The sequence below is a fragment of the Bacillus sp. F2HM genome, from assembly GCF_019266135.1.
GTDB classification, from domain to species: Bacteria; Bacillota; Bacilli; order Bacillales; family Bacillaceae; genus Bacillus; species Bacillus safensis.
In genome coordinates this window covers 1-50,966 of the sequence record NZ_LRMO01000016.1, presented here as the reverse complement: position 1 = coordinate 50,966, position 50,966 = coordinate 1, and the positions used below count along the sequence as shown (strand labels likewise).

The window sequence follows — 50,966 nt, the reverse complement described above, 5'->3', positions numbered from 1 at the left end:
AGACTTTGTCTACAAGCTGAAGCAGATGCTTAGCATCTGCTTTTTTGTTTCTAAATCTTTAAATTACGCCACCCATTTTCAAAAGAATGAAACTTTTAGCTAAAGGAGGTTACCCATTTTTTGCAGACACTGATTTTGTTATAATATTTAAATGGAATGAAACGAATGGAGGAACGTTTTTCATGTATGATGTTACCGAGTGGAAGCATGTCTTTAAACTCGATCCAAATAAAGAAATTTCCGATGAACAGCTAGAAGCGATTTGCGAATCTGGGACGGATGCCATATTGATTGGCGGAAGTGATCATGTGACAGAGGACAATGTGCTTCAATTGATGTCAAAGGTCCGCCGGTTTCTAGTGCCATGTGTGCTCGAAATCTCCACACATGAGATGATTGTGCCTGGCTTTGATCTGTATTTCATCCCGACCGTTTTAAACAGCTCTCACCCTGACTGGATTGTTGGGCTGCATAAGGACGCAATGAAGGAATTCGGTGATTTGATGTCAATGGAAGAGATTGTGCCTGAAGGTTATGTCATCTTAAATGAAGATTGTAAAGCGGCCAAGCTCACAGAGGCAAATACAGCGCTGGATATCGATGACGTCAGGGCATATGCAAGAGTGGCAGAGCATTTGATGAAGCTGCCCATTTTTTATCTGGAATACAGCGGAACGCTTGGAGACATAGAGCTTGTCAAAGAAACAAAAGCAGTGCTTGATGAAACAGTTCTTTTTTATGGCGGCGGCATTCAGAACGCTAAGCAGGCAAAAGACTTCTCCCAGCATGCAGACGTCGTGGTTGTAGGAAACGTCATTTATGACAATTTCAAAGAAGCATTAAAGACAGTCGAAGCAGTCAAAAAGTCATCATAGTCAAATAAGACGAAACGGGTTAAAATAGAACATAAGTTCGAATTGGCGGTGAATGGAATGAATGAAATATCGAATCATCTATTAGAAGGGCTGAATGACGCACAGAAAGAAGCAGTCAAAGCAACAGACGGTCCTTTATTGTTGATGGCAGGAGCAGGAAGCGGGAAGACACGGGTGCTCACACATCGAATTGCCTACTTAATGGCAGAAAAGCATGTGGCGCCGTGGAACATTTTAGCGATTACATTTACGAATAAAGCAGCACGTGAAATGCGTGAACGTGTCCAGGCTATTTTAGGGCCTGGCGCAGATGACATTTGGATCTCTACGTTCCACAGCATGTGTGTCCGTATTTTAAGACGCGATATTGACCGCATTGGTGTGAATCGCAACTTCTCTATTTTAGACACATCTGACCAGCTTTCAGTCATCAAAAACATTTTAAAAGAACGGAATATCGATCCTAAAAAGTTTGACCCGCGCAGTATTTTAGGATCAATCAGCAGTGCAAAAAACGAACTCATTGACGCAGAGGAATACGCCAAAACAGCCGGTGATTTCTATGATCAAGTGGTCAGTGATGTCTATACAGATTATCAAAAGCGTTTACTCAAAAACCAATCACTCGACTTTGATGATTTAATTATGATGACAATTCGTCTGTTTGAGCGCATTCCTGAAGTATTAGAGCACTATCAGCGGAAATTCCAATATATTCATGTGGATGAGTATCAGGATACGAACAGAGCACAGTACATGCTTGTGAAACTGCTCGCGCAGCGTTTTCAAAATATATGTGTTGTCGGTGACTCGGATCAGTCTATTTATCGCTGGCGAGGAGCGGATATTACAAACATTCTCTCCTTTGAAAAAGATTATCCATCCAGTGAAGTGATTCTGCTTGAGCAAAATTACAGATCGACGAAACGCATTTTGCATGCCGCAAATACGGTTATTCAAAACAATGCAAACCGGAAGCCGAAAAATCTTTGGACAGAAAATGATGAAGGAGCGAAGATTGCCTATTATCGTGCAGATAATGAATTTGGTGAAGGTCAATTTGTCGCAGGAAAGATTCGTCAGCTTCATCAGAGCGGAAAGCGCAAATTATCCGATTTTGCCATCCTTTACCGGACAAATGCCCAGTCTCGTGTCATAGAGGAAACGTTAATGAAAGCCAACATTCAATACAACATTGTCGGCGGCACGAAGTTCTATGACAGAAAAGAGATCAAAGACATTTTGGCATACTTACGCCTAGTGGCAAACCCAGATGACGATATTAGTTTTGCACGAATTGTCAACGTACCAAAGCGCGGAATCGGGGCGACATCTGTTGATAAAATTGCAGCATATGCGGAGATGAATGATCTGTCTATGTTTGAAGCACTTGGTCAGGTGGATTTCATTGGACTGAGTGCACGGGCAGCCAATGCGCTTGATGAGTTCAAACAGCTCATTGATCAAATGACGAACATGCAGGACTATTTATCTGTCACTGAATTAACAGAAGAAATTCTAGAGAAAACAGGCTATCGTGAAGCGCTGAAGCTCGAAAAAACCATTGAAGCACAAAGCCGCTTAGAAAATATTGACGAGTTTCTATCCGTCACTAAGAACTTTGAAGAACAGAATGAGGACAAGTCACTTGTGACCTTCCTGACAGATCTCGCCCTCGTCGCAGACATTGATAAGCTGGATGAGAATGAAGAAGAAGATCAGGATGCCGTCATCTTAATGACACTTCACGCTGCAAAAGGTCTGGAATTCCCTGTTGTTTTCTTAATGGGAATGGAGGAGGGTGTCTTCCCGCACAGCCGTTCATTAATGGAAGATGCAGAGATGGAAGAAGAGCGCCGCCTCGCTTATGTAGGCATCACACGGGCTGAAGAAGAGCTTTATTTATCAAGTGCAAAAATGAGAACACTTTTCGGCCGGACGAACATGAACCTTGAATCAAGATTCATTCGAGAAATACCAGCCGATTTATTGGACAACCTAAATGAGAAAAAAGAAACAAAAACAACGTTTGGCCAAACAAGAGAAAGACCGCAAAGACGGGGACCTGTCTCACGTCCGCAAACACAAACCATTCAAAACACAGGCGGCGGCAGTATTGGCTGGGCTGTGGGCGATAAAGCGGCACATAAAAAATGGGGCGTTGGTACGGTTGTCAGTGTGAAAGGCAGCGGAGACAGCACAGAGCTTGACATTGCGTTCCCAAGCCCTACAGGCATTAAGCGTCTTCTCGCAGCATTTGCACCAATCGAGAAGCAATAAACTGATAGGACAAAACGGATGAATTGAAAGGAAGAAGCAGATGGATAAAGAAGCAGCGAAACGCCGGATCGAGGAACTGCACCAGATTTTGAATCAATACAACTACGAATATCATACACTTGATCGTCCAAGTGTTCCTGACGCTGAATATGATGCGCGGATGCGTGAGCTGATCTCTCTGGAGGAAGAACACCCTGATTTAAAATCAGCGGATTCTCCTTCACAAAGAGTAGGCGGCGCTGTTTTAGACGCCTTCCAAAAAGTGCGTCACGGCACACCGATGCTCAGCCTTGGGAATGCGTTTAATGAACAGGACCTTCTTGATTTTGACCGCCGGGTTCGTCAAGCAGTCGGTGACGATGTCGCTTACAATGTCGAGCTGAAAATTGATGGACTCGCTGTTTCTCTCCGTTATGAAAATGGCGTGTTTGTCCGAGGAGCGACACGCGGAGATGGAACAACGGGGGAGGATATTACTGAAAACCTCAAAACGATTCGTTCCATCCCACTTAAAATCAAACGCCCTCTGTCGATTGAAGTGAGAGGCGAGGCATTTATGCCAAAACCTTCTTTTGAAGCATTAAATGAAAAAAGAATACAAAACGAAGAAGAGCCGTTTGCAAACCCGCGTAATGCGGCTGCAGGTTCACTTCGTCAGCTTGATACGAAAATTGCAGCGAAACGAAACCTTGATATATTCGTCTACAGTATAGCGGAGCTTGATGAAATTGGTGTTGAAACGCAAAGCGCAGGACTTGATCTTCTCGACGAACTTGGCTTTAAAACAAACAAAGAAAGACGGATGTGCCAAACGATCGAAGAAGTCATCGACCTTATTGAAACATTAAAAGTAAAGCGTGCCGATTTTTCATATGAAATCGATGGAATTGTCATTAAAGTCGATTCACTGGCTCAGCAGGAAGAACTCGGCTTTACAGCAAAAAGCCCGCGCTGGGCAGTTGCGTACAAGTTTCCGGCTGAAGAGGTCGTAACGAAGCTGCTTGATATTGAACTAAGTGTCGGACGTACAGGCGTGATTACACCAACAGCAATTCTTGAGCCTGTCAAGGTAGCAGGGACGACAGTACAGCGTGCGTCTCTTCATAATGAAGATTTGATCAAAGAAAAGGATATTCGCTATTTTGATCAGGTGATTGTGAAAAAAGCCGGCGATATTATTCCTGAAGTCGCAGGTGTCCTTGTCGATCAGCGTACAGGTGAAGAAAAGCCGTTTCACATGCCAACTGAATGTCCAGAGTGTCATAGTGAGCTGGTGCGAATCGAAGGCGAAGTGGCCTTGCGATGTATCAATCCAGAATGTCCTGCCCAAATACGTGAGGGACTCATTCACTTCGTTTCCCGTAATGCAATGAATATTGATGGGCTTGGCGAGAGGGTCATTACACAGCTCTTCAAGGAACAGCTAGTCTCTCGTGTGTCAGACCTTTACCGTTTAACGAAAGAAGAGCTCATTCAGCTTGAACGAATGGGCGAAAAATCTGTCGACAATTTACTGCGTTCGATTGAGCAGTCGAAAGAAAACTCTCTTGAGCGTTTACTATTTGGACTCGGCATTCGATTTATTGGTTCAAAGGCGGCAAAGACCTTGGCGATGCATTTCGAAAACATCGATCAATTAAAGCAAGCAACGAAAGAACAATTACTTGAAGTCGACGAAATTGGTGAAAAAATGGCTGATGCCGTCGTTACGTACTTTGAGAAAGAAGAAATACTCGATCTGCTAAACGAACTAAAAGAGCTTGGAGTCAATATGACCTATACAGGACCAAAGCCGGTAAAAGCAGAAGAAAGTGATTCCTACTTTGCAGGAAAAACCATTGTGCTGACAGGAAAGTTAGAAGAAATGGCTCGAAACGATGCAAAAGCAGCGATCGAAGCGGTAGGCGGCAAGCTGGCAGGTAGTGTGAGTAAAAAAACAGATCTAGTCATTGCCGGAGAAGCAGCGGGGAGTAAGCTGACAAAGGCAGAAGAACTCAATATTGAAATTTGGGACGAAGCTAAAATGCTCGAGGAGCTAAAGAAATAAGAGGAGTGTTTTCTATTGAAAAAGTTGTTATTGCTGCTGACAATGCTCACACTGGTATTGTCAGCGTGTGCACCTTTTGGGGGAAAGGAAGAGGAAGAGGTCACACAAAAAACGGATGAAACGAAGGAAACAAAGGAAACAGCCATCATCCCGATGTACAATATCTCAGACTCCTATTACAAAATGGTACTGCCGTTTAAACAAGGAGCTGCGAGAGGTTTAACAGCGGAGCGTCTCAACACACGCTTGGACATTGATGAATTTGAAACAGGACTCATGCGTCTTGCAACAGAGTCATTTAATACTAACGACTATCTTTTCCAAGAAGGACAGCATTTAGATGAGGACACCGTTCTCAGCTGGCTGGCACGCAAAAAAACAGGCAGTGATCTGAAAAAGGCAGAAAAAGAAGATAAAGACTTTAAGAATCTAGGCTTAAATCCTGCTCTTCCAAACTCAGGTTCAACAAAGTCTAAAAATGAAAATAGTCCCATCTACTTAGCTTCCATGCTAGAGCATAATTACTTAATTCGAAAAGACAAAAACAGCTTACAGCTTGGCGGAGTTGTCATTGGTCTTGCACTGAACTCTGTTTATTATTACCGTGAAAAGATCGGTGACCCGCAGCAAGAGGTGACCATCGATTCATCGAAAAATTCAAAGAAACTTTTGGCAGAGGGTGAAAAAATCGCTGAACAAGTGGTCAAGCGCATTCGTCAAATGGACGGACTGCAAAAAGTGCCTGTCATGATTGCCCTTTATAAGCAAGCACCAAAATCATCTATCGTTCCAGGTAACTTTATCGCCAAAACGGATGTGAAAGCAGGCTCCGCTGATATCGGAAATTGGGATACGATCAATGAGGAGAATGTATTCTTCCCTTCAGATAATGCGAAAAGCAGCTACAAAGATGATTCAGAGCGATTTGACCGCTTCAAGACAAAGGTCGAAGACTACTTCCCGAATTATACTGGTGTTGTAGGAAAAGGCTTTTACAAAAACGGCAACCTGCAAAAAATGAAAATCGAAATTCCAATGCAGTTCTATGGAAAAACGGAAGTCGTAGCCTTCACACAATATTTAACCGGTGAAGTCATGGATTACTACAAGAGTACCAATATCGAAATCAACATTACATCTTCTGATCAACAAGAAGCCTTGATTACGAAAAATGCTGAAGACAAAGAACCGACTGTTCATATATATGACTAAATAAGAGGGATTTCCAAACTCTTGTCAAAATATTAGGAGAAACCAAGAAGAAAGGCAGGTATGTTGATGCTCGTATAATGCTGATTACCGTCAAGAACATTTAAAAAGACGATAAAGGAGAATCAGCATGCATAAAGAAGTAAAAGCACGATACGATGAACAGAAAGTCTTAAAGAAAGCGGCTCATTTGTATGACTTTCAGCTTGACCAAGTCACATTTCTAGCCGATGCAGAAAATTATGTGTATGAATATAAGGCAATGAATGGGGAGAATTATATATTAAAAATCACCCATACCATTCGTCGTTCACCCACATATATTTTAGGAGAAATGGACTGGATTCGATTCCTGGCTCATCATGGTATTTCCGTAGCAAAGCCGATTTCATCAGCAAGAGGAAAAGACGTTGAAACCATTCCTGATCAAGCCGGAGGCGCATTTTTACTTCGTGTGTATGAAAAAGCACCAGGGAGAAAAGTGAATGAAGGAGATTGGAATGGGAAGCTGTTTGAAGCGTTAGGGTCCTATACAGGACGAATGCATCAAATAACAAAACGATATCAAGTAAAAGATCCTCTTTATAAGCGTCAAGAGTGGTATGAAGAGGAGCAATTAAAGCTGGATCAATATATTCCGTCTGATCAAACGGTTGTTTTGCGAAGAAAAGATGAACTGATGCAAAAGCTTCACCAGCTCCGAATTTCGAAGGATGTGTATGGGCTGGTGCATGCTGATTTGCATCATGGAAACTTCCATTATCATCAAGGAGAGATTATCGCATTCGATTTTGATGATATTGGATATCACTGGTTTATCAATGATATTAGTATTTTGCTATACAATGTTCTTTGGTATCCAGTGATTCCATATGATGATAAAGCTGAATTTACGGCAGAATTTATGAGTCATTTTCTAAAAGGCTATCGACAGGAAAATGAGCTTGATGACGCGTGGCTGGCAACAATTCCTGATTTTCTCATGCTGCGTCATATGCTTATTTATGGGCTTTTACATCAAGCATTTGATCTCCAAACAATGACTTCTGACCAAAAAGCCATGCTGTCATGTTTTCGAAAGGAAATTGAGCAAAAAACACCAATTACTCCTTTTGACTTTCAACAGCTGGCCCGATAAAAGAAACCCCTTGCTGTGTCAAACAGCAAGGGGTTTTTTATGACTACACCGTATCACACTTCACGCCAACGACGCCTTCTAGATCTTTAATATCAAAGTACACATCGGTTGTATAGCGGTCTTTATGCACACGTACGCGTACTTCCATGATCGGATAATCCTTTTCCTTTAAATCATCAATTCGAACAGAATGAATACGGATATTGAGGGCTTTCATTTCTTTTAAAATATCGGTCATGCGGTTTCGATCAGAAAGAGACATTCTGATGCGGATTTCTTTTTCCTGCAGGCGAATCGGTCCGATCCGCTGGAAGAGCCATGGTAGAAATTCAACACTAATGAGAATAAAGAAAAGACTGAGGAAGGCTTCTTTATAAAACCCTGCACCTGTTGCAACCCCAAGTCCTGCTGCTCCCCAGATCATCGCAGAAGTCGTGAGACCTGAGATGACATCATTGCTTTTTCGAAGAATTACACCTGCTCCAATAAAACCAACACCTGATATAATTTGCGCCGGTAACCTGAGTGGGTCCATTTGAAGCTTAGAGACTCGAGGGAAATTGTAGGCTGCATCAATGCTGATGATGGTTAAGACGCAGGAGCTGACAGCAATGACAATACACGTTTTTAAGCCGAGGGGCTTTTTCTTCAGCTCTCGTTCAAGCCCGATAATCAGACCGATTAAGGTGGCCACGGCTAATTTTAAGACTGTATCCCATTCAATTGTCCAAAACATGCGTATCGCTCCTTTCACTTCATGTACGTTTCACAACATGTATATGATCTTCTCACAGCCCATATAGCTGCACAACTCTTATTTTATTCAGTTTCTGAAGAAAGAAAAGCTTTTTATTTTATTTAAAAAGAGAGTCATCCGCATTGGGCAGATGACTCTTCAATTCTTTATTTTGATTCTTCTTCAAGATGATTTTCCATTTTGGTAAACAGTTTCTTAGAAGCTTTAGATGGTTTATTGGTCAAGAGGCTGACAATGATGGCAGTCAAACCACTCAAAATAAATCCTGGAACCATTTCGTACAAGCCAGTTGTATTATTCAAGCCGGTTGAAATCCATGTTAACACTACAACTGCCCCTACAACCATTCCTGCAAGTGCACCGTGATGGTTCATTCGCTTCCAATATAGGCATAGAAGGATGACTGGACCAAATGAAGATCCAAAGCCTGCCCAAGCATAACCAACAAGGTCAAGAATGGTATCACTTGGATTAAGTGAAAGACAAAGCGCGATAATGGCAACCACCAATACAGACATACGCCCAATCATCACTAGTTCTTTGTCTGACGCTTTTCTTCTAAAGAAGGTTCGGTATAAATCCTCTGTCATGGCACTTGCAGTCACAAGCAGCTGTGAAGAGATCGAACTCATAATCGCAGCTAAAATAGCAGAGAGTAAAAATCCAGTAATATACGGGTGGAATAACACTTTAGAAAACACAATAAAGATGGTTTCTGGATCTGCTAAAGTGGTACTAGTCTCATGTACATAAGCGACACCGACTAATCCAACAGACAGTGAACCAATAACAGACACAATCATCCAGCTCATCCCGATACGACGTGCTGGTTTTAAATCTTTTACAGTCGTAATGGCCATGAATCGAACAATGATGTGCGGCTGTCCAAAGTAACCAAGCCCCCATGCTAAGAAGGAAATAATGCCAATGACGCTCGTTCCTCTGAATATATCAAGCAATTTTGGATCAATTTGTTGGATATCTTGATACGTGGCAATTGGGCCACCTAATTGAGTAAAGGCAACGATCGGCACGAGCACTAATGCTAAAAACATAATGGCTCCTTGAACAAAATCAGTTAAGCTCACTGCCAAAAAGCCGCCGAATAAAGTGTATAAGATCACGATACTAGAGGTTAAAATTAAACCAAATATATAATTGGCACCAAACGCAGATTCGAATAAACGACCGCCAGATACCATACCTGATGAGGTGTACAGTGTAAAGAAAATCATAATAATGACAGCTGAGACAGCTTTTAATAAAGTAGAAGAATCTTTAAATCGTTTGTCAAAAAAGTCTGGAATGGTGATCGCATCATCAGCAACCTCAGTATACGATCGTAAGCGAGGAGCTAAAAATAGATAATTCAAGTAAGCCCCACTAATCAAACCAACAGCAAGCCATCCTGACGAAAGCCCTGTTGTATACATCGCGCCTGGAAGCCCCATGAGCATCCAGCCGCTCATATCTGAAGCACCAGCAGATAGAGCTGTCACGTAAGGACCCAGCCCGCGTCCGCCCAACATATAATCATTTAAGTCATTTGTTTTTCTAAATGCATACCAGCCAATGGCCAGCATTCCAATAAAATAAATAGCTAGAGAAATTCCAATCTCAATACTCATGTTTCCATATCACCTTTTTCGTATTAATTTGACATCACCTCATTCAAAATATACAAGAACATTCAAATCGTCTGTCTGCTCACTGCTATGGTTACTTAACCTAACAGAGTATTCCCTGCTGATCAACCTTCTTAAACCTCTTTCTTACATAAAAAAATGCGTAAATGATTGATAAGAATCTATATGTAAGCGTTATCAAAAACATTTAAAAGAAAAAATTTTCTGATAAATAATCAACTTCTGATACAAATCATTTTCATACTTTCTGGTTTTAAGGGTGATGGGGAGAATGGCTACCTTCTGAAGCCTGCGTAAAGTTGCTTTAGAACAGTAAAATTTGATATGATAAAGTGTATATGACTTATGATCATGACCACGAGTACGCATCATTTTTGGAGGTGAACCTGCATGTCAAGAATTTCAATAGAAGAAGTCAAGCACGTTGCCCATTTAGCAAGGCTTGCGATTACAGAAGAAGAAGCTGAGATGTTTACAGAACAGCTTGATAGCATCATTTCATTTGCAGAGCAGTTAAACGAGGTAGATACGGAAAACGTTGAACCTACTACACACGTATTAAAAATGAAAAACGTCATGAGAGAAGATGTTCCGAATAAAGGTCTTTCCATTGAGGCAGTCGTCAAAAACGCGCCTGATCATAAAGACGGCTATATTCGTGTGCCATCAATTTTGGACTAAAGGAGGCCCGAGACATGTCACTGTTTGATCACAAAATTTCTGAATTAAAAGAGCTTTTACATAAAAAGGAACTGGCTGTTTCTGATTTAGTGGACGAGTCTTATAAACGAATCAATGAAGTAGACGGAAAAGTACAAGCATTCCTTGCACTGGACGAAGAGAAAGCACGTGCGTATGCAAAGGAATTGGACGAGGCAGTTGGTGAAAAGGACGAGCTTGGCCTATTGTTCGGTATGCCAATTGGTGTGAAAGATAACATTGTTACAAAGGATTTGCGTACAACAGCTTCAAGTAAAATCCTGCAAAACTTTGATCCTATTTATGATGCAACCGTTGTGAACCGCCTAAGAGACGCAGAAGCAGTCACAATCGGTAAATTAAATATGGACGAATTTGCTATGGGATCTTCTACGGAGAACTCAGGCTTCAAAGCGACGAAAAACCCATGGAATTTAAATACCGTTCCAGGCGGATCAAGCGGTGGATCAGCAGCTTCTGTTGCAGCAGGTGAAGTACCATTCTCACTTGGATCAGATACAGGCGGTTCTATTCGTCAGCCGGCATCTTTCTGCGGGGTTGTCGGTCTTAAGCCGACATATGGCCGTGTATCCAGATACGGATTAATCGCATTTGCTTCATCATTAGACCAAATTGGTCCGATTACACGTAATGTAGAAGACAACGCATATGTTCTTCAAGCCATTGCAGGTGTCGATCAAATGGACGCAACAAGTGCAAATGTCGATGTCCCAGATTTTCTTTCTTCATTAACTGGCGACATCAAAGGCTTGAAAATTGCTGTGCCGAAAGAATACCTTGGCGAAGGCGTTGGCGAGGAAGCAAAAGAATCTGTTCTTCAAGCGTTAAAAGTATTAGAAGGACTTGGTGCTTCGTGGGAAGAAGTGTCTCTTCCGCATTCTAAATATGCGCTTGCGACTTACTACTTACTGTCTTCTTCAGAAGCATCTGCGAACCTTGCTCGTTTTGACGGCATTCGCTATGGCTACCGTACAGATAATGCAGACAACCTGATTGATTTATACAAAAATACTCGTTCTGAAGGCTTCGGAGACGAAGTGAAGCGCCGCATCATGCTTGGTACATTCGCGCTAAGCTCAGGATATTATGATGCGTACTATAAAAAAGCACAAAAAGTCCGTACATTGATCAAAAAAGACTTTGAAGATGTTTTCGAAAAGTATGATGTCATTGTAGGACCAACAACACCAACTCCTGCATTTAAGATTGGTGAAAAGACAAGCGACCCGCTGACCATGTATGCAAACGATATTTTAACGATCCCTGTTAACCTTGCAGGCGTTCCAGGAATCAGTGTACCTTGTGGATTTGCAAATGGGCTTCCGTTAGGACTGCAAATCATCGGCAAGCACTTTGACGAAGGAACAGTGTACCGCGTGGCTCACGCTTTTGAGCAAGCAACAGATCATCATAAAGCAAAACCTGAACTGTAAGGGGTGAATTAGAATGAACTTTGAAACGGTAATTGGACTTGAAGTCCACGTAGAGCTAAAAACACAATCGAAAATTTTCTCAAGCTCGCCGACACCTTTTGGTGCAGCTGCCAACACGCAAACAAGTGTCATCGACCTTGGCTATCCTGGCGTACTGCCTGTACTGAACAAAGAAGCGGTGAACTTTGCGATGAAAGCGGCCATGGCGCTGAACTGTGAAATCGCAACAGATACAAAATTTGACCGTAAAAACTATTTCTATCCTGATAACCCAAAGGCGTATCAAATTTCTCAATTTGATAAACCGATCGGTGAAAACGGCTGGATTGAAATTGAAGTAGAAGGCAAAACAAAACGAATCGGTATTACGCGTCTCCATTTGGAAGAGGATGCAGGGAAACTGACGCACACAGGTGACGGTTACTCACTCGTCGATTTCAACCGTCAAGGCACGCCGCTTGTTGAAATCGTATCTGAGCCAGACATTCGTACTCCAGAAGAAGCGTATGCCTACTTAGAAAAATTAAAATCCATTATTCAATATACAGGCGTTTCTGACTGTAAGATGGAAGAAGGCTCACTTCGCTGTGATGCCAATATTTCTCTTCGCCCAATCGGCCGTGAAGAGTTTGGTACAAAGACAGAGCTCAAAAACTTAAACTCATTCGCTTTCGTACAAAAAGGCCTTGAATTCGAAGAAAAGCGTCAAGAGCAAGTATTGCTTTCTGGCGGCTTGATCGAACAGGAAACCCGTCGTTATGACGAAGCGTCTAAAAAGACGATCCTGATGCGTGTCAAAGAGGGCTCTGATGATTACCGCTACTTCCCAGAACCGGATTTGGTGGAGCTGTACATTGATGACGAGTGGAAAGAACGCGTAAGAGCATCGATCCCAGAGCTTCCAGACGAGCGCCGCAAACGCTATATTGATGAGCTTGGACTCCCTGCATACGATGCAATGGTACTCACGCTGACGAAAGAAATGTCTGATTTCTTTGAAGCGACCATTTCAGAAGGTGCAGAAGCGAAGCAAGCTTCAAACTGGCTCATGGGTGAAGTATCTGCTTACTTAAACTCTGCTCAAAAAGAGCTGGACGATACAAAGCTAACGCCGCAAGGGCTGGCTGGTATGATCAAGCTTATTGAAAAAGGAACGATTTCCTCTAAGATTGCGAAAAAGGTATTCAAAGAGCTCATTGAAAATGGGGGAGATGCAGAAACAATCGTCAATGAAAAAGGACTTGTCCAAATTTCTGACGAAGGTGCGCTGCTTAAACTTGTTACAGAAGCACTTGATAACAACCCGCAATCCATTGAAGACTTTAAAAATGGTAAAGACCGCGCGATTGGTTTCTTAGTCGGACAAATCATGAAAGCATCGAAGGGCCAAGCTAACCCGCCGATGGTGAACAAGATTCTCCTTGAAGAAATCAAAAAACGTTAAATAGCAAAAAACCGCCTGATGAAATAGGCGGTTTTTTTGCTTGAAATGACAGGGTCTTATCATAGATTCAGACCACCGCCGTATATCAATTTAGAGAATCTTTTCTTATAATGAAGCATAAGCGAAAGTGCACATTCGAAGGGGAAAAGGTGAGCTAAATCGAAAAACAGCACGTCATGTTACTGAAGAAATAGCTTCAATTGCTCCACTGCTCTTAGAACAGCAGGTTCCTCACACTTTTCTAAATTCGTCAGCATCCCTTGGATGACTGGCTTACGAGGTTCAGCTTTTGCCAGCTCTTCTTCAATCACTTCAATGGATACAACGGTATCATCTGAAAGCAGATGATCAAGCTTTAACGAACGAAGCTCCTCCTGAAGGGAAGCAGCACTCGGCGCTTCATCATCCCAAATGGCTTGCTTCAAAATCGGCTTCGTCTGAGAACGAAGCAAGCCTTGGACCAGATCATCAAACCGTTCGAGTATAAAGGATGAGAGCTCATTAAATGATAATTGCATTTGATCCTGTAAAAGCAGAACCTGCACATACGATTGAATAATTCCTTGAATCATGACTGACAGGTCAGTTATATAGGGTTCGATCTCCTGTCCATAAGTCGTCAAGATGGAAATTTGAATTTCATCGTTCATTTGCTTTTTCACAGTTTTTGAATACTTTTTAATCTGCTGGTTTTCCGGAATAATGTTCTCGCTGAGGATCAGAATGATAAAATCCTTGTTCTCAGCAAAATGCTGAAACTGTTCAGCGATTTGTTTCTGAAAGATCTCTCTCGGCGCGAGATGCTGATTCTCTTTTCGAATCATTTCGATAGTTTGCATCGAAGTGTCGATATAATATTCAAACGCTCGGTTGAAAAGCTGTTCTTTTGATTTGAAATGTAAATAAAATGCGCCTTTTGATATTCCGCATTCATCTGCAATTTCCTGAATGGTCGTAGAAGAAAAACCCTTTTTCGCAAACAATTGGATGCTTGCTTTAATGATTTTTTCTTTTTTTTCGTTCATGAAATAAGGCCCCTTCAGCTTTAGAATGTTACGTCAAACGCAAGTGAAATGGTTGACGGCATTGTATATCACCGTTTATTATGATATAGAATGACCAGTCAGTCAATACATAAAGGAAAATGGAGGATATAATGAATTCGATCATCAATTTTGTGTTAAAGAATAAGTTCGCTGTATGGCTCATGACGATTATCGTAACAGTTGCTGGTCTATATGCCGGATTGAATATGAAACAAGAATCAATCCCGAATATCAACACGCCAGTCATTACGGTTTCTACAACGTACCCTGGCGCAACGCCGGACGAAGTATCAGATAAGGTGACAGATCCAATTGAAAAGTCGATTCAAAACCTCAATGGGGTCAGCGTAGTCACTTCTAATTCTTTTGAAAATGCATCATCCATTCAAATCGAGTACGATTACAACAAAGACATGGATGAAGCAAAAAAGGAAATTGAAGATGCGATTAGCAATATCGATTTCCCTGAAAATGCAGAAAAACCTAAAATCGCACGCTTTAGTATTAATGCGATTCCAATCCTAGCCCTTAGTGTCTCTGGTGATAAAGAATCATTACAAGACCTTACACAAAAAGTAGAAAATGATCTCGTTCCTTCACTTCAAGGATTAGACGGTGTCTCTTCTGTCGAAACTTCAGGACAGCAAATCAAAGAAGTAGAATTTTCGTTTAAACAAAAGAAATTAAAAGAATACGGTCTCGATGAAGATACCGTCCAAAACATGATTAAAGGCTCTGATGTGAATGTACCATTAGGTCTATACACATTTGGCAACAAACAAAAATCAGTTGTCGTGGACGGCAATATTTTAAGCGTCAAAGATTTGAAAAACATGCGCATTCCAGTCACACCAAGTGCAGGCGGCGGTGCGGGAAGCGCTGGAGCTGGAGCACCTTCTAGCGGTTCAGAAAACCCAGGTGCGCAAGGTGCGGAGCAGCAGGCTGGAAGTGCAAGTCAGCAGCAAGCAGCAGCTCAGCAGCCAGCAGGTGGAGGTGCAGCAAGCAGTCAATCTGTAGAGCTGCCGACGATCAAGCTATCTGAGATAGCAGATATTAAAGTCGTAAAAGATGCAGAATCGATCTCTAGAACGAATGGAAAAGACAGTATCGGTCTGCAAATTGTCAAAGGCTCTGATGCCAACACAGTGAGTGTAGCAGAAGAAGTGACAAAAGAGCTTGAGAAATTCAAAAAAGACAACAAAGGCATCAAAGTAAGCACCACATATGATCAAGCAGAGCCGATTAAAGAGTCTGTCAGCACAATGCTGAACAAGGCGATCATCGGAGCAATCTTTGCGATCATTATCATTATGTTGTTCCTGCGAGATATCAAATCAACATTAATTTCGGTCATTTCCATTCCGTTATCTCTGTTGATTGCTGTTTTAATATTAAATCAGCTGGATATCACGTTAAATATTATGACACTTGGTGCCATGACCGTCGCCATCGGGCGTGTTGTCGATGACTCGATAGTGGTCATAGAAAATATCTATCGACGAATGGCGTTAAAGGATGAACCGTTAAAAGGTAAGGCACTCGTCAGAGAAGCCACAAAAGAAATGTTTATCCCAATCATGTCTTCGACGATTGTGACAATTGCAGTATTCTTACCGTTAGCATTAGTAGGTGGAATGATTGGTGAACTATTCATCCCATTTGCCCTAACAATTGTGTTTGCGTTGCTTGCTTCACTGCTTGTCGCTATTACAATTGTTCCAATGATGGCACACAGTCTATTTAAAAAGAATCTCTACGGCACAGCGAAAAAAGTAAAAGAGCATAAACCAAGCAAACTTGCTGGCGGTTATAGACGTGTACTTAATTGGACACTCAACCATAAATGGATCACATCAGGAATTGCCATTCTTATGCTTGTCGGAAGCTTATTCTTAGCACCACTTGTCGGTGTCAGCTTCTTACCACAGGAAGCAGAGAAAACGGCCATGGTAACATATACACCTGAACCTGGACAAACGAGAGAGCAAGCAATTGATGAAACGAAAAAAGCTGAAGAATATTTGATGAAACGTGACCATGTCAATACAGTTCAGTATTCACTAGGCTCTTCAAATGCCATGACCGCAAGTGTTGGCGGTAACTCTAACGGTGCATTATTCTTCGTACAATATGATGATGACACGCCAAACTTTGATAAAGAAAAAGACCGGGTGGTCAAAGCCCTTCAAGACAAAGCGTCTAAAGGGGAATGGAAATCACAAAACTTCTCATCTGCTGGTGCAAATAATACCGTGACATACTATGTGTACGGGGACAAAGCAAGTGATATTGAAGGCACAGTAAAAGATGTTGAGAACATCTTAAAAGATGAGAAAAACCTGAAAAATGTCAGCACAAGCTTATCTGAGAAATACGATGAATATACGTTTAATGCAGATCAAGAAAAACTAGCGAAACTAGGTCTAACTGCTTCACAAATCGCTCAAGCAATTGCACCTCAAAATAGTGAAACAACACTGACGAAAGTCACAGAGGACGGCAAAGAACTTGATGTGAAGCTTCAAACGGAAAAAGATGAATATAAGAGCAAAAAAGATTTAGAAAATAAAAAGATCACCACACCAACAGGGCAAGAAGTCCGAATTGGTGATGTCGTCAAAGTAAAAGATGGTACGACTGCAAATACGGTGACAAAACGTGATGGAAAAATCTACGCAGAAGTGTCTGGTGACATGACAACAGACGACGTCTCAAGTGTAACGCAGGATGTTCAGAAGAAAGTCGACAAGCTTGATCTAAAATCTGGCGTAACGATTGACACAGGCGGCGTAAGTGCGGATATTGAGGAATCCTTTACACAGCTGGGCCTTGCAATGCTTGCAGCGATTGCCATTGTGTATCTCGTTCTCGTCATCACATTTGGCGGAGGTCTTGCACCATTTGCGATTCTTTTCTCCCTGCCATTTACGATTATTGGCGCACTGCTTGGATTGTTTATAGCAAAAGAAACCATCAGCTTAAATGCCATGATTGGATTGCTCATGCTGATCGGTATCGTTGTAACTAATGCCATTGTCTTGATTGACCGAGTGATTCATAAAGAACAAGAAGGTCTCTCAACAAGAGAAGCGTTACTTGAAGCAGGTACAACAAGATTACGTCCAATCTTAATGACGGCACTTGCGACAATTGGTGCACTGCTACCACTCGCATTAGGATTTGAAGGCGGAAGCCAGATCGTATCAAAAGGACTTGGTGTTACCGTAATTGGCGGCTTAACAAGTTCTACACTTCTCACATTGGTTATCGTTCCAATCGTGTATGAAATGTTAAGCAAGTTTAGACGTAAGAAAAAGTACGCAGAAGAAGAGTAAGAGGAAGCCCCGCCAATGAGCGGGGCTTTTTTTATGTTGAAATCTGACAAACAGCTTTTCTCATAAGCTCTTCAAATGCGTGGAAAAAGGCATCACGATCGACATGGTCAATCACTTGAATTGATTTTCCATCTGGATGCTCTTCAGTGCGACCTTGTCTAGGCGTTTCGGTATAAACGATTGCGTTCACTTCTTTTGAACGGGTAAATGATGTAGAAGCAAGAGTAATCGTTGTTAGCACGTCCCATAAGTAGTAAGTCGAGTTCGTTTCATGATGAATGAGCGGGGGACAAAAGGCGTAGCACTGTCCGATAAAATCTATTCCAATATAAGAACGAAGAGAAGCCCAGCGCTGACGTACATCAAGTGTAAGCGGGACTTGATTTGTACTTTCAAGCGCGACCATTTCAATAGGAAACGGTTCCTGAAAGACAGTGCTGACAGCATAAGGGTCCCAAAAGGCATTCCATTCTGCTGTCCCATCATGCTCGGGCTCTTCAACATTGCCTTTTTCAAGGAACGTTCCACCCATCCACACCAATTTTTCAATTCTATTAGAGATCGAAGGATCTTCTTCTAAAGCGCGTGCAAGATCTGTGAGCGGACCAGTAAAGAGCAGGGTGACAGGTTCTTTTGCCTTCTTAACCGTTTCAATCAGGTGAAGGTGTGCTGGCAGCTTGGACACTTTTGTATCAACAGTGCCTTTTTCATTTAAAATTGGCAGAGCATCTACATAAAAAGCATGCATACGCCACTCCTTCGGAAATGGATTGACGCCTCTAGAAGTTGAAGCAGCAACTTCAATTTCATAAGGACTGAAGCGATCAATGATTTTTTGAGATGCACTGAGAGCAGGCTCTAAATAACAATCAGCAGGAATCACAGACATTCCAATGACTTTCACATGTTCCATTTGAAGGAGAAGAAATAAAGAGACGAGATCATCAACACCGCCGTCATGATTAAAATAGACAGGCTTTTTCATCGCATATCATCCTTTACAGTGTTTACTTTTATCTTATCAGAATGCTTTCTTGCTGAGAGAGATTGGCTAGGAGATTTCACATAATTAGGTGGTTGTTTTGTTGCCATTTTCAAATCTCATAGTATAATTAAAGGTTGTTAGTGGTGAAAATAGATTGCATAATGAATATAGGATGATGATGAATGAAACGTGCTCGAATTATATACAATCCGACATCTGGGCGTGAACTCTTCAAGAAGAATTTACCGCAGGTTTTGCAAAAATTTGAACAAGCTGGCTATGAAACTTCTTGTCATGCGACGACATGTGCAGGAGATGCCACGCAAGCAGCAGAAAAAGCCGCACAGAGAGATTTTGATTTAATTGTAGCAGCAGGTGGAGACGGCACGATCAATGAAGTCGTCAACGGACTAGCACCGCTTGAAAAAAGACCAAAACTAGGAATTATTCCAGTTGGAACGACAAATGATTTCGCAAGAGCACTTGGAATTCCACGAGAAGGTGTTTTGAAAGCGACAGATGCCATTATTGAGGGTGTAGCAAAGCCGCTTGATATCGGTAAAGTCAATGGCCATTATTTTATTAATATTGCTGGCGGCGGCCGGTTAACAGAGCTCACCTATGAGGTGCCTAGTAAGCTGAAGACCATGCTTGGACAGCTTGCTTATTATTTAAAAGGCATGGAGATGCTTCCTTCTATCCGCCCAACAGAAGTCGAAATTGAATATGACGGCAAATTGTTTCATGGAGAAATCATGCTGTTTCTTGTTTCACTCACAAACTCAGTAGGCGGCTTTGAAAAACTAGCGCCAGATTCCATTTTAGATGATGGGATGTTTGACCTGATCATTCTAAAGAAGGTCAATCTAGCAGAAGCCATTCGAGTGGTCAGCCTTGCACTCAGAGGCGAGCATATTCATGATAACAATGTCATCTACGCCAAAGCGAATCGCGTGAAAGTAGATGTAAAAGATAAAATGCAATTAAATTTAGATGGTGAATACGGCGGCATGCTGCCGGGTGAATTTGAAAACCTTTATCGCCATATTGAATTTATTGTGCCAAAAGCAACAGCTGAAAAAATAGGGTGAAGACTGAACTTGGTTCCTTATGGCGGCCAAGTTTTTCTTTGCAAATGAGGTGATAAAATTGGTGAAAATGAAACCGCCTGTTGAAAAGAATGAATACTACAATGTAACCTTCGAAGACTTGACGCATGAAGGTGCAGGTGTAGCAAAAATTGAAGGATTCCCTGTCTTTGTACCGAATGCCCTTCCTGACGAACAAGGGAAAATCAAAGTCACACGAGTCAAAAAAGGATTTGCTTTTGGACGACTCATGGAGCTGACAAAGGAAAGTCAGCACAGGCAAGATGCGCCATGTCCCATTTACAAGCAGTGCGGCGGCTGTCAAATTCAGCATATGAGCTATGAAGGCCAGCTGCTATTTAAACAGAAACAAGTAAAGGACGTTTTAGAGCGGATCGGCAAGCTTGATATGAGCCGTGTAAAAGTTCATCCTGTACTCGGCATGGAAGACCCTTGGAATTACCGAAATAAAGCACAAGTTCCAGTTGGCGAACGAGAAGGCGGACTTGTTGCAGGGTTTTATCAGCAGCGTACCCATGAAATCATTGATATGGAAAAATGTTTGATTCAGCAGTCAGAAAACGACGAAGTGGTACAGGCAGTAAAAGACATATGCAATGCGTTTGGCATCAAAGCATATAACGAAGAGCGGCACAAAGGCTGGCTGCGTCATGTGATGGTTCGCTACGGTATTGCAACAGGTGAAATGATGGTTGTGTTTGTGACTAGAACGGCTGACTTTCCGCAAAAGCAGCAGGTGATTGAGCAGATTATAGCACGCTTCCCACACGTTCGGTCAATTGTACAAAACGTGAATTCAAAGAAAACAAATGTCATTTTCGGAGACGAAACAACCGTTTTATGGGGCGAAGAATACATTTATGACACGATTGGCGACATCAAATTTGCCATTTCAGCCCGATCATTTTATCAAGTGAATCCAACCCAAACAAAGGTGCTTTATGACAAAGCGCTTGAATATGCAGAGCTGCAAGGAGAAGAAACCGTTATCGATGCCTACTGCGGAATCGGTACGATTTCCTTATTTCTCGCACAAAAAGCAGGCAGAGTATATGGCGTAGAAATTGTGCCAGAAGCAATTGAAGACGCAAAACGCAACGCTGCCTTAAACGGAATCAATAATGTTGAATTTGCAGTCGGCGAAGCAGAATCCGTCATCCCAAACTGGTACAAAGAAGGCATCAAAGCAGACACCCTCGTCGTCGATCCGCCAAGAAAAGGCTGTGACGAAGCACTGCTTGACACCATTTTAAAGATGAAACCAAACCGAGTTGTTTACGTGTCCTGTAATCCCGGGACGCTTGCCCGTGATTTGCGTATTCTTGAAGATGGTGGGTATGTGACAGAGGAAGTGCAGCCTGTGGATATGTTTCCACATACCTCACATGTGGAATGTGTGGCGCAACTTATTTTAAAAGAAGGCAACTAACCCGTATGGGTGTTGTCTTCTTTTTTTATAGTAGGGGGATTAACAAAGTTTTAGTTGAAGAGCCCTCAAACTCTTTGTCGGTAACTGCTGGTACTTAATCAGACAATTCACAGAAAATTTATTTTAACTTTTTGATATAATAGAAATATGAATAAAATGTAAAATTGGTAATTAAAAGGATGATGAGAAGGTTTGTTATTGGAATATAAGAAAAATCATGTCGTCGATTAGGGGGGAGTAATAGTGAGCATTTTAGCATATATAGCAGGAACTTTGATAGCACCAAATTTTGCGGGTTATCTTTTGTCAAAAGGTTTAACAAATCGAGGTGAAAAGAGATTAATTAAAGACATAGAAGATACAGTTAATGAATTTAATCGTAAGTTTGATAATACTGAGGTTGATAGTAACTATTTTATAGAGTTTCTTCAACAGAGCAAGACTGTTGAGACAATAATACAAAGAGTATTTTATGCATATAACACTACAAAGGAAGATTACCAAGATATATTTAAGAAACTAGCACAAGAAGCGGTCGAATTTGTCAATATTAAAAAAGATGAATTTAAGCATACACCTATTAAGAAACCGAGTGATTTTGAAGAGTACTTCTCTGAGTTATTTGAAATACTAGTAAATTTTCGAGAATCGCTATTAGATATTAAAGACAAGGCAATTGTATCAATGGTAGATGAGTCAATTGGTAAATCAGAAGGGGAAATTATCAGAACAATTGAGGAGCTAAGGGCCGATTATTTGTTAGGAAGGAATAAAGACCTTTCGTCTAATGAACAAATCAAGCCTAGGCTAGAGGAGTTGAATCGCGAATATAAATCAACTTTTATTCCGTTGGACAATAGTCTTATAAAGAGAAAAGAATTTTCTTTATGTAGAGAAGCATTAGATTCAGAGAAATCTTTAATAATACATGGAAAGGCTGGAAGAGGGAAAAGTGGATGTACAGAAGATGTTATCAATTATTGTGAAGAAAATGAGATACCATATTTGGCAATTAAATTAGATAAACGAGTTCCCAGTATGACTGCCGAGAAGTGGGGAGAAGATTTAGGATTACCTGCATCAATCACTCATTGTATTCACAGTGTTTCTAAAAATGAAAATGCAGTAATTATTTTGGATCAGTTGGATGCCCTACGCTGGACTCTGGCTCATTCTAGAGATGCTTTATTAGTATGCTCTCAGATTATTAATCAAGTAGAGACATTGAATAATGATAGAAAAAACAAGATATCTGTTGTTTTTGTGTGTCGAACTCATGATTTGGAAAACGATAATAATATTAGAGCATTATTTAAAAAAAATGATTCAAAAGAGGACGTTATTCAATGGGATAGGGTTCAGGTTAATGAGTTGGACGAGGAATTAGTTGAGGGTATTGTTGGAAAGCGTTATGAGCAACTAACAAGTAAACTGAAAGAGATACTAAGAATTCCAAGCAATTTATATATTTGGAAACAGCTAGACCCTGGCAAAGTATATGCAGAATGTTCTACCGCAAGCCATTTGATATCAGAATGGTGGGGACAGCTCTCAGAAAAATGTTTTGAGTTTGGATTGAGAGAAGACAATCTAAATCAGATTAAAGATAAGATGGTAACTTTTTTAGAAAAGTCTAGTAGAATATTTATTCCTTTAAGTATATTAAACGAAAATAAATCAACCTTAGAATTCTTATCTTCAAATGCTTTCTTAATAATTCAAGATAGAAAAGTTTCATTCGCTCATCAGTCTATATTAGACTGTTTTTTAGCAGATAAGATGCTTCATAGATATTATGATGGTGAAGATATCGTAGATATTATTGGGGCTAAAGATAAACAAACACCTGGTAAAAGATATCAAGTGCAAATGTTTATGCAAAATTTATTTGAAATAGATAGCCATGATTTTATTACTGTTGGACAAAAAATGTTTGAAGCAAAACAAATCAGGTATTTTGTCAAATTTGTTTTCTTCGAGGTGTTAAACCAGATAGATAATATAGATGAAAATATACAAAATTTTATTGTGAATAACTGCGAAAATGAAATATACAGTAATCATATTATTAATAACGTTATATTTTCTAAGACCAATTATATTAAGTTGCTTAGGCAAAATGGTGTTTTAGAGAAATGGTTTAACACCCCATCTAAGAAAGATTTGGTTATCAATTTGTTCGTAAGTATAAGCCCGAATTTTGAGGCTGATGATATTATGTTCATTGAAAAATATGCATTTAATTCTCAGGAAGACGATAATAAATTTTCTAAATGTTTTTTTCACGATATAAATGATGATACGGATGAGTTATTTGAATTAAGACTGAAATTTTATCAACGTTATCCGTCAATGGCTGATGACTATCTCGATTTTAAGGCGATGCTCAAAAATGATGAAATAAGAACAATACGGCTAGTGTCTTTTTTGTTGGAAAATAAAATTAAAAGCAAGGGGGAACAAATTTATACTTACGAAGATGAAATACTGTATGATGACTCTAAAATTTTAAAAAATAATGGAGAAGAGGTTCTTAATTTATTATTACCATTCGTTCCAATAGAAGAAGACACAAGCTTTATTTATAGTGAGTGGTCTGGATATTATATTCATAAAAGAGGGCTAGAAAGGGCTGCTATCCAAATTATAAAAAAAGCGAATGCAGCAATAATTTCTCAACAACCAAAAAAATTCTTTGATCGCTATAAAGAATTCATGGGAAAAGGTAATGATTTATTTAATGAAATTATATTGGATGGATTATTCAGAGTGTCAGAAAGTTATAGCGATGTTGTAATTAATTATTTATGCAGTGATTTCAACAGTAACATATTCGATAATACAAGTGGCAATGGTGATAAATTATTTTTTGCCAAACAAATATTAAAAAAGCATGCGAGATACTGCAGTGAAGCTATTTTTAGTGTATTGGAAAACCGAATTCTAAGTTATCTATCTCCACAAGCTAAAGATGTATATCGAAGAAGAATTGATTATAATAAAGAAAAAAATGGTTATACAGTTTATTGGAGTTTTTGGGGTGATTTCCAAAAAGAAATTCTAGAAATTCTTCCCTATAATCGTTTAAGTATTCAAGCAAAGGATTTGCTACGTATTTTAAGACGTAAATTCCCTAAAGGGTCAACTTTATATAAATATTCGGATGGGCACAGCGGATGGATAAGCTCACCCGTGGCGGGGAAAAAATTAAATAACAAAAAGTGGATAGAGATTTTAACTAATAAAAAACTTATTCAAAAAGATTCTTCCAGATGGATAGAGGTTCCAGAAGGTTTTATTAGTTCTTCTATTGAAGAATTTGCAAGTAGTTTTAGTAAAGCTGTTTCCGAGGAACCTGAAAGAATGATAAATCTAGTTCTTTTAAATAAAGAGAAAGTTCTGGAATCATACGTAGATTCCTTATTTAGTGGCGTTGCATCTAGTAAGGCATTGAGTAATGTGCCGGTAGAGTTATTGGAAAAAATGATTTTGACCTATCCATATGATTATACCTCATATCGGGCGAATGACATTTGCTCAATCATTAGAGACAGGAAAAACGTAAAATGGTCTCAAGGGATTTTAGACATTCTAAAGGATATTGCGATCAACCACAAAAATCCAGAATTAAGAGAATCGAATATAACTAATAATGAGGATAAAGAAATGCGTAGCTTTAGTAAGCTACAAAGTAATGCATTAAACTGTGTAAGAGGTAACTCAGCTCAAGCTATAGCTGAGTTATTATGGAATGAAAGAACTTTGTTTAAACAGTTTAAAGATACAATTGAAAAGCTGGCATTGGATGAAAATCCGGCAGTTAAATTTGCTAGTTTACTCGCATTATGGCCTTCATATAACATTGAAAGGGATTGGGCATCAGAATTAATTTTACTTCAATATGAACAAGATTATAGGCTAGCGGGCTTCTTTGGTACGAAAAAAATGCTCTTTTTACTATATCCGAAGTATCGCGAACGAGTATTAGAAGTTATTAAAAAATGCTACAAATCTGAAGATGAAAAATTAGTTGAAATGGGTGGACATTGTCTTTCAGAGATGTTTATTCTAAAAAAAGAATTTACACAAGTAATGAATAATGTGGATAAAATGAGTGAAGTACAAGCAAAAGCAATTCTCCATATGACAACTAATTATTTCAATAAAGATGAATTTAATTCATCCGCAAAAAATATAATGCTTAAATTTAAGGCAAGTAAATTAGATTTGGAGATTCCGATTTCAAGATTATTTTATGATGATCTTATTGATTTAAAGAGAGATAAGGATTTTATGATTGAAATAATGAATTCTAGTTTAAACCGTAGAATAGTACATGCATTTGTTCGTTATCTTGAAGAAAAATCAAAATCAATAGTTGATTACAAAGATATTATATTTTCAATGAGTCACCACTTACTTGGAAACGAAGTTGGTAAGTTTGAAGAGATTTGGGGGATAGAAGATGAAATTTCTAAATTAATCATTGGATTATATGACGAAACCTCTAACTCAACTATTCCTGAGATAAAAGCTATTGCAAATGAATGTCTTAATATATGGGATTTGATGTTCGAAAATCAATTTGGTCAAATTAGGTCCTTGAGTCAAAAACTAATGGAAAGGTAAGACGTTGTTGCATAACTATTATGAGCATCATTTTACACCTTTAGACCTTTTAAGTAACTATCAGATATCTCGTGTAATCTATATTCGCATCTTTATGTTAACTGGATAAATTTAAAATTCTATATATAAATAACCCCCTTGTCTAGATAGGGGGTTATTCTTCTATATATTGATTTTTTTGATCCAGCGCAGTGGATATGATATCAAGACCAATGTATAAAAAGCTAACAAAGAAAGATAAAATTAATACACCATTCCCCCATATAGAAACTTCAATTATCTTTAAATTTAGTACATATTTAATCGTGAAGTAAATAAGAGCCCACGAAGCAAAAAATTCTAAAATATAAGTTATCCATTTTGGGACCTTCAACAAAAAAATGATTCCTTTCCCTATAAATAAAACTATAAATGACCAAAAAATTACGATGATGCTAACTAACAAAGAAAAAGTCACCAAAGAGAAAAATGAATCATAAGTTATGTATTCGCCGAAAAGGAAATTTACTCCCAATGATACTAGGTAAAGCATGAAAGTCGGAATAGCAATAACGAAACCAAGGGAAAAACATATTAGTAAAATAAGAAGAACGGCAGCAATAGCACCTGGGGGTTCATCTACAACATTTTTTTTCCTTAAAAAAGTATAAAATATGATAGAAACTAAAAGAAGTATTAAAAAAGTCAATGAAATCACATAAGAAAAAGACAATATATACCCTCCATAAAAAAGCGCTATTAGAAAACTAATAGCACTTATTGTTTATTTAAATAAGAGTAATGATGAATTTTGCCAAAGTTTTAGCAACATCTTTAGGTGCACCCATTTTAATAAAAGCTGTTACAAACTGTTTTTCTGTCCACTTTTCCCCTTTATCCATTACCTTTGCGATTTTAGCAGATTTCTTTCTGATCCAAGCAGCAGCCTTTGGATTAAAGGGTTTCAATGCTTTTGATAGTAACCATCCACCAGAACGTAAAGCACCTCGGAATGCTTTATATGACCATGAAACAGCACCTTGAGTAGAAACTTCCCCGTTTGTGGCTGTTTGAGTTGTTAAAGCATTTGACTGAATAGGGCTAGTGCTGTTATTTGTTGCGGCTTGTTGTAAAGATGTTTTATATACCTTCGTATGTACTGGTGCTATTGATTTAGTTGGCTCCGCTGCAAACGCAGTAGTCGCACCAAGACCGGAAGTTAATAAAGTTGCGCTTAATAGTACAGGAACAAACTTCTTTCTAAAAGTCATAGTAATTTCGCCTCCGAAAATTTAATGAAGAGGCTGTTTATAGTGCTAAAAAAATCTTGTTGTTCAAGCCTCAATTATAAAATACATCTTGAGAAAAAACAGTGGCATATGTCTTAAATTCTTATAGGACTTTTATATAAGATAATCACTCCTTTCTTGAGTTACGTAAAAATTGTAACAACAACCAAATTAAGGATAAATAGTATTTTAATAATGTATTTTCACAACGTTATACATTTGTGTCTCTATATAATTGTATTTTATTTTATGGAAAAATTGCGGTTTCTTTTCGGTGTGGAAATATTTCGAAAATGATAATATATGTCATTATAGGGAATAGCAAGAAAGGGGATGGTAGGAGTGGAGAAAATTCTTTCTTCTCAAGTTGGTATATTGATAAATGATTGGTATAGATTTATAAGGACATTTAGCGTGCCGGATGCAGAGATTTTAAAAGAACAGGTTGAAAGAGAAATAGAGAACATGGAAGAGGATCAAGATTTACTGCTATATTATCAATTAATGGAGTTTAGGCATCGACTCATGCTTGAAAGTCTTGTGCCTATTGAAATGAATCAACAACGCCCCACTTTACCCGATTTACTCAGAGAAATAGAGAACAAACAGCCCCACGTCAAAGGAACGCTTGACTACTATTCAAACTTCTTTAGAGGTATGCACGAATTCCACCAAAAAAATTATGTTGCTGCTATAAATTTTTACAAGGCTGCTGAAGAACATTTAAAGAATGTTCCCGATGATATAGAAAGAGCCGAATTTCATTACAAACTAGCTGATGCATATTATCGCATTGATCAACATTTCGTATCGTTAAACCATTTGGAAAAAGCAAAAGAAATGTATTCAACAAGCGAGTTTTACAAAGCAAAAGTAGTCGGTTGTAATATCAAATTTGGAGCGAATATGTACGACTTATACCGCTTAGATGAGGCGGAATCTTATTATAGGGAAGCCTTGAGCTTGGCTCAAGAGCTTAATGAGGAAACAGCCCAACGGATTATTGGTGTAATACATCATAATTTAGGTTTAGTGAAAAAAAGAGCCGGAGAAATTGAAACCGCAGAAAATGAATTTCTAAATTCAATTCAAATAAAAGAACATGTCGAAACGATCTCGGGAATTAGAACACTTTATATGTTGTCCTGGGTATTCTACGAACAAGATAAAAAAGATAGAGGAAACCAATATTTCACCATTGGCTTAAATAGAGCTAATTTTGCAGACGATCAAGAATATATAGCTAAATTAAAAATCATTTATGCGCTTTTTGAAGAATATAATGAATCGGAGGTAAATGAAAGCCTCAGTTATTTAGAAAGCAAAAGTTTGTGGCAAGATGTAGCGGAGTTATCAGAAAAACTCGCAGATTATCATTATCAAAAAGGGAATTTTGAATTGAATAGAGAATATCTAAAAAAGACCATTAAAGCACAACAACAAATACTAAAAATGGCGGAGGCGTTATGATGAAAAAGTTATTTATCAGTTTAACAATTTTTTCTGTGTTATTCGCTGCCGGTTGGTCACTTGATAAAATCATTACTTCTAACACTTATCATGTAACAGAAAAGGCAATTACAATTTAAAAAGCCCCTGCATAGGGCTTTTTTATTTGAATATCATTTCATTAGTTTGCCGGATGCTGTTCCTGCTGGCCGTCGCGTGACACGTTTCCCAGAAGTAGCTTTTGAACGGCGTTTACGTCTCCTCAAATTTTTGATATTTTATAAAGTGCTGATAGTATTTTGTTCATTTTATACTCCTTTTGCGTTGAATCCTTACAAAAGTATATAATGATAAAAATTGCTGAAAGACTTTATAGAAGGACATGCCCTTTAAGGCGCTATGTCATGAGAGGAATTGGATGAAAGATGAGTAAAAATTTCTGGCGTGATTTACCGCGGCCATTTTTTATATTAGCACCAATGGAAGAAGTGACAGATGTTGTGTTTCGTCATGTCGTGAGTGAGGCGGCGAGACCGGATGTGTTTTTTACAGAGTTTACGAACAGTGAGAGCTATTGCCATCCTGATGGCATTCAAAGTGTGAAGGGGCGTTTAACGTTTACAGAGGATGAGCAGCCGATTGTTGCTCATATTTGGGGAGACAAGCCTGAGAACTTTAGACAAATGAGCATTGGAATGGCGGAAATGGGATTTCAGGGGCTTGATATTAATATGGGCTGTCCTGTTCCAAATGTCACGCAAAACGGGAAGGGAAGCGGCTTGATTCTTCGTCCAGACGTTGCCGCAGAGCTGATTCAAGCAGCAAAAGCTGGGGGATTACCTGTCAGCGTCAAAACAAGACTAGGTTTTACTGAAGTCGATGAATGGCGCGGGTGGCTTAGACACATTTTGGAGCAAGATATTGTGAATTTATCGATTCACCTTCGCACAAGAAAGGAAATGAGCCAGGTGGATGCTCATTGGGAGCTCATTCCTGAGATTAAAAAACTTCGTGATGAAGTAGCACCTGATACGCTTTTAACAATCAATGGTGATATTCCAGATCGTCAAACAGGCTTAAAACTTGCTGAACAGTATGGAGTGGACGGCGTGATGATTGGGCGCGGGATTTTCCATAACCCATTTGCTTTTGAAAAAGAGCCGAAGGAGCATACAAGTGATGAACTGCTCGGTCTTTTAAGATTACATCTTGATCTCCATGATCAATACTCATCACTAGGTTTGCGTCCATTCAAGGCACTGCACCGTTTCTTTAAGATTTATGTAAAAGGATTCAGAGGAGCGAGTTTCTTGAGAAATCAATTAATGAACACATCATCAACAGATGAAGTGCGTGCCATGCTGGATGAGTTTGAAGCGAGAAATCAAGAACAATCATGACCAACAAGAGGAGGGGGAACCCTTCTCTTTTTTTATTGAATAGGACTATTAAACTAGTTCACTTAAATGGTAAAATGAGATAGAAATAACAATTGGAGGTATTTTATTTGAAACCATTTTGGGATAAAGATAGAGAAAGCGAAGAAACATTTAAGAAAATCAATGAGAAAGGCATTGCAAAAGCGGAAAAGAAGCTAGGCGTCATCCTGCCTGATACATATAAGCAACTGATCCTCGAACAAAATGGCGGGTATACATTGCATAACGCTTTTCCAACGGACCAGCCGAATGGATGGGCAGAGGATCATGTATCATTTGATCATTTAAGAGGAATTGCCAAAGACGAAGGCATTATGGATAGTGATTATTTAATAGAAGAATGGGAATTGCCTGAGGGACTTGTGCTCATTTGTGGGGATGGTCATACGTGGATTGCATTGGATTATAGAGAAACAAAGGAGCATCCGCCGATTCACTACTTTGATTTAGAAGATGAGACGGATTTTAAATTAGCGGATTCGTTTGATGAACTGATTGCTGGGCATTATACTGCTGAATAACATGAAAAGGAAAAGGCAGCCGCGAGTAGATATATTTCATTAAAACCGTTGTTATATAGTATTTTTTGAGAGAGACAAAAGAGTCTCTCTTTTTTTTTGCGAAGCAACATTGAATCTCTCTCTAAAACTGTATCTGTTATGTTTAAGTCTTATTATTCAATTGGTTCACTTTCCACTCACTAAATTTTCTGACGATAATATCTGCCACAATGTAAAATGGCAGAAAGCTGGAGTTGTCCACTTTGTTATATAAGTGAAACGGGGTGCTGCTTACATAGATATTAAACATGGCATTTTGTGCAAGGAGGTTATTCCTTAATGTGGTCATGCTGATAAATTTGATATGTCTCGTTTTCACCAATTGAATGATTTCATCTAAATTCTTCGATTCACCCGATAAAGAAATGATAAATAAAAGGTCATCCTCACCAAATTCAATGATTCCATCTGTTAAGTCCCGCTTGCTTCGTAATACTTGAGATTTCTTATGCAGTGACCATAGCTGCCGCTGTACATCATTTGCCAAATCAAGCTGTGCAGTTCCTGTCCCATAAATATAAATATACGGTGCACGATCAATCAGTTGATTTAATTGATGAAAGTCCAGCTGCTCCATATACTTCCTTGTCTGCCGGATGTCTTGATCAAGCAGCTGCATTAAATCCTGTGTTGTCTCTTCAGTGGAAGCATTTAATTTCACATAAGACTTTAAGTCACTGTAGCCGTCGAACCCTATTTTCTTAGCAAGCCGATGGATGGATGAGATGGAAGTATGAGCATAACGGGCAAGGTCCTGAATTTTCATTGTCTTCATTTCTTCAAGGTGATCATGGATTGTTTTAATAATGTGCAGGTCATTCTTATTTAAATCTTCGAAGTATTCATTTACCAGCTTGTCCAGTATCATGCGATGTGCCCTCCAACATGAAAATATTTTCTTCCTGTGAAAATATAATCTAATGTTACAACTTGATTTCTAAATACGTCAAACCTATTGGTTTTTGTAAGCGCTCCCTTTACAGTGGTGTTATGGATCAAGCAAAGGGGTTATGCTTATGAATGCAATCAAGCGGTTTGGCAGTGCTATGGTAGTTCCTGTACTTTTATTCGCGTTTTTTGGTATTGTTGTCGGCCTCGCGACTTTATGTAAGAATCCAGCGATTATGGGGGAAATGGCTGCAGAAGGTACGATGTGGTACAAGGTTTGGTCACTGATTGAAAGCGGGGGATGGACGATTTTCAATCATATGGAATTAGCCTTTGTGATTGGATTGCCCATCTCACTTGCAAAAAAAGCGCAAGCACGTGCGACGCTCGCAGCTTTGATGATTTATCTTGTATTTAACAATTATATTCATGCTATTTTGACACTTTGGCCGTCTACTTTTGGTGTTGATTTATCGCAAGGTGTCGAAAATGTAGCGGGAGTAAAAGAAATAGCGGGTATACCTACGCTGGATACAAGTATCATTGGTGCGGTGATGATATCTGGAATCGTCATTTGGATCCATAATCGTTTTTATGATCAAAAGTTGCCTGAAATGCTTGGGATTTTCCAGGGGCTTGTATTTGTTGTCATCATCGGATTCTTTGTGATGATTCCTATTGCTTTTATCGTTGCTTTTGTATGGCCCTATGTTCAGCAGGGGATTCAATCTCTCCAAGGGTTCATGGCACAGTCTGGTTATATTGGTGTCTGGCTGTTTCATTTCTTGGAAAGGGTGTTAATTCCAACAGGACTTCACCATTTTATTTATACACCTTTTGAGTTTGGTCCAGCGGCTGTAAATGGGGGGTTAAAACCATATTGGATTGCTCACTTAAATGAATTTGCGACCTCCACTTCCGATTTGAAGGATCTTTATCCATACGGATTTTTATTGCATGGGAATATTAAGATGTTTGGCTGTTTAGGGATAGCTCTAGCCATGTATTTTTCAACACCGAAAGAAAACAGAAAAAAGGTTTTGGCATTGGTATTACCCGCCACATTAACAGCCATATTTGCCGGAATTACAGAACCGCTTGAATTTACATTCCTATTCCTCGCGCCTTATTTATTTGTGATACATGCACTTCTTGGGGCGACCATGGTGACAATCATGAATATGTTTGGTGTTGTGGGGATGATGGGTTCCGGGCTTATTGAGATAGCTGCATTGAACTGGGTTCCGCTCTCTTCAAATCATGGAGGGATTTATCTGATCCAAGCGGTGATTGGACTTCTTTTTACAGCATTGTATTTTGTCATATTTAGATGGCTGATTGTGAAATTTGATATTCCATTACCAGGACGAAAACATGAGGAGGAGACGAGGCTATATACAAAACAGGATTATGAGAATGCTCATAAAAAAGGTCATGACAAAAAGGAAGCGCCCGTTTATGCGTCTGAGTATGAAGAGAAAGCCGTTTATTTCTTAGAAGGCCTTGGCGGTAAAGAAAACATTAAAGATGTGACAAACTGTGCCACGCGTCTGCGTATTACAGTGATTGACCCTAGCTTGGTGAAAGATAGGGAATACTTTACAAAAAATAAACTGGCACACGGCATGGCGAAGAGTGGTCAAAGCATTCAAATCATTGTTGGCTTAAGTGTACCGCAAGTAAGAGAGTCCTTTGAGACAAACCTTTCATTAGATTGAAAAAGGAGCTGGATATGATGAAAAAATTTAATATTACCATCGCTGGAGGCGGAAGTACATTTACACCAGGGATCATTTTGATGCTATTAGACTATTTAGAGGAGTTCCCAATTCATACAATTAAACTCTATGATAATGATGAAGCTAGACAAAAGACGATTGCAGATGCATGTGAGATTATGTTAAAAGAACGAGCACCAGAAGTGCGATTACTGGCAAGCACGGACCCAGAAGAAGCCTTTACTCAAGTCGATTTTGTGATGGCACATATTCGTGTCGGGAAATATGCAATGCGTGAATTAGATGAGAAAATTCCATTGAAGCATGGAGTCGTCGGACAGGAAACTTGCGGTCCAGGCGGAATAGCTTACGGAATGCGGTCCATCCCAGGTGTATTAGAACTTGTCGATTATATGGAAAAATACTCACCTGAAGCTTGGATGTTAAACTATTCGAACCCTGCAGCGATAGTAGCAGAGGCAACACGTAAGCTAAGACCGAATTCCAAGATTTTAAACATATGCGATATGCCAATTGGCATCGAAGAATTAATTGCAAAGAATTTAGGCTTATCTTCGCGGAAAGAACTAGAAGTCGATTACTATGGTTTAAATCATTTTGGCTGGTGGACAGATATTCGAGATAAATCAGGAAATAGCTTAATGCCTGAGGTGATTAAGCATGTAAGCCAGCATGGTTATGCAACAGATGGAACATCTGAGCTAGAACAGCAGAAGAGCTGGAACAGCACATTAAAAAAGGCCAAAGATATTCAAGCACTTGATCCAAAAACAGTACCGAATACGTATTTGAAATACTATCTATTTCCAGATGAAGAAGTGGCACATTCAAATATCGAGTTCACGCGTGCCAATGAAGTGATGGAGGGGCGGGAAGCTTTTGTTTTTAGTGAATGTCAGGCCATCATTGATAAAGGAACGGCAAAGGAAACAAAGCTGACCATTGATGAGCACGCTTCCTATATCGTTGATTTGGCAAGAGCTATTGCTTTTAATAAAAAGGAACGGATGCTGATGATTGTAGAGAACAATGGCGCCATTAGGAACTTTGATCCAACAGCTATGGTTGAAATTCCTTGTATCGTTGGCAGCAATGGTCCAGAAAAATTAGTAGTTGGAGAAATTCCTAGATTTCAAAAAAGTCTCATGGAGCAGCAAGTTGGCGTAGAAAAATTAGTAGTAGAAGCATTTGAAGAAGGGTCCTATCAAAAACTATGGCAGGCTATCACATTATCGAAAACGGTGCCGAGTGCTAAAGTAGCAAAAGATATTTTAGACGACTTAATTGTGGCAAATCAAGCATTTTGGCCAGAGTTAACATAACACGAGAATAAGCAATATGGGCGTGACAGCGCTCATATTGCTTATTAGTTTTTTCAACCGATGTATTGTAATGGAGACAAAAAGCCCCCTTACCAAAAGGGGGCCGCCATTTCCTTACTCTGCACTCTCCTCAACCTCACGGCTATCCTCTGTTTCACCAATATAAATAGGGCCGTTTGCGTGGTCGATTCGGATTGGCCATTCGTATGGAATTTGAAGACGTCTAGCAATGGCTCTCCAGAATTTTGTGGAATCCAATTCGAATTCTTGGAAGTCTTTTAATAAGTCTTTGTAAGACGAGCCATCAAATTGAATGTACATATCTTGAAGGCGCATGAACGCGACATGTCTCACTTCAAGTGCTGCTGCGGCTTCCATTTCTTCTTCTGTTGCTTCACCGATGATTGTACCTGCGGGCGGAAGCATGTCGTATACGTTAAATTCCTCTTCTTCTTCGTGTGCTGCATTGTGCTGTTGATCTGACATTTTTCTTCACTCCTTCTCGTTCTCAATCAAAACTTTATTTCGTGCTTACTTCTATTATCGGAAGGAAATGTGAAATGTGGAATGAAAAGTGGAGCAGATTCACAACTCTTGCTTTTTTCTCTTGAATCATCTATGATCAATTACAGATATAAAAGGTCTATAATAGATAGAAAGGAGTTTCCTCATGAAATATTCTAAAGCGACCAACTATGCGCTGCATACGATGGTGTTTTTAACTCTTGCGCCAAAGGGTAAAGCGATTGGCGTTGAGCCTCTTGCTAAGATGCAAGACCTTTCACCAACCTATTTATCTAAAATTTTAACAAAGCTTGTGAAGGCGGGATTGATTGAATCAACACCTGGTGCAAAGGGAGGTTATACCCTTATCAAACGAAAGGAAGACATTTCGTTTTTAGATGTCATTCAGGCTGTAGAAGGACAAACGAATTTATTTCGCTGCTCCTTAGAGCATGACTCCTTCATGCCTCATGATGGCTGTTTGATTGAACAGGTCATGCAGGATGTGGAAACGAAAATGCAGGAGACATTAAGTCAAAAACGGTTAATTGATATTGCGAACCAACTTGAGCAAACAGAAAAAAATCCATTTTTCAACATGTGATTTTTTTGAACTAATTATGGATATTAAGAGTCTTTAAAATCTTGAATAGAAAAGGAGAGATTGATATGTTATTAGATTGTGCCATTATTGGAGGCGGACCAGCCGGATTAAGTGCAGCACTTGTTGTAGGAAGAGGCAGAAAGCAGGTCACTGTATTTGATGATGAGCTGCCAAGAAATCGAGTGACGCAGGAATCACATGGATTTATTACAAATGATGGAATGACACCATTTGAGATCAGACAAGCCGGAGAGGCAGATCTTCAAAAATACCCTAATATCAAAATCAACCGAAGTCGAATTGTTGATATACAAAAGAAAGAGGAAAGCTTTACGTTACTGACACACGAGGGGGATGCATTCGAAGCGAAAAAAATCATTTTGGCAACAGGTCTTCAGGATATATTGCCAGAGATCGAAGGAATTCATAATGTGTACGGAAAAACGTTGTTTAGCTGTCCTTTCTGTGATGGATGGGAATTAAAGGACAAAGCACTTGCCCTCATTGCAGAGAATCAGCGAGCCTTGCATATGGCTAAGCTTCTTTCCAATTGGACAAAGGATTTGATCGTGTTTACGAATGGGCACGTGTTGGCTGAAGAGGACAAGACGCTTCTGAGGGCACATTCTATTCAAGTCATTGATGTGCCAATTGTGTCGATTGATCATGACAATGGGCAGCTGCGCTCTCTCCAGCTTGCGAATGGGGAGATAGTGAATAGGGAAGGCGGTTTTGTCGCAAGTGAATTCAAGCAGTCAGCCCCATTTGCCGAAAAGCTTGGCTGTCAAATGACGAAGAATGCGGGTATTGAAACAGATATCCTTGGACGTACAACCGTCAGTGGTGTCTTTGCATGTGGTGATAATCTAGGCGGTCCTGCTCAGTTAGTTCTCGCAGCAGCAGCTGGAAGCCAGGCAGGAATGGGCGTCATTCATGAACTGGTGCAAGAAGAGTTTCAAGAAAAAACATCTCTATGAAAAGAGATGTTCAACGATGAACGGTTTTCCGTTTTGCTAAGACGTGAGCTGTCCATTCCAAAAGTGCGTAGATGACAAAGAAGATCAGGATCCAGCTGCTGACATCGACCCATACATTGGTGATCTGAATGATGTTCGCCTGATCAAGTCCAGCCTGTATCCACATGGTGATCAGTGCTGTAAGGAACACTTGTAAAAACCATTTTGATGTTTTCAATTGACCACACCTCCATCTCTTTCTATCATATAAGAAATGACAGTTTATTTCCAATTTGTTTTCCTATATGTTTTAACGGTAAAATGAAAAATAAAACGAGTGAAAGGAAAGCAAATGAGTGATCAAACAAATATGTTTCTAAAAAATCATTTTCCTCATCTTTTCCTCACGCCGCCTCTTTTTTATGAGTGGCCTATTGGGCTTCGGTTTGAAGTGGCAGATTGGTCATTAGGAAAAGAATCGATTGTATTAGAAAAAGCGGGAGATCGTGCTTTAGAGATTGTGAAATATACTTTTGATCCAGAAGACGAGATGCTGCTTGTGACGGATGTGTATACAGATCATGAACATGAATTAACGAAGCGTAAGCTCCTTGTCTATCAAAAGTATGTGCATCGGCAAGTAAGGAACAGATTGCGCCACGAGCTTTTGACTTATGTACGTCCAGAAATAGAAGATTCACTGACATTAGAGAGATTTACACTCAAATGCCAGCTGCAAGACATTCGATTGCGTCCGCTTCTCCATGCGATGTGCCAGGAGGACTTCTATGCACCGAATCAAATCTTGAAGGGAAAACTGGGGTATGAAATTTACTTAATGAATCTCTCAAAAAAAATGATTTTTCACTTATATGATGATCGAGGCTGTGATCTCATTTCGGCAGATGCTGAGCGTCTACGCCCAGTCTATGAAGGCTTACAGCACTTGCTATTAGACTATGATCGTCCTAAGATGGACCGGCTGTTTGCAGCCAAATAAAAAAACCGCACTTTCGACAAGTGCGGTCAGCGGGTAGACAGTTTTATGCTTCTACTTTATTGAAGAACTGTGGCAAATATTCTTTGTGAGCTTCTAGCATTTCATCTAGGATGCTTTTTGCAATGGCATCTGATGGGACAAGCGGGTTGATGGTCATTGCGACAAGAGCTGTGTTGTAATCGCCTGTCACGGCTGCTTCAGCAGCTACACGTTCAAAGGATTTAATTTGAGAAATAAGTCCTTTGACAGCGACCGGCATTTCACCAACAGCGATTGGTTTAGGACCGTCTTTTGTGATCACACAGTTGAGTTCAACCGCAGAATCATTTGGAATGTCACTAATAGCCCCGTTATTAATGGTGTTTACAGGCTGAATGTCATGCTTGTCGTTATAAATGGATGCAATCAAGTTACAAGCCGCATCACTGTAGTAGGCACCGCCTCGTTTTTCAAGCTGTGGCGGCTTGATGTCGAGATCAGGGTCTTTGTAAAGCTCGAACAAATCATTTTCTAATGCGCGAACGACTTCAGCACGTGTTCCTTCATTTGCTGCTGCTTTCTTTTCCTCAGCCAGCATATCACTTGTTTTGTAGTAGTAACGGTGATACGGACAAGGAATGACGCCAAGCCCTTTTAAGAAATCAGCATCCCACGGAATCGCTTGAATGTTGTTCATCGACATGCTGGAGTTTGGATCAGCCATGTCTTCGATGACTTGATCCATGATGCTTTTGCCATCTAAGAATACATTGAGTCCAAAGACCATATGGTTTAATCCAGCAAAGCTGACTTCGACTCTGCTTGCGTCGACACCAAGCCCTTTGGCGATTCCCATGCGAATGCCGATCGGCACGTTGCATAAACCAACGACTTTACGATGGTTTGAATAACGAAGAACGGCTTCAGTGACCATACCAGCTGGATTTGTGAAATTCACAAGCCATGCATTCGGGCAAAGCTCTTCAATATCTTTGACAATATCAAGAATGACAGGAATGGTGCGAAGTCCTTTGAATAGACCTCCTGGCCCATTTGTTTCTTGACCAATGACATCATATTTTAAAGGAATGCGTTCATCCTTCATACGTGCTTCAAGAAGTCCGACACGGAATTGTGTTGTGACAAAATCAGCATCTACAAGTGCTTTCCTGCGATCTAATGTTAAATGAACCTCGATTGGAAGCCCTGCTTTTTTGACCATGCGTTTTGCAAGATTTCCGACGATCTCAAGCTTTTCTTTTCCCGCTTCAATATCAACGAGCCAAAGCTCGCTAATCGGAAATTCATCGTATCGTTTAATAAATCCTTCTACAAGCTCTGGTGTATAGCTTGATCCTCCGCCAATTGTGACAACCTTTAATCCTTTTGCCATGTTCTGCACCTCCGAATAATGTAACGCGCAATGTTATAATAGAGAAAAGTCTTTTTTCTTGTTTGTACATCTATAGCTTATCGTGAGAGCATCATGTGCGTAAATGACTTCAGCGTCTTTAGGCAAGGGTGCCCTATTTAGAGATTTGTTACATAAAAGAAACACATTGTGACATGTAGTTGGAGAAAGGGGAAGTCAGATGTTTTCAAGTGAGGTCATTTCCAGCTTTAATGAACTAGAAAGCGCTTTATACCGATATATCATGGAAAACAGTGAAAAGGTCGTGTACATGAGAATTCGAGATCTTGCAGATGCTGCACATATTTCCACCTCGTCTGTCCTTCGCTTTTGCCGAAAAGTAAATTGTGAAGGCTTTTCAGAGTTTAAAGTGAAGCTCAAAATGTATTTAGAATCAGAGCAGGCACCTTCTTTAAAAAGCACTCAGCACTTTCTATATGAATTTATTGAACGAACATTGAAGGGAGACTTTGAGGGGAAAATTAAGGAGGCCGCGAAGCTCATTGCTGAGGCAAAAAATGTGCTGTTTATCGGAACTGGCAGTTCTGGCATTTTGGCGCAGTATGGGGCGAGGTACTTTTCAAGTCTTGAGAAATTTTCATTTTATATCAATGATCCGTTTTTTCCGATGAATATGCAGTATTTAGACAATAGTGTCACCATTGTGCTGTCTGTATCAGGAGAGAACAGTATTACAATTGATCATATTTCGAAGTTAAAAAGAGAAGGCAGCAAGATCATTAGTATTACGAATAACCAGCACTGCACGATTTCGCGCATTTCAGATTTAAATATTGCCTACTACGTCACAGATGAACGGGTCCACAGAGCCAATATCACCACACAGACGCCAGTTGTGTATATTTTAGAAGCCATGGCCCGTGACATGTTTGCGATGTTAAAAGAAAAGTAAAAGAGCCGCTGCATACATCAGCTGCTCTCTTTTTTCTGCTTCATAAAAGCAAGGATGGCAATGCCGGAACAAACGAGCACGAATAGACCGCCCAGCAAATACACAGACCTCGCCCCGTATACATCTGCAATCAATCCAACAAAGAAAATAGATAAACCGACCGATACTGAAGAAAGGACGTAGTGAGCCGAATACACCTTTGATAAATCATGTACTGGCGTTTCCGTTTGAAGAATGGTTTGCTGCGAAACATCTCGGATTTGGTAGGCAGGCCCCATCAAAATACAAAGCACCAAAGCAAGCCACGGCAGGCTGTTCAGTGAATAGACAATGGTCAGCACTGCATAAATGAATGAACCAGCTGCCATAAAGAGGAGAAGCTGTTTTTGAATAAACTGACTCATCCATGCAGCTAAGAGCCCGCCTATGATGGCACCTGTATAATAAGCGGCATTGATAAATCCCCACCATTCCTCACCTTGCTTTAAATCATGGGTGACAAAGGCAAGCGTAATCGCCCCGATCCACACAGCACCCGCAATATTTTCACAAACATCCATAAAGGTCAGGGTGCGCACCGTTTTATTTCTCCAAATGATCGTCCAGCCATCTTTGAAGCTGTTCATCTTATTTGCTTTTCGAACCGTCTCTTCTTGCTTAAGAAGAGGAAAAACAGGGATGAATAATAGATAAGACAACACAATCATGACACAGGTGATCCACATTAAATAAAACGGCCCGATCCATAGGACGAGCATTCCAGTGAACGAATAACCGGCGATTTGAACCATTTGATGAAAAATGGAGGCTGTACTGTTTGCTTTCACAAGCTGATTTGCTGGTACAAGCATCGGCATGATGGCCTGCATTAAAGGACTGATGAACCCGCCTGTGAGGGAAATCAAAATAAGCGCACTAAACAACCAGACCATATGCTGCTGAAACAAATGAAATTGGGCTGTAAACACGATGAGCATCCCAAGACGTAAAAGCGGGATCCATTTCAATAGCCGGCCAGCTTGAAAGTAATCGGTTAAAACAGGAGAGAAGAGCCCAGCCAATAGCTGGCATATCGTTCTAATCAGCGGAAAGACAGCCGCATAGGCAACAGATTGTGTATCTTGATAAATGACAAACGTGATCGTCATGACAAATAAAATATCACTCAGCATGAGAAGGCTTTTACTGCTTGTATAACACCAAAACTTGTTTCCCATATTAAACCGGCTCCTTTTCAAAAACAAGTTCAGTATAGCATGGTGATGGTGTGTCCAGAGGTTTTTAATTGAAAAATACATCTTAAGGATGAGAAGATTGTGATAAGCTAAATGAAGGACATTGTAAGGAAAGGGGTTCAATCGATTGAAAAAATTACCGGCACATGACTTTTTGGACAAACATGGCATCCCATATGAGGTCAAAACATTTTCTGCCGAAACAGAAAAGGGTGCAGCAAATGTAGCAGCAGCTCTTGGTTTTCGTGAAAGACAAATGATTAAAACATTGATTTTTGAAACAGGAGAAGGGGAGCAGCTGCTTGTGATGGTTGGCGCTGACCAGCATATTAAGTCAGGGAAACTTAAGAAAGCGGCCGGCTCCCGTAATATTAAAATGGCTTCACCGGAGAAGGTTCTTGAAGTGACGGGCTATCGAATTGGTTCAATTCCGCCGTTTTGCTGGCAGCCAGAAGGATTCCGCACCATTATTGAGGCTTCGTTATTAGAAGAGGAAATATTAGGTGTTGGGGCAGGCGAATGGGGAAATGAAATCCTCATCACCCCAGAACAATTGGTGAAAGCTTCAAAAGCTGTACCGTTTGACATCATGCAGCCAGCTGAATAGAAAAAAGTGCCTGTTTCAGAAGCAGGCACTTTTTTAATTGGCAGCAGGCGTAGTAAATGGACCGATACCTTTCATTTGCAGGAAGGCATCCACGGTTCTATTTTCTTCAAGATCATTCGCCCGTTTGCACACAACAACCGGTCTGACGATCTCGATGCCTTCAATGTACACGCGCCCAATTTCTTGCCGCTTGAGACTGCCATGAACCGCATCACGGGGAACAAGTGTGATGCCATATCCAGCTTTGATCATTTGAATCGCTTCATGAACACCGCTGAATTGTAAATCAACGGTAGGTTTTTTGATCCCTTTCGAGGTAAATAATGAAAAGAGTTTATCTCTTGTGGAACTGCCTTCTTCACGCATCAAAAAAGGCTCCTGACTCAGGCGCTCCAGTGGGACGGTTTTTCCGTTTAACGGATGGTCTGCCGGCACAATAAAATCATAGCTTAAATTCGTTAAATGAGAAGTGAGAATCTCCTCATGGTGCAAATCCTCGATCACGGCGATGGCCACATCTGATTCATATTGAAGCAGGCTCTCTAAAACTTGAGCGGAGTTTCCGCTTTTTAATTCAATTTCTGTCTGTGGTGAAGATGTTTTAAAGGCAGCAAGCCAATCTGGCAGTAAAAAGTTAAGTGGTACATAGGTAGAAGCGATGCGGAGCCGCCCTTTTTTTCCGTTTTGTAAAAGTGTGATCTGATATTCTACTTCCTTTTCAGCCTCGAACACTTGCCGGGCATAAGGGTATAGAATCTTCCCCATTTCCGTAAGTGTAATGCCCCTGCCATTTCGTTTAAAAAGACGGAACCCGATTACACTTTCAATGCTTCTAAGCTGAGCCGTTACAGCTGGCTGCGTCAATGACAGTACGTCTGCTGTTTGTGTAACGCTTTTTGTCTCTGCGACCTTTGCAAAAATCCGAAGGGCATGTAAATTCAACTTTGCACCACCTATCAATTATTTTGATGGTTTAATCAAAAACATTCATTAGATTTATTATAAGGCATCCCTTATTGTAAAGATAGCGAAGGGGGAAGGGAAAATGGATCATCGTCAAAAGCAAGTGGTGGCAATATCGCTTATCACAGCATTTGCACTGATTGGAGATTCAATGCTTTATATTGTTCTTCCGATCTATTGGAAAGAGATTGGTTTATCATCTATTTGGGAGGTTGGGCTGCTGCTGTCCATTAACCGATTCATCCGCATCCCGCTAACGCCTGTCGTTTGGTGGCTCTATCGGTTTGTCCCAATGAAGACCGGTGTATTGATCGCTATTTTGATTGCATCAGTGACCACAGTGCTTTATGGTGTGAGCGGTTTTTGGCTGCTGCTGATTTGCCGCTGCGCTTGGGGGCTGGCATGGACGTTATTGCGTATGAGTGGAATGAGATTAATTGCTGAGATGGAGGAAAGCTCTCAAGGGCATTATACGGGCATTTATAATGGGCTTTACCGGCTTGGCAGTTTATTCGGCATGTTATGTGGCGGAATATTCGCCAGCCTGATCGGCTTCCAGTCCATGACGCTTGTTTTTGGTTTACTCACATTACTAGGAATCATTTTTTATGTCTCTTTGGATGAGATTGAAAAGGGAGAAGAGGGGCAGGTGTATCAAGTCATCAAACAGAGGTGGCTTGCACGGGATGTTGTAAAAGTATTAATGACAGGTATGCTGATCGCACTTGTGATCCAAGGGTTATTCGCATCAACCCTCAGTCATGTCATTGAAGCAAGGATCGGTCATGGTGAATTTGCTCTGTTCGGCTTTGTTATCGGAGCTTCGGCTTTAAGTGGAATCATTCAAGCGCTCAGATGGGGGTGGGAACCATTTGTAGCACCGAAAACGGGCAGATGGTTTGATGGGCTTGTGATGAAGGAACGAACGCTTGGCTGGATGTTTCTTTCATTTGGAGGTCTCAGTCTTCTGGCGGTCATGCTGAAGGTAAGCGGCTGGTTTCTTGTGATGCTGCTTTTGATCCAGCTATTGTCAACAATCTTAACGACATTAACGGATACGCTTGCTTTTCAAAAAGCGTCTGCTCAAACAGATAAAAACCGCTTTCTCGCAAGCTATTCCTTTGTTCAAGATATGGGAGCAGCTCTAGGACCCTTGTGCGGGTATACGATGATTCAGTTTTTTGGATCAAGCAGCGTCTTTTGGCTGATGCTCATTATAAGCTTATTGCTTATCAGCATGTGGGCAAGAGGCAGAGAGCTGCATATTACTTCTGATCCAGCGTAATAAATCAAGCGTTATACAAAAAACTGCCTCATGCGCTGAATGCAAGAGGCAGTCGTGTTTTTTTATTCTAGATCTGAATCATAGGCTTTTTGCGTCAGCTGGCTGACCACCTCTTTTAACCCATTTGGTTTATGAAACTCAACAGGTGTGCTTCCTTTTTCGAAGACGATTTGATCTGCTTCAACGAGCACGACATATCGATTGTTGAGCTTTGCAATATGGATCGAGTGGCCAAAGTCTGCTAGAAGACCTTTGATTTCCGTTTCGCCTAGACGCATTTTCATTGTGATATCAGGGGTTTGTTCAACAATATGGGAGGCCGCTTGTGTGACCTGCTCTGTATCGAGTGTTTCTCTAATTTCTCGCTTTTCACTCGCTTCCCATATTTCAAGATCCTCTTCAAACTGCTTTAATTCTTCACTTTCATCCTGTAATGTTTCAAAAACCTGTTCCTGTACCATATTCATGACCTGTGATTTCATGATTTCAGGCATGGATTCACCGTATTCGACGAATTTCAAAAAGTCCTCAAAATAACGAGCGTGTGAGGATTGGTGAATTTTCACTTCAGCTTCCTCAGTCATGCCTTCTTCCGGCATAAACGGGTATTGAATCGATTTCATGTTTTTTGTCGTAATAGCCATTTCGACTTTTCTAATCAAGGTAGATGTATCAGCGATAGAAGCCACTTTTTGTTCGAAATCGCATTTCATAATAAAGACAAAGGAATCATCGAAATACTTTTTAGGAACAGCAGAAGCAACTAAAAAAACGCCGCCTCTGACAGCACTTGTATCTAAATATGTGCGAACAAACTGTTCACTGCATTCATTAAACAATTCTTTTGTATCTGCAAATCTCGTTTGATGAAATAGGTTGTAGTTTGGATTTGAATCGAGCTCATGACCGGGCTCTACAATAAATCGGCCAATTTTGGTCGGTACTTGTTCAGATTTAGGGTGTCTGTCCACTTTTCGTTTGACGATTTTTTTCAGTTCACCGTCTAAAAAGTCCTTCAGCTCACTTTGTTCAAATTCTTCTTGATCTAGTGTTTGATAATGTTTAAATCGTTTATTTGCTTGTTCATCTTTGCCTTCGATTTCCACGACAAAGAATGATAGAAAACGTATCGTAAAATCCATTGATTGGTCACCACTTTTTCTTCTTCGGATATGTTGAGTATAGAAAAAGGAGTGAAAATCGTCAACGAATAGAGAAATATCGTGTCATTATTTCCCGAGAAATGTTTATTGAAAAACACTTGATAATAATTATCATTCTTGATAGAATGATAAAAGAAAAGAAGGAACCTGCCAGTTCCTTCATCTCAGAGAAAAATAGATTATTTTGTTTCAAATGTTTCGCAATCAGTTTCAGCGTTGCGAGTCACTTCAGTCATCGTGTTTTTACCAATTTTAATGGTAGAAGCGGTACAGCTGTTTTCAGCCCAAAAACGGCAAGAGTTCACTTCACAAAGAACGTTTTGTGCCAAGGGAATTCACCTCCGTGATTCATATTGAGAATGAAACAAGCTGCCACTTGAATTCATTCAATCTAGTAGTCTCTTTGTAGAAAGAGGCTGTTTGTGCTGGTTATGCACATGTTTATCATACCATCTACCCTGAAAATATACAATTTAAACTTTGGAAGAGCGAGAATATGAATCTCGCTCTTTTTTTATTTGTAAAAATAGTTAAATGCTAGGTGGCACACTCTCTCATTTCGACATATGAATAGAGTAGATTCAAAACCTGATGTCGGACAAAGTATGGGGGTACATGTACTGATTTTCCGCATAAAGATAGGGTTTTTAATCAAAAATCTTCATAGAGAGATGAGGGGAGAAGATGAAAGCAGTCATTCTCTGCGGAGGAAAGGGAACGAGAATGAGTGAGGTCACACAAGCGCTTCCTAAACCACTTGCTATGATCGGAGATCGGCCTATTCTATGGCATATTATGAAAATCTATCAGTATTACGGTGTAGACGAATTTATCCTATTGCTTGGATATAAAGGAGAGAAGATCAAAGAGTACTTTCTGAACTACGACTGGCAGCATCACAGCATGCAGCTCGATATGGCGACAGGAGAAATGAAGCTTTTAGGGAAAAAGGAGAACTGGAAAATCACCTTTTTAGATACAGGTGAAGATACGATGACAGGCGGACGTTTAAAGCAGGCACAGGATTACATTGGTGATGAGACCTTTATGATGACGTATGGTGATGGACTGGCCAATATCAATATGTTTCATTTGCTGAAACGTCATCAGGATCTTGGAGCAGCTGCGACTGTCACAGGCATTGAAAAGAAGTCCCAGTACGGGACACTGAAGGTGTATAACGGGATGGCACAATCCTTCTCTGAGAAGACAGACAGTATCGGGATGATCAATGGAGGATTTTTTGTGTTGTCTCCAAAGGTATTTGATTATTTGACAGATGATGATCAATGCGTGTTTGAAGCGGAGCCTCTTCAAAACCTGGCGGATGATGGAGAGCTTGCCGTTTATGAACATCACGGATTTTGGACAGCAATTGATACGTATAAAAACCTGAAGGAAATCAACGACATGTGGACAGATGGAAAACAACCATGGAAGGTTTGGTGACAGCATGAGCGGATTTTGGAATGGAAAGAACGTATTTGTAACTGGATGTACAGGGCTGTTAGGGAGCTATCTCGTCAAGGAATTGATTGATCAAGGGGCAAACGTGACTGGACTTGTGCGTGATCAGGTGCCTCGATCGAATTTATATCAAGGCAGTCAATTTGAAAAAATGAATGTGGTGCAAGGCGCATTAGAGGATATGCAGACGATTGAACGTGCGTTAGGAGAATATGAAATTGACACCGTCTTCCATTTGGCTGCCCAAGCCATTGTTGGGGTCGCAAATAGACATCCTGTTTCTACATTTGAAGCGAATATTTTAGGGACATGGAATGTACTGGAGGCTTGCAGAAGACAGCCGCTGATCAAACGAGTGATCGTGGCATCAAGTGACAAAGCCTACGGTGATCAAGAGCAGCTGCCATACGATGAAGACATGCCATTAAACGGGAAACATCCGTATGATGTTTCGAAAAGCTGTGCAGATCTCATTTCTCATACGTACTACAACACATATGGTCTACCGGTTTGTATTACACGCTGCGGTAATTTATATGGAGGCGGAGATTTGAATTTCAACAGAATCATTCCGCAAACCATTCAGCTTGTGTTAGAAGGAAAGGCGCCGGAAATTAGAAGTGACGGGACATTTATTCGTGATTATTTCTACATTGAAGATGCAGTGAAGGCTTATTTGCTGCTAGCTGAGAAGATGGAGGAAAAAGGGCTGGCGGGAGAAGCCTTTAACTTTAGTAACGAGATTCAGCTGACAGTGCTTGAGCTTGTGGATAAGATTTTAAAGGCAATGGGAAGTGAACTGAAGCCTCGTATTCTCAATCAAGGAACACATGAAATTAAGCATCAATATTTGTCAGCAGAGAAAGCGAGAAAGCTGCTTGATTGGAAACCTGATTACTCCATTGATGAAGGCTTAGAGAAGACGATTGAATGGTACCGCGAATTCTTTCAAAAATAGAGGTGTAAATAGATGAACAGCATATATTGTACGGTTCTTTCAAGTGGAAGACTTTATCAAGCCATTGCGTTTTTCTTATCGTTGAAGCAAGTAGAAGATGATGCTGTCATCAAGACGTTATGCATGGATGATGCTGCATTTGATTTGCTTCATCAAATGAATTTTCCGCATGTGGATCTTGTTCATGTACGGGCGCTCGAAACACCAGAGCTGCTGGAGAAAAAAGAGGAACGGGATGCATCGGAATATTGCTGGACCCTAAAGCCGATTTGGATTGAGTGGTTATTTGAACAGGAGCAGGCAGAGAGCGTGACCTATCTTGATGCGGATTTGTTCTTTTATGAGAGCCCTCAGGTGATTTTTCAACATCAGCCGAATGCTTCTGTTTTAATTTCGAGAGGGGATATTGTCATTCCAAGCTTTGATGCAGAGGAAGTGAAGATGCTTCAGAAGCTTTTAGGACGCTATAACTCAGGCTTTCTGCATTTTAAAGGAGATGAAGCCGGACGAAAATGCCTCAGCTGGTGGAAAGAAGAATGCTTAAAAGAATGTAAAAATGCACCGGGAGAAGGCAAGTTTGGCGATCAAGGATATCTAGATCATATGCCGAGGCTGTTTGACAAAGTAGAAGATATTGAGACAAAAGGCGTGAATATTGGTCATTGGAACTATGGGCAGCATTCTTATCGGGAGGAGAATGGACGTATTCTTCTGGAGGATGGGCACCCGCTCATTTGCTATCATTACAGCGGCTTTCGGATTGTGAGCAAGGATGAGATGCAGCAAATTCATGAAAAAGGACGAAATGACCTGCCATTTTTCCAAGAAGCCTATCGGCAAGTGCTTCGCCATGTGATTGAATCTGTGGAGCAGGTCGATCCGCTGTTTAACGGCTATGCCAAACGGGAGGAGGATGACGCATGAATGAAAAGCCAAAGGTAAGCGTCATTATTCCAAGCTATAATGCCAAAGAGCGTTTAGAAGGAAGCCTTTTTTCCTTAACGCTTCAGGAAACAGATATTCCATTTGAGGTCATTGTTGCCGATAATGGCTCAACGGATGGCACGATGGAAATGCTCGAGAATATTGAGGTGAACTTCCCATTTAAAAAGGTGCGTATTCCTGTCAATCAAGGGATTGCAAAGGGGCGTAATCATGCCATTCGCGAGGCAGAGGGAGATCTGCTCATTTTTCATGACAGTGATATGCTGGCAGAACCGAGATTTATTCAAAAGCATGCAGAGGCTCATGCTGACAGGGAGGATCTTGTCATTTGCGGTGTGTGCTGGAAGCGGATTTATCGCTATTTTTACAAAGCGTTTGATAAGGATCATATGAAGCGGTTGAAAAAGCAAGGACTGTATAAACGGAAAATGGAGGACAAAACGCCTCTTTTATCATTGGAAGAAGTCGAAAATGGTGCATTTTTAGAGAAAAGCTTCGATTTGCAGTCTGAGTTTATTGATATCCTGAAAGACATTTTGGAAACGTACCACTATGATTTAGGTTCTTATGAGCTGCCATGGCGATTTTTTATTACAAATAACTCCTCTGTTAAACGTAAGCATGTCATGGCACTAGGGATGTTTGATGAAAATATCGTTCGGTACGGATTTGAGGATTATGATTTAGGGATTCGATTGAATCAGCTTGGTCTCTCCTTTGAATTGCGAGAGGATATCATGAGTGTGCATCAAGAGCATCCAAGTAATTTAACGTCATTTGATGACATCAAATACAACATTTTGTATATGTGTGAGAAGTACAATCATATTGACGCTATTGATGTCCATTTGGCTTTCTCTGGTCCGTTTTCTCACACTGTGACAAATGATATTGTGAAAGAAGTTCGGCAGCTGCGTGAGAATCCAGCATTTGATGACCTGTTATCCTATTTTTTAGAGCTGCTTCATTTGATCACAGAACGGAATGTAGGCATCAAGCGGGATAAAAAAGATATGTTGACAGCCAAGCATGTTCCTTTGAAAAAGCTGGCAGAAGCGGCGCAGCTTGCACGTGAGGAGTATGGCTGCATGGTGCTTGTAGAAGCCATTCAAGGGCTGACGAAAGAGCTGTTGCGCGTTGATTTGTTCCAAGTGGATGTGTTGTAAATGGCGTCTTATCACTTTACAACCATTGTGTCGAATACCCATGTTTTTAAGCTTTTGGCGCTGATTCATTCGCTTGAACAAAACGCGCATGCCTTCAAGCTGTCCGTTTTATGTGCAGACCCTTTGGCTTATAAGGTATTAAAGGAGTTCCCTCACCCGCATGTTCAATATGAACAGCTTGAGGACATTGAAGATGATACGCTGCGGAAGGCAAAAGAAGATCGAACGTTTCATGAGTATTGCTGGACGTTAAAGCCTGCTTTTCTGCTCAAAATTCTTGAGTCCTCAGATGCAGATTATCTTGCCCATCTGGATACGGATTTGTATTTTTATCATGATCCGGAGGCGATTTTTGCAGAAAATCCAAGCGCTCATTTATTTTTGACGGATCATATGAATTCCAAGCGGTTCTATCATTTTTATGAGTTGTCTGGCCGCTTTAATACTGGGTTTGTAGGCTGCCGTAACACAGATGTTGCCAAACAGGCAGTCACGCAATGGAAAGAAAACTGTCTTGCCCATTGTACTGTAGAAATGGATACAGAAAAAAAGACGTACGGAGATCAGCGGTATGTGGAAAGATGGGTTGATGATTTTGAAGGGGTTCATATCGTTGCATCTAAAGGAGCCAATGCGGCGATTTGGAACATTGAAAACTACAAGCTTTCAGTTGTAAAAGGAGATATGTATCTCGACGAATGTCCACTCTTGTTCTATCATTTTTCTGCCTTTACGATCATTGACGAGAATACCTTTAACCTTAATTGGTATTATTATATGAAAGAACAGAAGCTTGTGGATCATTTGTATATTCCGTATGCCGACTTGGTTCATCAAAAGATTAAGCAAGTGCAAAAGGTATTTCCAGAATTTAAGCAAGGATTTATTGCAAGGAAGCATGTTCCTGACACGCATTTTTATGAGAGATGAAAAAACCGCTCATTTATTGAGCGGTTTCAGCGTGTAGACAAACCCTCGCATTCTTTGTCAGGTCTGTGCTCCGGTGCTCACGAATGTCGAATTCGCTCCGCTCCGGTGCTCGCCCTTTCTAGACTGCAAAGGT

At 40.3% G+C, this 50,966-nt stretch carries 41 protein-coding genes and 1 pseudogene; 28 read left to right on the top strand and 14 right to left on the bottom strand.

Going from position 1 to position 50,966, the window contains the following annotated elements:
* Positions 1 to 182: 182 nt before the first annotated feature.
* From pcrB to AWT60_RS10915, 5 genes are all read left to right on the top strand, one after another.
* Complete coding sequence (gene pcrB, locus AWT60_RS10935) at positions 183 to 875, top strand: heptaprenylglyceryl phosphate synthase (RefSeq protein WP_041108669.1); 693 nt, start codon at positions 183 to 185, stop codon at positions 873 to 875.
* 57 nt (positions 876 to 932) lie between these two features.
* The gene (gene pcrA / locus AWT60_RS10930; RefSeq protein ID WP_087976386.1) at positions 933 to 3,155 is read left to right on the top strand and encodes a DNA helicase PcrA; all 2,223 of its coding nucleotides are present in this window, start codon (positions 933 to 935) and stop codon (positions 3,153 to 3,155) included.
* 40 nt (positions 3,156 to 3,195) lie between these two features.
* Positions 3,196 to 5,202, top strand: a complete 2,007-nt coding sequence (gene ligA, locus AWT60_RS10925; protein ID WP_218677250.1) for an NAD-dependent DNA ligase LigA — start codon at positions 3,196 to 3,198, stop codon at positions 5,200 to 5,202.
* A gap of 15 nt (positions 5,203 to 5,217) precedes the next feature.
* A complete protein-coding gene (locus AWT60_RS10920; RefSeq protein WP_163115650.1) occupies positions 5,218 to 6,414 on the top strand; it encodes a CamS family sex pheromone protein in 1,197 nt (398 codons plus the stop codon).
* A gap of 127 nt (positions 6,415 to 6,541) precedes the next feature.
* A complete protein-coding gene (locus AWT60_RS10915) occupies positions 6,542 to 7,549 on the top strand; it encodes a phosphotransferase enzyme family protein (RefSeq protein WP_163115649.1) in 1,008 nt (335 codons plus the stop codon).
* 43 nt (positions 7,550 to 7,592) lie between these two features.
* Here AWT60_RS10915 and AWT60_RS10910 read toward each other — a convergent pair whose 3' ends face one another.
* Both AWT60_RS10910 and putP read right to left on the bottom strand, forming a co-directional pair.
* Positions 7,593 to 8,285 carry an MgtC/SapB family protein gene (locus AWT60_RS10910; protein ID WP_024424547.1) on the bottom strand — a complete coding sequence of 231 codons (693 nt, stop codon included), beginning with the start codon at positions 8,283 to 8,285 and terminating at the stop codon, positions 7,593 to 7,595.
* Positions 8,286 to 8,452: 167 nt separating this feature from the next.
* The gene (gene putP / locus AWT60_RS10905; protein ID WP_041108664.1) at positions 8,453 to 9,934 is read right to left on the bottom strand and encodes a sodium/proline symporter PutP; all 1,482 of its coding nucleotides are present in this window, start codon (positions 9,932 to 9,934) and stop codon (positions 8,453 to 8,455) included.
* Positions 9,935 to 10,342: 408 nt separating this feature from the next.
* Here putP and gatC point away from each other — a divergent pair, with 408 nt between their 5' ends.
* From gatC to gatB, 3 genes are read left to right on the top strand one after another with little or no spacing between them, the layout of a single operon-like run.
* Complete coding sequence (gene gatC / locus AWT60_RS10900) at positions 10,343 to 10,633, top strand: Asp-tRNA(Asn)/Glu-tRNA(Gln) amidotransferase subunit GatC (RefSeq protein ID WP_024424549.1); 291 nt, start codon at positions 10,343 to 10,345, stop codon at positions 10,631 to 10,633.
* Between the two features lie 14 nt (positions 10,634 to 10,647).
* Positions 10,648 to 12,105: an Asp-tRNA(Asn)/Glu-tRNA(Gln) amidotransferase subunit GatA gene (gatA, locus tag AWT60_RS10895; protein ID WP_218677249.1), complete on the top strand. Its 1,458-nt coding sequence runs from the start codon at positions 10,648 to 10,650 to the stop codon at positions 12,103 to 12,105.
* Between the two features lie 13 nt (positions 12,106 to 12,118).
* Positions 12,119 to 13,549 carry an Asp-tRNA(Asn)/Glu-tRNA(Gln) amidotransferase subunit GatB gene (gene gatB, locus AWT60_RS10890; protein WP_218677248.1) on the top strand — a complete coding sequence of 477 codons (1,431 nt, stop codon included), beginning with the start codon at positions 12,119 to 12,121 and terminating at the stop codon, positions 13,547 to 13,549.
* 179 nt (positions 13,550 to 13,728) lie between these two features.
* Here the strand turns inward: gatB and AWT60_RS10885 are convergent, their stop codons facing one another.
* Complete coding sequence (locus AWT60_RS10885; protein WP_218677247.1) at positions 13,729 to 14,574, bottom strand: TetR/AcrR family transcriptional regulator; 846 nt, start codon at positions 14,572 to 14,574, stop codon at positions 13,729 to 13,731.
* Between the two features lie 131 nt (positions 14,575 to 14,705).
* Here AWT60_RS10885 and AWT60_RS10880 point away from each other — a divergent pair, with 131 nt between their 5' ends.
* Complete coding sequence (locus tag AWT60_RS10880; protein ID WP_218677246.1) at positions 14,706 to 17,930, top strand: efflux RND transporter permease subunit; 3,225 nt, start codon at positions 14,706 to 14,708, stop codon at positions 17,928 to 17,930.
* Between the two features lie 31 nt (positions 17,931 to 17,961).
* On the opposite strand, the gene AWT60_RS10875 is transcribed toward AWT60_RS10880, so the two are convergent.
* A complete protein-coding gene (locus tag AWT60_RS10875) occupies positions 17,962 to 18,915 on the bottom strand; it encodes a nucleoside hydrolase (protein ID WP_076841116.1) in 954 nt (317 codons plus the stop codon).
* A 182-nt stretch (positions 18,916 to 19,097) separates the two neighbouring features.
* On the opposite strand from AWT60_RS10875, the gene AWT60_RS10870 reads away from it, so the two are divergent.
* The 3 genes from AWT60_RS10870 (at position 19,098) to AWT60_RS10860 (ending at position 26,082) form a co-directional block, all read left to right on the top strand.
* The gene (locus AWT60_RS10870) at positions 19,098 to 20,006 is read left to right on the top strand and encodes a diacylglycerol kinase (RefSeq protein ID WP_024424554.1); all 909 of its coding nucleotides are present in this window, start codon (positions 19,098 to 19,100) and stop codon (positions 20,004 to 20,006) included.
* A gap of 61 nt (positions 20,007 to 20,067) precedes the next feature.
* Complete coding sequence (rlmD, locus tag AWT60_RS10865) at positions 20,068 to 21,453, top strand: 23S rRNA (uracil(1939)-C(5))-methyltransferase RlmD (protein WP_218677245.1); 1,386 nt, start codon at positions 20,068 to 20,070, stop codon at positions 21,451 to 21,453.
* Positions 21,454 to 21,696: 243 nt separating this feature from the next.
* Positions 21,697 to 26,082, top strand: coding sequence for an NACHT domain-containing protein (locus AWT60_RS10860; RefSeq protein ID WP_218677244.1), 4,386 nt, complete (start codon positions 21,697 to 21,699; stop codon positions 26,080 to 26,082).
* A gap of 154 nt (positions 26,083 to 26,236) precedes the next feature.
* On the opposite strand, the gene AWT60_RS10855 is transcribed toward AWT60_RS10860, so the two are convergent.
* Complete coding sequence (locus tag AWT60_RS10855; RefSeq protein ID WP_218677243.1) at positions 26,237 to 26,794, bottom strand: hypothetical protein; 558 nt, start codon at positions 26,792 to 26,794, stop codon at positions 26,237 to 26,239.
* A 55-nt stretch (positions 26,795 to 26,849) separates the two neighbouring features.
* Positions 26,850 to 27,332 carry a hypothetical protein gene (locus tag AWT60_RS10850; protein WP_070326800.1) on the bottom strand — a complete coding sequence of 161 codons (483 nt, stop codon included), beginning with the start codon at positions 27,330 to 27,332 and terminating at the stop codon, positions 26,850 to 26,852.
* Between the two features lie 351 nt (positions 27,333 to 27,683).
* Between AWT60_RS10850 and AWT60_RS10845 the strand changes: the two genes are divergently transcribed.
* From AWT60_RS10845 to AWT60_RS10835, 3 genes and pseudogenes are all read left to right on the top strand, one after another.
* Positions 27,684 to 28,820, top strand: coding sequence for a Rap family tetratricopeptide repeat protein (locus tag AWT60_RS10845; protein WP_256928470.1), 1,137 nt, complete (start codon positions 27,684 to 27,686; stop codon positions 28,818 to 28,820).
* 404 nt (positions 28,821 to 29,224) lie between these two features.
* Positions 29,225 to 30,199: a tRNA dihydrouridine synthase gene (locus tag AWT60_RS10840; RefSeq protein WP_041108655.1), complete on the top strand. Its 975-nt coding sequence runs from the start codon at positions 29,225 to 29,227 to the stop codon at positions 30,197 to 30,199.
* Positions 30,200 to 30,306: 107 nt separating this feature from the next.
* Positions 30,307 to 30,756: pseudogene (locus AWT60_RS10835) on the top strand (SMI1/KNR4 family protein); the annotation flags it as partial.
* 145 nt (positions 30,757 to 30,901) lie between these two features.
* Here the strand turns inward: AWT60_RS10835 and AWT60_RS10830 are convergent.
* Positions 30,902 to 31,666 (bottom strand): MurR/RpiR family transcriptional regulator, encoded by a 765-nt coding sequence (locus AWT60_RS10830; protein ID WP_202739329.1) that lies wholly within the window; start codon positions 31,664 to 31,666, stop codon positions 30,902 to 30,904.
* A gap of 148 nt (positions 31,667 to 31,814) precedes the next feature.
* Between AWT60_RS10830 and AWT60_RS10825 the strand changes: the two genes are divergently transcribed.
* Complete coding sequence (locus AWT60_RS10825) at positions 31,815 to 33,404, top strand: alpha-glucoside-specific PTS transporter subunit IIBC (RefSeq protein WP_218677241.1); 1,590 nt, start codon at positions 31,815 to 31,817, stop codon at positions 33,402 to 33,404.
* A 17-nt stretch (positions 33,405 to 33,421) separates the two neighbouring features.
* Entirely contained in the window at positions 33,422 to 34,747 is a 1,326-nt protein-coding gene (locus tag AWT60_RS10820) for a 6-phospho-alpha-glucosidase (protein WP_306299199.1), read from the top strand.
* 114 nt (positions 34,748 to 34,861) lie between these two features.
* Here AWT60_RS10820 and AWT60_RS10815 read toward each other — a convergent pair whose 3' ends face one another.
* Complete coding sequence (locus tag AWT60_RS10815) at positions 34,862 to 35,233, bottom strand: hypothetical protein (RefSeq protein ID WP_039177014.1); 372 nt, start codon at positions 35,231 to 35,233, stop codon at positions 34,862 to 34,864.
* 184 nt (positions 35,234 to 35,417) lie between these two features.
* Here AWT60_RS10815 and AWT60_RS10810 point away from each other — a divergent pair, with 184 nt between their 5' ends.
* Entirely contained in the window at positions 35,418 to 35,855 is a 438-nt protein-coding gene (locus AWT60_RS10810) for an Rrf2 family transcriptional regulator (protein WP_087976396.1), read from the top strand.
* A gap of 65 nt (positions 35,856 to 35,920) precedes the next feature.
* Positions 35,921 to 36,832 (top strand): NAD(P)/FAD-dependent oxidoreductase, encoded by a 912-nt coding sequence (locus tag AWT60_RS10805; RefSeq protein ID WP_218677239.1) that lies wholly within the window; start codon positions 35,921 to 35,923, stop codon positions 36,830 to 36,832.
* Between the two features lie 10 nt (positions 36,833 to 36,842).
* On the opposite strand, the gene AWT60_RS10800 is transcribed toward AWT60_RS10805, so the two are convergent.
* Positions 36,843 to 37,049, bottom strand: coding sequence for a hypothetical protein (locus tag AWT60_RS10800; protein ID WP_218677251.1), 207 nt, complete (start codon positions 37,047 to 37,049; stop codon positions 36,843 to 36,845).
* A gap of 114 nt (positions 37,050 to 37,163) precedes the next feature.
* On the opposite strand from AWT60_RS10800, the gene AWT60_RS10795 reads away from it, so the two are divergent.
* Positions 37,164 to 37,811 carry a DUF3885 domain-containing protein gene (locus tag AWT60_RS10795; RefSeq protein WP_218677238.1) on the top strand — a complete coding sequence of 216 codons (648 nt, stop codon included), beginning with the start codon at positions 37,164 to 37,166 and terminating at the stop codon, positions 37,809 to 37,811.
* Between the two features lie 43 nt (positions 37,812 to 37,854).
* On the opposite strand, the gene AWT60_RS10790 is transcribed toward AWT60_RS10795, so the two are convergent.
* A complete protein-coding gene (locus AWT60_RS10790) occupies positions 37,855 to 39,183 on the bottom strand; it encodes a 6-phospho-beta-glucosidase (protein ID WP_024424565.1) in 1,329 nt (442 codons plus the stop codon).
* A gap of 199 nt (positions 39,184 to 39,382) precedes the next feature.
* On the opposite strand from AWT60_RS10790, the gene AWT60_RS10785 reads away from it, so the two are divergent.
* Complete coding sequence (locus AWT60_RS10785) at positions 39,383 to 40,114, top strand: MurR/RpiR family transcriptional regulator (protein WP_056767604.1); 732 nt, start codon at positions 39,383 to 39,385, stop codon at positions 40,112 to 40,114.
* 17 nt (positions 40,115 to 40,131) lie between these two features.
* On the opposite strand, the gene AWT60_RS10780 is transcribed toward AWT60_RS10785, so the two are convergent.
* Positions 40,132 to 41,331 (bottom strand): MFS transporter, encoded by a 1,200-nt coding sequence (locus AWT60_RS10780; protein WP_218677237.1) that lies wholly within the window; start codon positions 41,329 to 41,331, stop codon positions 40,132 to 40,134.
* A 145-nt stretch (positions 41,332 to 41,476) separates the two neighbouring features.
* Between AWT60_RS10780 and AWT60_RS10775 the strand changes: the two genes are divergently transcribed.
* Complete coding sequence (locus tag AWT60_RS10775; protein ID WP_218677236.1) at positions 41,477 to 41,956, top strand: aminoacyl-tRNA deacylase; 480 nt, start codon at positions 41,477 to 41,479, stop codon at positions 41,954 to 41,956.
* 33 nt (positions 41,957 to 41,989) lie between these two features.
* Here AWT60_RS10775 and AWT60_RS10770 read toward each other — a convergent pair whose 3' ends face one another.
* Complete coding sequence (locus AWT60_RS10770; RefSeq protein ID WP_218677235.1) at positions 41,990 to 42,898, bottom strand: LysR family transcriptional regulator; 909 nt, start codon at positions 42,896 to 42,898, stop codon at positions 41,990 to 41,992.
* 103 nt (positions 42,899 to 43,001) lie between these two features.
* Between AWT60_RS10770 and AWT60_RS10765 the strand changes: the two genes are divergently transcribed.
* Positions 43,002 to 44,204 (top strand): MFS transporter, encoded by a 1,203-nt coding sequence (locus AWT60_RS10765; protein ID WP_218677234.1) that lies wholly within the window; start codon positions 43,002 to 43,004, stop codon positions 44,202 to 44,204.
* Between the two features lie 62 nt (positions 44,205 to 44,266).
* Here the strand turns inward: AWT60_RS10765 and AWT60_RS10760 are convergent, their stop codons facing one another.
* Positions 44,267 to 45,346 (bottom strand): DUF3900 domain-containing protein, encoded by a 1,080-nt coding sequence (locus AWT60_RS10760; protein WP_024426661.1) that lies wholly within the window; start codon positions 45,344 to 45,346, stop codon positions 44,267 to 44,269.
* Positions 45,347 to 45,546: 200 nt separating this feature from the next.
* The gene (locus AWT60_RS10755; RefSeq protein ID WP_073204211.1) at positions 45,547 to 45,696 is read right to left on the bottom strand and encodes a DUF1540 domain-containing protein; all 150 of its coding nucleotides are present in this window, start codon (positions 45,694 to 45,696) and stop codon (positions 45,547 to 45,549) included.
* Between the two features lie 355 nt (positions 45,697 to 46,051).
* Here AWT60_RS10755 and rfbF point away from each other — a divergent pair, with 355 nt between their 5' ends.
* Genes rfbF through AWT60_RS10730 form a run of 5 tightly spaced genes read left to right on the top strand, consistent with a single transcriptional unit; the run spans position 46,052 to position 50,833 of the window.
* The gene (gene rfbF / locus AWT60_RS10750) at positions 46,052 to 46,816 is read left to right on the top strand and encodes a glucose-1-phosphate cytidylyltransferase (RefSeq protein WP_024424573.1); all 765 of its coding nucleotides are present in this window, start codon (positions 46,052 to 46,054) and stop codon (positions 46,814 to 46,816) included.
* A 4-nt stretch (positions 46,817 to 46,820) separates the two neighbouring features.
* The gene (locus AWT60_RS10745; RefSeq protein WP_025092661.1) at positions 46,821 to 47,792 is read left to right on the top strand and encodes a GDP-mannose 4,6-dehydratase; all 972 of its coding nucleotides are present in this window, start codon (positions 46,821 to 46,823) and stop codon (positions 47,790 to 47,792) included.
* Positions 47,793 to 47,804: 12 nt separating this feature from the next.
* The gene (locus AWT60_RS10740) at positions 47,805 to 48,716 is read left to right on the top strand and encodes a putative nucleotide-diphospho-sugar transferase (protein WP_218677233.1); all 912 of its coding nucleotides are present in this window, start codon (positions 47,805 to 47,807) and stop codon (positions 48,714 to 48,716) included.
* Entirely contained in the window at positions 48,713 to 49,903 is a 1,191-nt protein-coding gene (locus AWT60_RS10735; protein WP_056767615.1) for a glycosyltransferase family 2 protein, read from the top strand. The genes AWT60_RS10740 and AWT60_RS10735 overlap by 4 nt, the downstream gene beginning before the upstream one ends.
* Positions 49,904 to 50,833: a putative nucleotide-diphospho-sugar transferase gene (locus tag AWT60_RS10730; protein WP_041108624.1), complete on the top strand. Its 930-nt coding sequence runs from the start codon at positions 49,904 to 49,906 to the stop codon at positions 50,831 to 50,833. It abuts the gene before it with no gap.
* The last annotated feature ends 133 nt before the right edge of the window (positions 50,834 to 50,966 follow it).

Coding starts and splice junctions, on each gene's coding strand:
- pcrB (WP_041108669.1), top strand. CDS start 183: ATGTATGATGTTACCGAGTGGAAGCATGTCTTTAAACTCGATCCAAAT.
- pcrA (WP_087976386.1), top strand. CDS start 933: ATGAATGAAATATCGAATCATCTATTAGAAGGGCTGAATGACGCACAG.
- ligA (WP_218677250.1), top strand. CDS start 3,196: ATGGATAAAGAAGCAGCGAAACGCCGGATCGAGGAACTGCACCAGATT.
- AWT60_RS10915 (WP_163115649.1), top strand. CDS start 6,542: ATGCATAAAGAAGTAAAAGCACGATACGATGAACAGAAAGTCTTAAAG.
- AWT60_RS10910 (WP_024424547.1), bottom strand. CDS start 8,285: ATGTTTTGGACAATTGAATGGGATACAGTCTTAAAATTAGCCGTGGCC.
- putP (WP_041108664.1), bottom strand. CDS start 9,934: ATGAGTATTGAGATTGGAATTTCTCTAGCTATTTATTTTATTGGAATG.
- gatC (WP_024424549.1), top strand. CDS start 10,343: ATGTCAAGAATTTCAATAGAAGAAGTCAAGCACGTTGCCCATTTAGCA.
- gatA (WP_218677249.1), top strand. CDS start 10,648: ATGTCACTGTTTGATCACAAAATTTCTGAATTAAAAGAGCTTTTACAT.
- gatB (WP_218677248.1), top strand. CDS start 12,119: ATGAACTTTGAAACGGTAATTGGACTTGAAGTCCACGTAGAGCTAAAA.
- AWT60_RS10885 (WP_218677247.1), bottom strand. CDS start 14,574: ATGAACGAAAAAAAAGAAAAAATCATTAAAGCAAGCATCCAATTGTTT.
- AWT60_RS10880 (WP_218677246.1), top strand. CDS start 14,706: ATGAATTCGATCATCAATTTTGTGTTAAAGAATAAGTTCGCTGTATGG.
- AWT60_RS10875 (WP_076841116.1), bottom strand. CDS start 18,915: ATGAAAAAGCCTGTCTATTTTAATCATGACGGCGGTGTTGATGATCTC.
- AWT60_RS10870 (WP_024424554.1), top strand. CDS start 19,098: ATGAAACGTGCTCGAATTATATACAATCCGACATCTGGGCGTGAACTC.
- AWT60_RS10850 (WP_070326800.1), bottom strand. CDS start 27,332: ATGACTTTTAGAAAGAAGTTTGTTCCTGTACTATTAAGCGCAACTTTA.
- AWT60_RS10845 (WP_256928470.1), top strand. CDS start 27,684: ATGGTAGGAGTGGAGAAAATTCTTTCTTCTCAAGTTGGTATATTGATA.
- AWT60_RS10840 (WP_041108655.1), top strand. CDS start 29,225: ATGAGTAAAAATTTCTGGCGTGATTTACCGCGGCCATTTTTTATATTA.
- AWT60_RS10830 (WP_202739329.1), bottom strand. CDS start 31,666: ATGATACTGGACAAGCTGGTAAATGAATACTTCGAAGATTTAAATAAG.
- AWT60_RS10825 (WP_218677241.1), top strand. CDS start 31,815: ATGAATGCAATCAAGCGGTTTGGCAGTGCTATGGTAGTTCCTGTACTT.
- AWT60_RS10820 (WP_306299199.1), top strand. CDS start 33,422: ATGAAAAAATTTAATATTACCATCGCTGGAGGCGGAAGTACATTTACA.
- AWT60_RS10815 (WP_039177014.1), bottom strand. CDS start 35,233: ATGTCAGATCAACAGCACAATGCAGCACACGAAGAAGAAGAGGAATTT.
- AWT60_RS10810 (WP_087976396.1), top strand. CDS start 35,418: ATGAAATATTCTAAAGCGACCAACTATGCGCTGCATACGATGGTGTTT.
- AWT60_RS10805 (WP_218677239.1), top strand. CDS start 35,921: ATGTTATTAGATTGTGCCATTATTGGAGGCGGACCAGCCGGATTAAGT.
- AWT60_RS10795 (WP_218677238.1), top strand. CDS start 37,164: ATGAGTGATCAAACAAATATGTTTCTAAAAAATCATTTTCCTCATCTT.
- AWT60_RS10790 (WP_024424565.1), bottom strand. CDS start 39,183: ATGGCAAAAGGATTAAAGGTTGTCACAATTGGCGGAGGATCAAGCTAT.
- AWT60_RS10785 (WP_056767604.1), top strand. CDS start 39,383: ATGTTTTCAAGTGAGGTCATTTCCAGCTTTAATGAACTAGAAAGCGCT.
- AWT60_RS10780 (WP_218677237.1), bottom strand. CDS start 41,331: ATGGGAAACAAGTTTTGGTGTTATACAAGCAGTAAAAGCCTTCTCATG.
- AWT60_RS10765 (WP_218677234.1), top strand. CDS start 43,002: ATGGATCATCGTCAAAAGCAAGTGGTGGCAATATCGCTTATCACAGCA.
- AWT60_RS10760 (WP_024426661.1), bottom strand. CDS start 45,346: ATGGATTTTACGATACGTTTTCTATCATTCTTTGTCGTGGAAATCGAA.
- rfbF (WP_024424573.1), top strand. CDS start 46,052: ATGAAAGCAGTCATTCTCTGCGGAGGAAAGGGAACGAGAATGAGTGAG.
- AWT60_RS10745 (WP_025092661.1), top strand. CDS start 46,821: ATGAGCGGATTTTGGAATGGAAAGAACGTATTTGTAACTGGATGTACA.
- AWT60_RS10740 (WP_218677233.1), top strand. CDS start 47,805: ATGAACAGCATATATTGTACGGTTCTTTCAAGTGGAAGACTTTATCAA.
- AWT60_RS10735 (WP_056767615.1), top strand. CDS start 48,713: ATGAATGAAAAGCCAAAGGTAAGCGTCATTATTCCAAGCTATAATGCC.
- AWT60_RS10730 (WP_041108624.1), top strand. CDS start 49,904: ATGGCGTCTTATCACTTTACAACCATTGTGTCGAATACCCATGTTTTT.